We start from the raw sequence: 56,722 nt of genomic DNA, 5'->3' as shown, positions 1-56,722 counted from the left end.
GCCCGACGAGCAGCGACCAACACCAGGTCAAAACGGTTACCAATTTTCTCTACAGCGTCTTGAACAGTTACGCGTGCCATAATTCTGCTACTCCACAGGTGACGAAATGACTGGGCATGATACTGAAACTCTGTTCAGTCTGCCAATAATTTGGTGATTAAAGCGTCATGCCGCTGTTTCTGGCGGCCTAAACGCAGTCGTTCAGCGCGAATAATGGTTTTCAGATCAGACAATGCCAGATTGAAATCATCATTCACGATTAAATAATCATATTCTGCGTAGTGGGTCATCTCCGCGACAGCTTGCGCCATTCGCTTTGCAATAACCTCCTCGCTATCCTGCCCACGGCCACGCAAGCGGCGATCCAATTCTTCTTTGGATGGAGGCAAAATAAAAATACTGCGCGCGGTCGGCATTTTTGCGCGAATTTGCTGCGCGCCTTGCCAGTCGATATCTAAAAACACGTCGACACCGGTTGCGAGAATCTGCTCAATCGCCAGACGTGAGGTGCCATAGTAATTTTCAAAAACTTTGGCATGCTCAAGAAAAGCATCGTCATCAATCATTTGGCAAAATTCTTCCTTAGAAACAAAGAAGTAATGTTCGCCGTGATTTTCCCCTGGACGTATATCACGTGTGGTATGAGAAACAGAAACCTGCGTGTCGTACAAAGGTTGTGTTTTTAACAAAGCCTGAATCAGACTTGATTTCCCTGCCCCACTAGGTGCAGAAACTATGTATAGCGTGCCTTGAACCATGATGACGTTTCAGTTGATTAGGTTGATATGTAGAAAGCAGAAGTGTGAATCTCCGCACAGTATACACGGCTGTAACGCGTCATGCAGCGTTACAACACATTTCACCTCAATGTTTCGCCCATAAACAGCACGTTTTTATGATTTTGCGGGGAGCATTGCGTAATTTCAGCTTGTTGCAGCAAGTGCAAAAGTATTATTCGGTCACTTACGCATTTAAGTTTTTTCCCCTTCGACGGACGAGCCATTTCAGGTTTTACTGCCCGCCAGCAAAGGGAGGTACTGATGAATGCGCAAAAAATTGAAAATACTAAGCCTACTGATTCTTGGTTTTATAAATTGGGGGGCCAGAGCGGAGTCTGTGTGCCCTGAATGGTCAGAAGAAAGAATGTCAGGCGAAATTAATCTTTTGGAGAAGCAGCTCTTTCAGTGGGATTTGGCATATCACCAGCAAGGTATTAGCCTGCTTTCTGATAATATTTATGATCAATTGCAGGACAAACTGCATGGGTGGCGATTATGTCATGGGCTACCGGATACGAAGAATAGCACGTTGATTGCGGGTAACGGGAAGAGTCCTCATCCTGTTGCTCACACCGGCTTAAAAAAGCTTAAAGATGAAACTGCACTTATTGACTGGATGGCGGGGCGGAAGAATCTCTGGGTGCAGCCCAAAATAGATGGCGTTGCGGTCACACTGGTTTATAAGTCAGGAAACCTGACTCAAATTTTGAGTCGAGGAAATGGCTTGAAAGGTCAGGACTGGACGGATAAAGCACCGCTTATTTCTGCTATTCCTCAATATATTACCGCAGCGCCCCCTTCGTTAACTCTACAGGGGGAATTATTCTTACAAATGGAGGGGCATCAACAAGTGCAGTCGGGAGGTGTCAATGCCCGAGCTTCTGTTGCAGGTGCTCTGATGCGCAAGTCTGCAACTCCATTCCTGACCAAATTGGGTATTTTTATTTGGGCATGGCCGGATGGGCCAAAAAGTATGAAGGAAAAAACTGCATTATTAAAAAAAATGGGCTTTCCTTTAACTGCTTATTACAGCGAACCCGTCTTTTCCAGTAGCGATGTTGCTCACTGGCGAAAGCTCTGGTTTCAAATGCCGCTACCTTTTGTGACTGATGGCGTGGTTATCCGTCAAGAAGATGAGCCAGCAGGGCGTCATTGGCATGCAACACCAGGAAACTGGTCTGTAGCATGGAAATATCCACCTCCCCAGGAAATAACTGAAATCAAAGATATCCATTTTACCGTTGGTCGCACTGGTAAAGTTACCGCTATTTTACAGGTAGCTCCGGTAAAAATTGATGACAAATGGATTCGTCGAGTAAATATTGGATCTATTGCCCGCTGGAAACAGTGGGATATTGTACCGGGTGACCAAGTCACTATCACATTGGCTGGGCAGGGTATTCCACGATTGGATAATGTTATCTGGCGAGTAAGCCAGCGGCACGAAATTACCCCGCCTGCTGCAAATAAGTTCCATCAGTTAAGTTGTTTTCACCTTTTACCTCTTGAGTGCAAACCCCAGTTTCTATCTCGCTTAGCATGGCTTAGTGGTGCTAACGGGTTAGATATGCAGGGTGTGGGAAGTGGGCTCTGGCGAGAACTTGTCCACCATGGGCTTATTAATAGCTTGGTTGATTGGTTGTCACTGTCTGTAGAGCAGATTGCGGCCGTTCCTGGTATTGGGCAAGGTCGAGCAGAGAAGATTTATCTGCAATTTCAACGCGCCAGACAACAGCCTTTTCCTCAATGGTTACAGGCTTTGGGATTCCCGCAGGCGATACCTATTGATTCTCAGTGGCACTCTTTACAGCAACGGAGTATTGCCGAATGGCGCTTAATATCGGGTATTGGAGCGGTGCGGGCGAAACACATTAATCATTTTTTACATCACCCAGAAATCCAAGTGATGGCTGATTTCTTATCGCAACAGGGAATTACAGGGTTTCGGCCCGAAGAGTAATCTCCGGGATGGGGTTAATGTTCTGAATGTTCATATTTGAATACGGGCAGGCCAAGGCGGAATCTCAGAGCCAGCAACCGTGCGCTTAGCCCAGTGACCAATGTAATAATAATAACCCAGTTATGGGATAGCGGCGTGTATTGCTGTAGCGCTATGTAGATCCATGCAGCAGCAAACGAGATACCGGCATAAATTTCTTTCTGAAACACCAATGGAATGCAGTTACAGAACATATCGCGCAGGACACCGCCAAATACGCCGGTAATCACAGCGGCTATGGCAGCAATAATTGTGCTGTGGCCCATATCGAGGGCGATTTGTGCGCCAATAATAGAAAAAACAATTAGTCCGATGGCATCAAGCACTAAAAACAAATGGCGCAAATGCTTCATTAACGGAGCCATCCAGGTTGTGACGATCGCAGCAACGGCGACAATAACAATGTATTCAGGGTGCTTAACCCACCCAAGCGGATAGTGGCCCAGCAATATATCTCTGACTGAGCCGCCACCGATAGCAGTTGCAGATGCAATGATAATGACGCCAAACATATCCATCTGACGGCGGCCTGCGGCCAGTGCACCGGTCATGGCTTCAGCGGTGATACCGATAATATAAAGAACACTGAGTAGCATATTGAATGTAATTTCTTAAGGGCAGTAAAGGGGGGCAGCTTAGTCACTAAGCAAAAACGTCGCGACTGAGATTTTCTAAACCGTGCGTTTCAAATTATTTAATCTAATTGAAATATTAATTATCTTATTGATATTTTTATATAAAAAAATAACTATTGGTTTGTTATTCATTAGTTGTTTTAGGGTGAAAATCAATTATTAAGATAGTGTGGGAGAGCTTAAAGGTCATGTGATGATTATTCTACTTGATTGCAGAGTAACTCATCGAGTGGTGGTTTTTATCTCTATTTTATCTTTTGTTTCAGTGGGGTTTTTCATGGGTAAGTGTGTTAATTAGCGCCAATATCGGGCTGTATTCTTGGCTGGTATGGTAGCTATCGGAGCATTGCTGGATGGTTGATTGATAGAACAGGTCAAGCCAATACAGCAACGGTGAAAGTAACGTCTCCCGGCTGTATTAAAGGTGAACCGATGACACAAACGACCCTCTTTTTCGGTTTGAGCCGCCCTCATGACCTAGCTATTTCCACCACTGAATGACAGTCTTTTGTTGATAATGATGTCACCAGCCGCTTCAAGGATTGCCTGACAGTTATTGATGCTAAAGGGCAATGGTTGGGAAATGATGGGATGTGGCTAAAGAAAATAGTAAGGCGTTAGTGCTTATCCATAAAAGATGACAAAGAGAATACAATAGAAGCGCTGCGCTCCCAGTATAAACAGCAGTTTGCGCAAGAGTCTGTTATGCGTGTTGATACTATTGTATATGTTGATTTCTAAAGGTAAATATTGAGTTTGAGCTTTATGGTCTTTTACCTCCCGATTGGAAGTAAAAGGCCTGTAATATCATTAACTTTATATGGATAAACCGTATTTTTGTTACAAGACTAGTCTGGGAATAGCAGCAGAAAGTAAGCTAACCAAAGTTGAACCATATACTAGTTTTAATCCGAATCGTGAAACTACATTACCTTGCTGCTCATTTAGCCCTTTAATGGCACCAGTAACAATTTCAATAGAGGCTAATTTAGCAAAAGAGACTAAAAATACAGAAAGAATACCCAAATCTCTCGGCAACATTTCGGCGGAAACTTTTTTCAGCTCAATCATGCAACGAACTCATTTGCCACCAGTTTAGTCGCCATAATACTCCCTGCATACAAAGCATCTTGAGCGGGGATGCCAATTAGTAGAGCTAGCGGATAAAATAGATATCCCAGTATGCCTTGGAAACTGATGTTGAATAAGGTGCTAAATAAAGCATTAATGGCTGAAGTTATAGCAAAAAACCTATTAACATTGCGGCTATAGTCATCGCAATTTTAAAGCCAGCCAAAATATATTCTCCAAGCATTTCAAAAAAACTTGATCTTCATGAAGCTTATTTAGCTTTAATTCAGGTTCTTCCGTGACCGGATAAGAGTTAATAATTGAAAGTATAATAAAAGCACTAAACATATTTAGTTTGAGCGCTGTTACTACAAATTTTTGATCGAGCATGGTCATATAAACACTGAAAATCGACATGGAGACAGTCGACATTGCAGTGGCCGCCATGGTGTACATTCTGCGCGACGAGCTATCGGCAGATTATTTTCATCATTTATCCATTGGGTGACTCACTATTTATCTGCCCGCTTAAATTGCCACCATTAAGGCAAATGTAGCACTTCCTCAAGAAGGCCGAGGCGATAGCACCATCTGTGTTTAACTCACCCATAGGATAGAATATGAACATGATTAATCTCCCTAGTTGCCGCGCTTTTACTGAGGCCGGCCATTTATCTCAAATATCGGCTTATTACGAAGAAGGTCGCAATACCATGTGGATGTTGCTGCGTGCTCATCCCCGCCCCTGTTTTAATCTGGAGTTAATTGAAAATATTATGACATTGGTACAGGCCGCTAAAGAATCAAAATTACCTATCGATTTTTGGGTAACTGGTTCGATGGTGCCTAATATGTTTAATGTAGGAGGGGATTTAAACTTTTTTGCCCAAATGATCAGAAATCGTAAGCGGGAAGCGCTAATGGCTTATGCTCGTGCTTGCGTAGATTGTGTTCATGCGGCTTCTCGTGGGTTTGATACTGGTGCTATCTCTATTGCAATGATTGAAGGGAGTGCACTGGGTGGGGGATTTGAAGCGGCATTAGCTCATCACTTTGTATTAGCACAAACGACCGCCAGAATGGGATTTCCGGAAATTGCATTTAATTTATTTCCGGGTATGGGGGGATATTCACTAGTTGCCAGAAAAGCGGGTATGAAAGTGGCAGAACAACTGATTTGGACAGGTGAACCCCATGCTGCGGAATGGTATGAGAGCCGTGGATTAATAGATAAGTTATTTCAGCCGGGGGATGCTTATCTTGCGACACGCACATTTATAGACACTATCAAGCCTAAATTAAATGCCATACGAGCTATGATTCGAGTGCGGCAGCGTGTTCTACAATTAACGCGTTCTGAATTAATGGATATTACAGAAGACTGGGTTGATTCTGCATTGTCTATTGAACCGAAAGATATCGCCTATATTGAACGGCTGGTTATGTTGCAAGACAGACATGCTTCAGGAATACCAAAAGCTATATAGTTTTTGCACCTAATCCAGTGAAAGGTGAGGGTGTTGTGTTATCAGCCAATGCTCCAGTTCATCTGCGGGCATTGGTTTAGCATAAAGAAATCCCTGTTTTTCATCAATACCAATAGAATCCAGAAATTCTTCTTCCTCTTTAGTTTCTACCCCTTCGGCGATCACTTGCATTTTAAGTGCTTCGGCGACAACGATAATGGCTCGTACCAGAGATTGTGAAATAGGATTAGTATCAATATGGCGAACAAAACTTTGATCCAGCTTAATGGCATCAATAGGGATGCGCGCTAACTGAGAGAGTGAAGAATAACCAGTACCAAAATCATCTAAGTGAACTTGAGCACCTAAGTAGCGTAGCTGTTTAATTATATTGATAGCGGCGTCTTCATTATCAATTAAGCAACTTTCCGTTAATTCAACATCGACCAAGCTAGATTCCAGTCCGCTGGCTTCGAGAGATTCAATAAAGCTGGTAACGATAGCCTCATCTATCAATTGTCGAGCAGAAACATTGACGGCAACTCGTAGGTTAATCCCGCGTTTTCTCCAATCGACGGCTTGTTGCATCGATGTTTGCAGTACCCATTTACCCAGGGGCCTGATAAGTCCGGATTCTTCGGCATAGGAGATAAATTCCAGAGGAGCAATCAAACCTCGTTCAGGCGATAACCATCTGACGAGTGCTTCTACACTGTGCACTTTTCCTGTTTTGGTTGATATTTTTGGCTGGTAATAGACATGTAATTGGTGCTGTTCTAAACCCTTGCGTAAATTGGTATCGAGCCAAACATATTCGGATACTTTTTTATTCATTTGCTGCGAGAAAATTGAATAGGTCTGTTTTCCATGTTCTTTTGCGGTATACATAGCGGTATCTGCGCTGCGAATAATATTTTCCAATGTGTCGCCATGCTCAGGGCATAGTGCAAGACCAATTGAACAGCCGGTATATACCTCGATCAATCCAATCCGGAAAGGCGATTTCATACGGTTGAGAATTCTCTGTGCAGTTGTTTCAAGCAAGTTTATCGTAGCGTTTTCGACCAAAACAATAAACTCATCACCTCCTAACCGGGCAAGCATTTCGTTGTCACCCAGGCAACTTAAAATAGCCTGAGAAACATCCTTCAGTAACCGATCACCAAACATATGGCCGTAATGGTCATTCACTTTTTTGAAGTTATCGAGATCGAGATAAATAATACCTACAGAGGTGTCAACACGGGTTTGGATTGCGCTGTTTATGCGTTCATGAATAGCATGGCGATTAGGTAAACCAGTAATCATATCGGTATTGGCCAGAATCCTAAGGCGTTCTTGAGCGCGTCTCTCTTTGGTAATATCAGTGCCAGAGCAGATGAGATAGCGCTCATTTTTACCGCTACCACTATGAACAAACTTATTGCGGAATAAAAATAGGCGCTTTCCTTTAACGGTGTTAACCCAACGCTCTGCTTCATAAGATGCACCACGCTGAAAGAATCCCTCAATATTTTTCCGTGACGACGCCCCTTCCTTGGCTGTCATAAATAAGTCATAGACGTTTTTACCAATAACATCTTGCTCTTTCTTACCGGTATATTCTTCGCTAAGGTGGTTAAATCGTTGTACGCACCCATCTTTATCAAGAATAACAATCACTGAATTAGCTTCAGAAACGACCTGCTCTGCAAAGGAAAGACCTATGACCAAGTCACGAGCTACAGATTCAGTATCAGCATAGGCTGAGGCAGTACCTCCCCATTCTTTCTTATTAATCTTGCGGCCGACAAGATGTAGATGAAGGGGGTGACCATAAATTTCAATTTCAATATCTAAACTTGCAGTAATTCCGGTTAAGCTCCGGATTCTCATTGTTTGGACTAAATTAAGGGATATTGCGATATTTGTTGTCCCTTTAACTGCAGATAACTCTAAAGCTTGGCTATCAAAAGCAAGCCGCCAAAATGGGCTATGAGTACCAAAGTAAGCATTGAGGATCGACGTGTCTTGGTTTTCGAACATATGCGACCCCCTAAAAGTGTATATGAGTCTTTTACTTACCTTAGCCGGAAACTCAGAAGGCCCTATTCCTAACCCTCCCAGTGATGAATAATCATCCTGACCTGTAGAACATGACTCTATCCAGATCACCTACCGAATAAAGTATATGTGTAATTTATTCATACCAGATCGTAGATAGTAGTGATAATCATATTAAATGCTTTTTTTACTTTAAGGTTGTGATGAAAGTTAAGCATGAAAAAATAAAAGACACTATTTTTTATATTGTTACGTTCATTTAGGCTAAATCCTAAAATGAGAAAAGAAAGATGAGACATGGTTTATTGGAGTGTAGTGGGGATAGTATGGTTTTTAGTGAGTTAATGATGGAAGTATGTCAGTGGTAAGCAATCTGGGTATTCCATTTCGAAACAAGATGAGAATACCCGAGGTAAATCACGATTATGGTTTTTCTGCGATTCTTTTCAGATACTCATTATTTTTGAATACAATCATGATCATCTCAAAACCAATACGTGAACTAATGCCACCGCCGATGATGATGGCAATCCCTATGAAGAAACTACCAAACATCGCCAGTACGCCGGATACAATGATGCCAAACAGTGAGAGCCAATATAAAATAGTAAGAATTTTTGGTGTCAGCATTGAATCAAAATAAAGTACATTCTTAAGCATTACATAATCCTTCATCTTTAAATGTTCAAATTTCGGTAGTGATTATGTATTAATTTTAAGTTCGTGACCACACATTACTTATTGTGAAATATATATAATCCCCTTTCCGGATAATATTTTTACTTAAAGTTAAGTACCATTCCAACCCCGACCTCTTCTATATCAACCGCACCGGCTAATGCTATTTTAGCTTTTAGGTCAGTACAGTGACAGGGATACAGTGCTTGTGCGCTGAGCTGCTTGAAATAGTCTGATGTTCTGGTGAGGATGGATTTTTCTGTATTTAATAGATGAAAACCACCAATAACAGCCCGAACGCGCTTATCACCGGTCACTTTAATAGCATAATCAATAATATTGCAGATCCCAGAGTGAGAGCAGCCAGTAATAATTACAATACCCTCTGGGCTGGTATAAACTATCGCACTGTCGTCTATGACAAAGTCGTCAACTTCATGGCCACAACAATTGATAGTTTTCCCTATAGGATGCAGCCCTTCAAAATCATTACTACGTTCTATCTCACCTAAAAAAAGTAAATTATCCGTAATGTAATAAACACCGGACTGATCAATTCGTTTGAAAAAGGTGGAATAGCCATCAGCCGGAAAGTGAGCACCTATTGATTTATCTTCGTAGTATTTAGGGGTAAATGCATTGGGGTGAGCCACAAGTTTTATTTTCTGCTCACTATAGTGATTTGTTCGGTCTAGATATTGTGCAAGATGGGTTAAGCCCCCGCTATGGTCGTTATGACCATGGGAGAAAATCACACTGTCGATATTGCTGATATTAATACCCAGAATTGCCGCATTACATAGAAAAACGTCAGAGTAACCAGTATCAAAAAGAAAATTTTTCCCATTAATTTCAATGTGATAACAAACTCCTGGTTCAGCTATAAGATATTTATCTATTAGGGTGTTGTTATCAACCAGTACAGTTAACTGCATATCCTTTTCCTTGTTTACTCACATTATTCCGACACTAGTTTTATTTGCGGCTATCGAAAAGTAATTTACACGCTAATCCGGTAAAGACTCCGCTTAGCAAATAGTTTGGCCAGCGAGCTGAAAACGCCCCGATTTTAAAGCGGTTACTCATATTACTGACCACTAAAATCAGGCTACCATTAATAATCAAGCCAATAGCATTCAGGATGGTTGCCAATAACAGCATTTGCACAATCACTGAACCTGACTGGGGGTGATAAATTGTGGGAACAGCGCCAGTACAAATAGAGCCATCTTGGGATTCAGCAATTTGGTGAATAATCCTTTCCGGAAGGCCTTATATACGGGAGCGGGTGATAACGCTGCTTTTATCGGGACGCCGTGGGCTGAGGTGAGTATTTTCCATGCCAAATAGAGTAAATAGCATGCACCGAGTATCCGCACTGCATCGTAACCTATTGGTACCAATATAAAAAGTTGTGAAAGCCCTAATGCTGCCGCCAACGTGTGGTAATAAGTTCCCAGCTGAATACCTGCAAGTGCTACACAAGCACCGGAAAACAGCAGTAAAGTTGTTGTGGCGATCATAACCTCTCCGCAGGAATTATTCGAAAATATGGGCACCTAGTTTTGTTTGTTCAACATACTTCATATAACGGGGGAAAAACAACGAATGTCCTATGTTGTTTAAAATTAGGTGCAGGTTTGTTTAAGCTTTCAATGGCTAGTGATAATTATCCTATACAGATGAGAGTTTGAGAAACTAATGATAATAAGAGCGATATCTGAGGACATTCCGCGCTTAGTTGAGATTTGGGAAAAAGCAGTAAGGGAATCGCATTTGTTTCTAACTGAGGCTGATATTCAATTTTATTTGCTTGGGCTAGAAGTTTGGTTATTTGAAAATAGCAGAGAGGCAGTAGGGCTTATTGGCCTCGATGGTAATAAAGTGGAGGTGTTATTCATTGATCCCATCTATCACGGTAAAGGTTTTGGGAAAACGCTGTTGGCGCATGCTCAGCATTTAAAGGGAAAGCTCAGTGTGAATGAACAAAATCCCGCTGCGTTAGCTTTTTACTTGAAATCTGGATTTGTAAAAACTGGCCAGTTCAGAACTGGACGGTGAGGGAAAGGCTTTTTCACTGATTCACTTGGCGCAGGCAGAGTAATAAAAGCCCAAATTTCTCCGGGCTTTAGTAAAACGGATGAATAAAAGAAGTTACTCGATGTTCTGGATCTGCTCGCGCATTTGCTCGATAAGCACTTTCAGCTCAATAGCTGAATTGGTAACTTCGGCATTGATAGATTTTGATGCTAGCGTATTCGACTCGCGGTTGAATTCTTGCATCATAAAATCAAGGCGGCGGCCAACGGCTTCTTTCTTCTTCAGAATATTGTGTGTTTCTTTGACATGCGCTTCAAGTCGATCCAACTCTTCAGCTACATCGACACGTTGTGCCATCAGCACTAATTCCTGCTCCAGGCGAGTATTTTCCAACTGAACCTGTGCTTCTTCCAGTTTGTTGAGCAAACGCTCACGCTGCCATTGCAAGATGTTTGGCATATGCGCACGGACTTTAACCACTTCCGCACTAACGCCATCCAGCCGCTGTTCAATAAGCGCTTTTAGTGCTGCACCTTCAGTTTCGCGGGAAACGATAAAGTCATCCAACACAATATCCAGTGCCTGCATCAGCTCAGTGCTGATGGCATCCAGATCCTGTTCTTCTGCGGCCATAACACCCGGCCAGCGCAGAATATCCACTGGATTAATTTCGCCTTCATCACTTTGCATCTTGACCCACTGACCAGCTTCAACCAGTTGCTTTGCCAGTTTCTCATTAAGGATCAAAGAGCTTTGTGAGTTAGCATCCAGCTCGAAGCGCAAGCTGCACTCAATTTTGCCACGGGTCAGGCGGCCGCGGATACGTTCGCGAATAACCGGTTCCAGGCTACGGAACTGTTCAGGTAAGCGAATGTAAGTTTCTAAATAGCGTTGGTTAACGGAACGCAGCTCCCAGGCTGCGCTACCCCATTCACCCTTAATGTCACGTCGAGCGTAAGCGGTCATGCTGCGGATCATTGTTGCGTACCCGTTTTCAAGAAAAGATGCAGGGATTATAGCCTCCGAGGCGCAGGCAGGATAGGCATTACATCACTAAGGCCGTATAATGCGCGACCAATATCGATTTAAAGCCGGAGAAAGCCCCATGCGCCCAGCAGGCCGAGCAGCACAACAAGTCCGCCCATTGACCCTGACCCGTAATTACACGAAACACGCTGAAGGTTCCGTGTTGGTTGAGTTTGGCGATACCAAAGTATTGTGCACCGCCACGGTCGAAGAGGGTGTTCCGCGCTTTCTGAAAGGCCAAGGTCAGGGCTGGATAACCGCTGAATATGGCATGTTGCCACGTTCGACCCACAGCCGTAATGCGCGCGAAGCCGCAAAAGGCAAACAAGGTGGTCGCACTTTAGAAATTCAGCGCCTAATTGCTCGTTCTTTGCGTGCGGCAGTTGATTTGAAGAAATTGGGTGAGTTCACCATTACGTTAGACTGCGATGTGTTGCAGGCTGATGGTGGCACCCGTACAGCCTCAATCAGTGGCGCTTGTGTCGCTCTGGCTGATGCATTAAATAACTTAGTTGCCGCCGGTAAATTGAAAGCTAACCCGATGAAAGGGCTGGTAGCTGCGGTTTCTGTTGGTATCGTGAAAGGTGAAGCCCTTTGCGATCTGGAATATATAGAAGATTCTGCAGCAGAAACTGATATGAATGTGGTGATGATGGAAGATGGCCGGATGATTGAGGTGCAAGGCACCGCAGAAGGCGAGCCGTTCAGTCACGAAGAGTTACTGGCGTTGTTGGAACTGGCTCGGGGAGGGATAGAAACTATCTTCCTGGCGCAGAAGGCGGCGTTAGAACAATAATTGATAAAGGCGACTTGCTAGTCGCCTTTTTTTTGCCTGCAATTTAGGCACCGAATCATTCAACAAAGTAATTAATGACAGTAGCCACAATCTAGAGGAGACGTACCAATGAAAGCCTATCAGCGCGATTTTATCGAGTTTGCGCTTAACAAGCAGGTGTTGAAGTTTGGCGAATTTACCCTGAAGTCTGGGCGGATTAGCCCCTATTTCTTTAATGCAGGGTTGTTTAATACCGGGCTTGATCTGGCAAAACTCGGGCGTTTCTACGCCGCGGCGTTAATGGATTGTGGTGTGGAGTTTGACCTTTTATTCGGGCCAGCATACAAGGGCATTCCTATTGCCACCACCGCCGCCGTAGCCTTGGCTGAGCATCATGGTCGTGATGTTCCTTACTGCTTTAACCGTAAAGAAGCCAAAAATCACGGTGAAGGTGGCAGCTTGGTGGGGAGCCAGTTAAAAGGCCGAGTCATGCTGGTGGATGATGTGATAACCGCTGGTACTGCGATTCGTGAATCAATGGAAATTATCAATGCGCAGGGCGCCACCCTAGCTGGTGTGATGATTTCATTAGATCGTCAAGAGCGTGGTCGTGGTGAAATCTCTGCGATTCAGGAAGTTGAACATGATTATCACTGTAAAGTCATCGCGATTGTGACGTTGAATGATGTGATCCGTTATTTGGAGGAGAAACCGGAGATGGCGGCTCATCTGACGGCGGTGCGCCAATATCGTGAGCAATATGGTGTTTAAGATTTCCTCATTATGAAAATACAAAAAAGGGCCGTTTGGCCCTTTTTATATGACTATCACAGCGACTTTGTGGCTTATTGCAACTGAGCCACAATCAAAGGCCAGCGGGAATCAAACTCTTGCGTCGGTCGGTAGCGAAATTCTGAGCGAACAAAACGTGAAAGCATCCCTTCACAAAATGCTAATAGCTGTGTTGCCAATAGCGCTTCATCATGGATAAAACCTTGCCCATCACGCAGTTTTTTCTCGCGTAGCACCTGACGTAGCTGTACTTCAATTCGTTCAAACAGCTGGTTAATTCGCCCTTGTAAGCGGTCTTGCTCGAACATCAGTGCATGCCCGGTCATGATGCGAGTTAGCCCTGGATTGCGCTCCGCAAAGCCTAATATCAGCAATAGGATCAGCCGGAGGCGATTAAACGTCTCTTTTTCATCTTGCAGAATCAAATTAATGCGGGACATCAGACTGTCTTCAATAAACTCGATCAGGCTATCAAACATCCGCGTTTTGCTGGGGAAATGACGATAAAGCGCGGCTTCCGAAACTCCCACATTCGCGGCGAGTTTGGCGGTAGTAATGCGTTGGCTGCCATCGCTGGATTCCAGCATTTGCGCTAAAGCCTGCAAAATTTCCTCGCGCCTATTCCTTTTCGTATTTTCTTTTTCTGCCATGTCCGAGTAGACCCTTGCTAAAAATGACTTAATAACAAAAACCCCAATACCGGCCGCACTGGATACCAAGTCCCGGCGGCTTATGTGATAGCTTTTTTACGGTATCAGGGTCTAGGGTAGGTTATTGGCGCCCAGAATGACCAAAACCACCGGTACCACGTTCAGTAAGGTCAAAATCTTCAACCAAATTGAATTCTGCTTGTACTACGGGAACAAATACCATTTGTGCGATACGTTCGCCGGGTTCGATGATGAACGGCTGTTGACCACGGTTCCAGACTGACACCATCAACTGACCTTGATAATCGGAATCAATCAGCCCGACCAAATTACCCAATACCACCCCGTGTTTATGTCCCAAACCTGAGCGCGGCAGAATGACCGCCGCCAGAGTGTTATCACCGATATGTATCGCTAAACCAGTGGGTAACAATGTAGTTTGCCCCGGCAGTAAATCAACTGCTTCGTCCAGACAAGCACGTAAATCCAGCCCAGCAGAACCTTCTGTAGCATACGTTGGTAAAGGAAATTCCTTGCCAACACGTGGGTCCAGAATTTTAATGTCGATTTTTTTCATCATAACGGCTGACAATCTCGTCTATTAAACGCTGACTGAGGAGGTGCTTATCGCTGAGCGGTAAACGTTTCTCTCCAGTCGGCCAAAAAAGGTGCAAGGCATTGGTATCACTGTTAAAACCATGCTCTGCGAGCGATACATCATTAGCGCAAATAAGATCCAGATTCTTCCGCGCTAGTTTTTGTCGCGCGTATTCTTCCACATTCTGGGTTTCGGCAGCAAATCCAACAACAAATGGACGTTTTTTAACCATCGAAGCCACCCCGGCGACAATATCCGGGTTTTTCACTAACTTAAGGGTAATTTCGTCACCCTGTTTTTTTATTTTCTCGTCAGAAACTTGCTCGGCGCGGTAATCCGCTACCGCAGCGCAAGAAATAAAAATATTCTGCTGGGCGGCTAAGTTCTGAACTGTTTGTTGCATCTCCAGCGCACTGACAACATCAATGCGATTCACAGCAGTAGGTGTGGGGAGGTTTACTGGCCCGGCAATTAGAGTGACTTTTGCCCCTCTGGCAGCGGCCGCTTGAGCGATCGCGAAGCCCATTTTCCCCGAACTTTGATTGCTGATAAAGCGCACGGGATCAAGCGCTTCACGCGTTGGCCCGGCGGTAATCATGACACTCAAATGTTTCAGGTCTTGTTTTGCTGTAAAATGTTCATGCGCCAGCGCGACAATTTCCAGAGGGTCCAGCATTCTACCTGGGCCAACATCACCACAAGCTTGACTGCCGCTATCAGGCCCCCACAATAGCATTCCACGACTGGCTAGGGTCTGTAGATTGGCTTGAGTAGCAGCTGCGCGGTACATCTGTTGATTCATGGCGGGCACGGCAGCAACAGGAGATGCGGTTGCCAGGCAAACTGTTGTTAGCAAGTCATTCGCCATGCCAGCGGCCACTCGCGCCAGTAAATCTGCTGTGGCGGGGGCCATTATCACTAAATCAGCCCATTTACCCAGCTCAATATGCCCCATTGCTGCTTCTGCCGCAGGGTCGAGTAAATCATCAGAGACGGGATAGCCCGAGACTGCCTGCAACGTGAGTGGCGTAATGAATGCTTTGGCCGCGTGGGTCATCACCACACGAACCTCTGCACCTCTGTCGCGTAAGCGGCGTACCAGCTCAGGAGATTTATATGCGGCAATACCCCCGCTAATCCCGAGCACAATCTTTTTACCAGAAAGATGTTCGCCGGAAAGTCCCGTCATCATGATTGTCCGAATGAAAGTCATAAGAGGCGATATTTTAGCATAACCGCCGGGTAGATTAGCTATCAGGGCATCTCCTGATGCCATCAATCATCAAATTTGCGAGGCGTTACGCATGCTGCTCACCATGGAGTCGCGGCTCATAAAGCCTTCTGTCATGCTGTTTGTGCTGTTCAGGGATAAACAGGAGCCAAGGAATGGATGAGTGGTATGGGCATATGGCCCCAAGAGAAAAACTGCTGAAATACGGTGCTGCGGTACTGACTGATGCCGAATTGCTCGCTATTTTTCTGCGCACGGGTATCCCAGGCATGCATGTAATGAGAATGGCTGAATATTTGATTGATGAGTTTGGCTCGTTGCATGAGCTTATCTCGGCAGATTATCAGGTGTTATGTGCAAAAAAGGGGATTGGTATTTCGAAATATAGTCAGATTCAGGCTATCGCAGAACTGGCTGGTCGCTGCTTTTCATCTCATCTAATGCGGGAAAGTGCCCTGCTTAATGCCGACATTACACAAAAATTTCTACAAAATATCCTTTCTCATCGTGAAAGAGAGGTTTTTTTAGTGATGTTTTTGGATAACCAGCATCGTGTTATTCGCCATGAGGAGATGTTTACTGGTACCATCAGCAGTGTTGAAGTCCATCCGAGGGAAATTGTGCGTGAAGCGTTGAAGGTTAATGCCGCCGCGCTGATTCTGGCGCATAATCACCCTTCGGGTAAGGCTGAACCGAGCCAAGCTGACCGTTTGATGACTACGCAGGTGATAAAAGCCTGTTCATTATTAGATATTCGAGTGCTCGATCATTTGGTGGTTGGACGGGGTGAATGTGTCTCATTTGCCGAACGCGGATGGCTTTAGAGAAATAATAATTGATCCTTTCGGGATCTTTAGCTGTTCGGGACTTGAGCACTTACGCTTCAGAGCGTATACTACGCCACCTTTGAGAATCTTGGGTTTGGCGTGAAGAGCCTATCTCAACAGGTTTATAGCCTGGTGACAGGGGTTTCTGACCTGATGACAGTGAGTCTTCTCAGTGAATTTGCTGAGATGGGCTCTAAAGCCTGACGAGGCGGCCAAATCCTATACGAAGCTCGAGCTGATTTGATTTTTGGAGAATAGACATGTCCCGAGTCTGCCAAGTTACTGGCAAGCGCCCGGTGAGCGGTAACAACCGTTCCCACGCAATGAACGCGACCAAACGCCGTTTTCTGCCGAACCTTCACTCTCACCGTTTTTGGGTTGAGGGCGAGAAGCGCTTTGTAACTCTGCGTGTATCTGCTAAAGGTATGCGTGTTATTGATAAGAAGGGTATTGAAACGGTCTTGGCCGAAATTCGTGCCCGCGGTGAGAAGTATTAAGGAACTGAATCATGGCTAAAGGTGTTCGCGAGAAGATCAAGCTGGTTTCTTCTGCTGGTACTGGTCACTTCTATACCACCACGAAGAACAAGCGTACTAAGCCGGAAAAATTGGAATTGAAGAAATTCGATCCAGTTGTCCGTCAACACGTGATCTATAAAGAAGCTAAAATTAAGTAATTTTAATTTTGGTGGATTAAGAAAACCCGGCCTCGGCCGGGTTTTTTATTATATAAAGTCTAGTGAGACACGCTAAGGGGGTCGCATGCCTGAATTACCAGAAGTTGAAACCAGCCGACGCGGGATCGAACCTTATCTTGTCGGCCAAACAATTCTTTATGCTGTGGTCAGAAATGCCCGCTTACGTTGGCCAGTATCTGATGAAATCTTGGCACTCAGTGACCAACCGGTACTCAGTGTCCAACGCCGAGCTAAATATTTACTGATAGAGCTGAAAACAGGCTGGATTATCGTCCATCTAGGGATGTCAGGTAGCCTGCGTATTTTGTCGGAAGAAACCGAAGCGCAGAAACATGATCATGTTGATTTGGTTATCAGCAATGGCAAAATCCTGCGTTATACCGACCCGCGCCGCTTTGGTGCCTGGCTATGGGCAAAAGACCTTGCAACCAGTAGCGTACTCGCACACTTAGGGCCAGAACCTCTGAGTGATGAATTTACCGCTGGGTATCTGTTTGAAAAGTCACGAAACAAACGCACTGTAGTTAAGCAGTGGCTAATGGATAATAAAGTGGTGGTCGGGGTGGGCAACATCTATGCCAGCGAATCACTATTTACTGCGGGTATTCTGCCGGAACGCGCCGCTGGTTCATTAACCGAAGCCGAGGTCACACTGTTGGTGGCAACAATTAAAGCCGTGTTATTGCACTCTATTGAGCAGGGTGGCACTACATTGCGCGACTTTTTACAGTCAGATGGCAAACCGGGTTATTTTGCACAAGAGTTACAGGTATATGGGCGAGCGGGTGAGTTATGTCGGCGCTGTGGGAATGTGATTGAAATTGCGAAGCACGGGCAGCGTAGCACGTTTTTTTGCCGCCACTGCCAGCATTAATCTATCCCTTTCGTATTTGAAGCCGCAGGGAGTGATCGCCTGTCTGCAACTCCAATTACGTGGGTATTGGTGTCAATAAAGAATCACGCCAACTTAGCCATCAGCGCTGCGGTTACGGGCGCAGGAAGGAATGGCGAGATATCTCCACCATGGCGCGCCACTTCCTTCACTAATGACGAAGAGATAAATGACCACTTTTCTGATGGCATCAGAAAGACACTTTCCAGCTTTGGCATTAGATGGCGGTTCATATTGGCCAGTTGCCATTCATATTCGAAATCTGATACCGAGCGTAAACCCCGCACCAAAATATTCGCGTTATTTTTTTTGGCAAATTCCGCCATTAGCTCACTGAAACCCAAAACTTCCACATTCTTCAGTGATGCAGTCACTTGTTTTGCCAAGGTGACCCGCTCGTCTAGGGTAAACATCGGTTTTTTACTGGAACTGTCGGCGATTGCCAAGATGACATGACTAAACATTGCGGAGGCGCGGGTGACTAAGTCTAAATGCCCATTGGTAATAGGATCAAAGGTCCCCGGATAGATGGCTTTGGTGGTCATGAATTCTCGCTTTTCTGATATTGATGGCTCAATGCCCACAGAGCCGCATATTTGTTAAAAGTATATTGCGCGTTGACCACCGCCAGCAATAGCCCTTGTTTACCATCGAGGAAACCGGCACGTAATAGCCATGTTTTACAGAATGCCCCAAGAGTATGGCTGAGAATTGAAAAATAGCTGCAGCTTTTGCCTTCTTGATGGCGCTGATGCGCCCAAGCCTGCGCATAGTTGAGTTGTTTTTGCTGAAAGGTGAAAAAGTCACGGCAAGTCAGGTGCAGTAAATCCCCAGCTAGCGGGATAACTTTAGCGGAGCCGCTATCAAGTGATTCATGGACTAAATTATCGTTGTAATGGTATTGATCGCGCGGATATAAGCGGGTCACTCTATCAGGATACCAACCGCTATGGCGCATAAAGCGGCCTAAAAACAGGTTTCGCCGCGCACAGCTATAAACCGCGCCTTCTTCTGGCGCCAATAACACGGCTTCAATCGCGGTTTTTAGCTCGGGAGTCACTCGCTCATCAGCATCGAGCATTAGAATATAATCGCCAGTGGCATATTGCTGGGCTAATTGTCGCTGTTTACCATAACCCGGCCATTCTGTGTTGCTGTAGACTTTTGCGCCATATTGCTTGGCCAAAGCGACGGTTTCATCTTCACTGCCTGAATCTAATACCACTATTTCATCAGCCCAGATAACGGATGCCAAACAATCCGCCAGCAGTGCGGCTTCATTTTTAGCAATCATCACCACTGACAGGCGTTTTTTGACACTCATTTAGTGGCTCCGTTGCGGTAGATAAGGCTCCAGCAAGTGCAATAGCCGTTGTAGCGCGCCCTGATTTTCATGCAATACATCAACCGCATGGCGGCCATAATAGAGGCGGCAATCTTCATCAGTCAGCAGCATGGTAATTTCTTTCACCAGAGACAGGGTATCAGTGACAGTAATCAACCCTTCAGCCTGCTCCAGCTTGGCACAAATGTCTTTAAAATTAAACGTATGTGGCCCCATCAACACAGGGATGGCATGCGCTGCTGCTTCCAATGGATTATGGCCGCCGCGCTCAACTAGGCTACCGCCAACAAAAGCTAAATCAGCAATGCCATACAGCAGCATTAGCTCACCCATGGTATCGCCGATCACCACTTGTGTGCTACTCGAAGGCACTTCGCCTTTGCTACGCAATGTATAACTTAGCCCGGCTTTTTGTGTTAATTCAATGGCTTTCGGGAATCGCTCTGGATGGCGCGGTACCAGAATCAGCAACAATGTCGGGAAGTGTTGTAATAATTGGCGATGAGCTTCCAACAAGATAGTTTCTTCGCCGTCATGGGTACTGGTCGCTATCCAGACAGGGCGATGTGGTGCCCATTGGCGGCGTAAGGTGATGGCTCTGGCGGCTAATTCGGGGGTTACCGAAATATCAAATTTCAGACTGCCGGTGACTGTAAGCTGTGAGCGCCGAAGGCCCAATTCAATAAAACGGTCGCCATCTTCTTGATTTTGCGCGGCAATTAGAGTGATCCGCTGCAGCATATTACGGATAAAACTACCGATTTTTTTATAGCCAGCGGCAGAGCGTGCCGAAAGGCGCGCATTGGCAATGACCAGCGGTATCTTGCGGCGATGCAGCGCATTGATGAGGTTCGGCCACAGTTCAGTTTCCATGATGATGACCAGCTTGGGATTCACCTGATCAAGAAAACGGTTCACAGAACCGGGAAGGTCGTAGGGTAGATAAACGTGGTGGACATCTTTGCCAAAAGCGGATTGAACACGCTCGGAGCCGGTAGGTGTCATGGTGGTCACGGTAATGGGCAATGATGGATAACGGTGGCGTAATGCTCGGACTAAAGGGATAGCGGCCAGTGTTTCACCGACTGAAACTGAATGCAGCATAATACCGCCAGCAACAACTTTACCGGCACAAAAACCATAGCGCTCCCCCCAGCGTTTGCGGTAAGCGGGGGCTTTACGGCTGCGTAACAGCAACCGCAGCCAAATCAGAGGTTGAATAAGGTAGAGTAATACCTGATATAAACGCAGTAACATTCTATCAATTTCATTTATATGGATTATTAAGAATAATACCATATTTGAGCAAGAAAGGCTCTTTTCCACTGGGGCTGCTTGATAACCCGAGCAGGGTCAGGCTATTTATAAAAAAGAATATAAACTTTCAACAAATGAGAGGGGGGAAATTGATTTTTCTTGTTTAAGAGTGAGAATGATTTTCATTACGATGAGGTGTAATTAATGAGGTAGCTGTAGATATCATCAGCTTATTCAATGATGCTATTTTCAGCTAATAATACCTTGTTATTTAGTGGTTTATCACGCACTCAGGAAAATTAAGTTTTATTGGGATGGTATTGAGCCATTAATTAAGAACATAGAGAAATCAATGAGCTGTTATTAGCAAAAAGTGAATTAATGAGCTTCGTTAATAGCTTGAATAACAGATTAACAATGTTTAACTATCAGAATACTGACAACTATTAGTTCTGATAACAGCCAGCTCTGATAATTACCAGCGCTGACTGTTATTACACAGTAAATGCGGGCTTACGGATCTTTTAAGCGGGCATAACTGGCTAGAAATAATTGCTTATGAAATAAGCGGTTCCAATTGCGTCATAATGGTTTCAGCCGTAATGGTATCCATACTTTTTTGCTCGGAGATTACCGCAATCTGGTTTTTGCCGTAGCCACCAATCAAACCAGGGTCGGTTGGGCCGAACAAGGTAATATTGGGGCGATCCAGAGCGGCGGTCAGATGGCTGAGACCGGTATCAACGGAAACCACTGCTTTTGCACCCGCCAGCACCTCGGCCACTTGCTGGAGACTGAGTTTAGGTAAGACCTCAACATGAGAAAAATGCTCCGCTAACCGCAAAGCACGTTGATACTCATGTTCCGCCCCCCAGGGTAATTTTATTTTTAAACCCGTCGGAGCAACCAATTCAATCAGTTTTAGCCAATGGCTCTCCGGCCAGTGTTTGCTGTCGCGGGTGGTTGCATGCAAGAAAACCAGATATTGGCCAGCATCGGCAGGTAAGTGGTTTAAAAAACGCGGTGCGATAGCATAGTCACCATAACTTTCCGGCTTATCGTAGCCGAGGCTCTCCGCAAACAACTGGCGGATGCGTTCGACAGCATGTTGTTTGATATCAATCTGATGGCGGCAGTTGTAAAACCAGCTAGCAAAGGGTTCACGGGCACTTTTGCTGTCCGGCCCATGTTTTATTCCTTTAGCGATGCGGGTAATCAATGCGGCACTTTTAATTAGCCCCTGAGCATCAATCACCACATCATAGCTGCGCTGCTGCACCACACGTTTAAAATCACAGCGCTCTTGCCGGGTATCACTGCCGAACCAATTTTTCCGCCAACGGCGGATGGCAACCTGAATAACTTTATCCACCGCCGGGTGCCAACTGGGGATTTGGCTGAAACCCTCTTCTACCACCCAATCAAAGCGAATGCCGGGAATGGCATTCATGGCATCAGTCAGCGCGGGTAATGTATGTAAAACATCGCCCATTGAAGAGGTTTTAACGATCAATACATGCATTAATCGGCCTCTTTCGCTGAACAGGTGGGTGCCGAGAGCTGCTTCTCAAGGGCAGCCATCACTTGTTCAGGTTGGATATCAATCAAACTCTGATGATAACCCTGCGCACTGTCGCCTTTACGCACTTTGTGATAGCCGGTAATCAGGCGAATAACTGTGGCTTTGTCAGACAGTGGCGGAGTGAAGTCCGGGCTGCTTGGGCCATATAAAGCGACTAACGGCTTATTTAATGCGGCTGCAACATGCATCAAACCGGAGTCATTACTGACCACGGCGTTACAGGCGGCAATCATGACCACAGCTTGATCCAGCGAGGTCTGGCCTGCGAAATTGAGGCAATACTCGCGGGCGGGTTCATCCAGCGCTTGGCGGATTTCTTCACCAGCTTCATTATCTTTGGCTGACCCCAACAAGATGACTTGATAGCCTGTATCAATCAGTTTCTGGGCCAGCGCGGCATAGTGATAATGTGGCCAGCGCTTTGCCGGGCCAAACTCTGCACCAGGGCAGAAGCCAATAATTGGGCGGTTATCCGTTAGGTTGAATGATGCCGTAATCTCAGCAATTTCTTCATCCTGAACCTCTAATTGAGGCCGTAGCAAAGGCTGTGGTAAATCATCGGCTGAGTGAATACGCTCTTTATCGTAGGCCAATGCAACATAGCGCTGAACCATCATCGGGAAAGCTTGTTTATCCAGAATGCGCATATCATTGAGTAAGAAATAGCGCATTTCGCCACGCCAGCCTGTTCGCTGTTTAATCCCTGAAAAATAAGGTATTAGGGCCGATTTAAATGAGTTCGGTAATACATAAGCGCGATCATAGCCTGTTTCACGCAAGGCCAGACCCAAGCGGCGGCGCTCCTCAAAAGCAAAAATCCCATGGCCTAATGGCATCGGGACGGCATGGCGAACTTCTGGCATTCTAGCTAAAAGCGGACGGCACCATGCGGGCGCCATCACATCAATTTCTGCTGCCGGATATTCGGCCTTCAGGGTGCGGTAAAGACTTTGCGACATCATCATATCGCCAACCCAAGAAGGGCCGATGACCAGTATTTTCATACCGTTTATCAATTCCTTGCAGCAAGTTATTTAGACTGAGCTATTGAGCCAGGCGAGGTATTCTTTGACGCCTTCGGCGACGGTTTTGAACGGCTTGTCATAACCGGCAGCGCGCAAATTAGTTAAATCAGCTTGCGTGTATGCCTGATAGCGACCTTTCAGTTTTTCTGGGAATTCAATGTATTCCACAGGCCCGCTTTGATGGAAGTCCACCACCGCATCGGCAACCGCCTGGAAAGATTCTGCACGACCTGTACCGCAGTTGAAAATGCCGGATACGCCGTTTTGCCAGAACCACAGGTTAACGTCAGCAACATCGCCGACATAAATAAAGTCGCGTTTGAAGTTTTCACTGCCGGAGAACAATTTAGGGTTTTCGCCCGCATTGATCTGGTTATTCAGATGGAAAGCTACACTCGCCATGCTGCCTTTATGACCTTCACGTGGGCCATAAACATTGAAATAACGGAACCCGCAAATCTGTGAATCAGCTTCAGGCAAAATTTCGCGCACATACTGATCGAACAAGAATTTAGAGTAGCCATAAACATTAAGCGGTTGTTCATACTGACGATCTTCAATGAAATTATCAGTACGCCCGCCGTAGGTGGCAGCGGAAGAGGCATACAGGAACGGAATACTGCGATCCAGACAGAAGTGCAGGATATCTTTAGAATACTGATAGTTGTTATCCATCATGTACTTGCCATCCCACTCGGTGGTGGAAGAACAGGCACCCTCGTGGAAAATCGCGTCGATATCACCCATATCATCACCGGCAACAATGCTGGCAACAAAATCTTCTTTATCCATGTAATCGGCGATATCGAGATCAACCAGATTGACGAATTTAGTGCCGTCTTTCAGGTTATCCACAACCAAAATATCTTTATAACCGATATTATTCAGTGCCTTAACGATATTGCTGCCAATGAAACCGGCGCCGCCAGTGACGATAATCATCAGGTTCACCCTTGTTAATCTTCTTGGTCGGGCACAATGCCCCACACTCTATTTGCCGTTATCATAACATTTCATAGGATAGCGCACAGCCGGAAGGGGCTAATCTCTCTGTTTCTATGCGGCTTTAGGAATGTTCACCGTGATATGTGCTGCATTTTTTATAATATAAGACAAGGTTTCTCGTCAGTTCATCCATCAGGCAGTAAAATGTAGGGTGAAAATGCTCATTCTGGAGATAACTGCATGTCCCTGCCTTGTGATAGAAATGCCTTTTATCAGCAATTAGAACAACAACTCAAAACAACCCGTGCTGAAGGGCTGTATAAAAATGAGCGGATAATTACTTCCGCGCAGCAAGCTGATATTGCTGTGGCGGATGGCCGCCATGTCATTAATTTCTGCGCCAACAACTATTTAGGGCTGGCAAACCACCCCCGGCTGATCGCGGCGGCTAAAAAAGGCATGGATACTCATGGCTTTGGTATGGCCTCGGTGCGGTTTATTTGCGGCACTCAAGATACCCATAAAGAGCTGGAGCAGAAACTGGCCAGCTTCCTCGGTATGGAAGATGCCATTCTTTATTCCTCCTGTTTCGATGCCAACGGCGGTTTATTTGAAACTCTGTTGGGGCCAGAGGATGCCATTATTTCCGATGCACTGAATCACGCTTCAATCATTGATGGAGTGCGGTTATGTAAAGCCAAGCGCTACCGCTATGCCAATAATGATATGAGCGAATTGAAAGCCCAGCTAGAACAAGCCAAAGCAGGCGGCGCGCGCCATATCATGATTGCCACCGACGGCGTGTTTTCCATGGACGGCGTGATTGCCAACCTGAAAGGAGTTTGCGACCTAGCGGATGAGTATCAGGCACTAGTGATGGTCGACGACTCCCACGCAGTGGGCTTTGTGGGTGAAAATGGCCGTGGTACTCATGAATACTGCGAAGTAATGGATCGCGTGGATATTATCACCGGCACATTAGGCAAGGCGCTGGGTGGGGCATCAGGCGGTTATACCGCGGGTCGTAAAGAAGTGGTTGAGTGGTTGCGCCAGCGCTCACGGCCTTATTTGTTCTCAAATTCATTGGCTCCAGCAATAGTCGCGGCTTCTATTGAAGTGTTATCGCTATTGGAAGACGGCGCTGAGCTACGTGATCGCCTATGGGCGAATGCCCGTTTATTCCGCGAGAAAATGAGTGCCGCCGGTTTCACTTTGGCCGGTGCCGATCACGCCATTATTCCGGTGATGCTGGGCGACGCGACACTCGCGCAAGAATTTGCCAATGCATTGCTGAAAGAGGGTATTTACGTCACTGGATTCTTCTATCCGGTGGTGCCGAAAGGTCAGGCGCGCATCCGCACTCAGATGTCGGCAGATCATACGCCAGAGCAGGTGGAGCGGGCTGTTGAAGCCTTCATCCGTATTGGCAAGCAGCTTAACGTTATTGCGTAAGGGATTTTGATGAAAGCATTGTCTACGGAAACATTGTCTATGAAAGCACTATCCAAACTAAAAGCAGAAGAAGGTATTTGGATGACCGATGTGCCGCAGCCGGAGCTGGGCCACAATGACATCATGATCAAAATTCGTAAAACGGCTATTTGTGGCACTGATGTGCATATCTATAACTGGGATGAATGGTCACAAAAAACTATTCCTGTCCCTATGGTGGTTGGTCACGAATATGTCGGTGAAGTGGTGGCTATCGGTCAGGAAGTTAAAGGTTTTAATATTGGTGACCGGGTGTCTGGCGAGGGGCATATTACCTGTGGACATTGTCGCAATTGCCGGGGTGGGCGCACCCACCTTTGCCGCAATACCGTGGGTGTCGGCGTAAACCGCCCTGGTTCTTTTGCCGAATATCTGGTGATTCCGGCCTTTAATGCTTTCAAAATTCCCGACAATATTTCTGATGAACTCGCGGCTATTTTTGATCCGTTCGGTAATGCTGTGCATACCGCGTTATCCTTTGATTTAGTTGGGGAAGATGTGCTGGTTTCCGGCGCTGGCCCGATTGGTATCATGGCCGCTGCGGTCTGTAAGCATGTCGGCGCTCGCCATGTTGTTATCACTGATGTGAATGAATATCGCCTGGATCTGGCGCGAAAAATGGGGGTAACCCGCGCAGTTAATGTCAGCAAAGAGAACCTGAATGATGTGATGGCTGAACTGGGCATGACTGAAGGGTTTGATGTCGGTCTGGAAATGTCCGGTGCGCCGCCTGCCTTCCGCACATTGCTTAACTCAATGAATCACGGTGGCCGTATTGCGATGCTGGGGATACCGCCATCGGATATGTCTATCGACTGGAATCAGGTGATTTTCAAGGGGCTGTTTATCAAAGGGATTTATGGCCGTGAGATGTTCGAAACTTGGTACAAAATGGCGGCATTGATTCAATCTGGTTTGGATTTAACCCCGATTATCACCCACCGTTTCTCCATCGATGAGTTCCAGCAAGGTTTTGATGCTATGCGCTCGGGGAAATCAGGCAAGGTAATATTAAACTGGGATTAAAAAGACCCGTCGCCCTTGAAGTTGCAGGGTTGTTAGCTGCGCGCACTCACCCGAATCACTTACTTGAGTAAGCTCATCGGGATGAGTTTGCTGGCTGCCTACCTGCAACTCCAATGGCTTTGGGTATTGCCCGTCGTCCTTGAAGTTGCAGGGTTGTTAGCTGCGCGCACTCACTCGAATCACTTACTTGAGTAAGCTCATCGGGATGAGTTTGCTGGCTGCCTACCTGCAACTCCAATGGCTTTGGGTATTGCCCGTCGCCCTTGAAGTTGCAGGGATGAAAGCGGGGCAGTCAGATGATGACTGCCCCATTTTTACGGATTTTTAGCTTTAGATTCATCGACTGCCGGTTTATCAACCGGAGTCACTGGCGCGACTGGCGGGAAATATTGCTGCCAATGCTTCTTAACAAAGGTCACTGCCGGGCTTTGCATCAAGCTCTCACCTAAGACAATAAACATCTTATCGGCGTAGATTTTCTCCGGAACATAACTGGCTTTCGCGTTGCATTGCTTGATAGCTTTCAGGCGCTCGCCTTTGGCCGGGTCACGCGATTTTGATTTGCCCGGTGAGACAGTGCCACTGCCGCTATTATTATGTTCAGTAATATTGCGCACTGGTTCATTCAGCAGCGCGCTGGGTCTGACCAAAACAATATCCGCAGGTAATTGAGGCAACATTTGTTGCAGCACTTTAATAGTGGCTGGATGCGGGTGCCCAATTGCAATGGCCGAACCATTACGACGGGCTAATTCTACTGCGCGGTTAAATTGTTGGCGAATCGCGGCTTCATTTTGTGAATCATCCAAAAAAACTTTGCGCTTAATCACTTTGACGCCAGTACCTTCGGCCGCTTTACTGGCCTGGCTGTTGCCAATAGTCACGCTATCAAGGAAATAGAGCTGGTAGTGCTCCAGTGCCTGCATCACTTTTTGCATGCCCGGCAAGCTGGAAGTCATCGCGCTGCCCATATGATTATTCATGCCGGTGGCGTAAGGAACATTATTCACCGCCTGGCGAATGATCCGCTGGACTTCTTCACTGCTCATTGATGGTTGTAATGTATCGCGCTCCAGCGGTTGCTTGCTCAGCGGGGCCATCGGCAGGTGAATCAGAATTTCGCGCCCTTGATTATGGGCTTTGATGGCCATCTCTTTGGCATAAGGGGCATTAGGTAGAATCGCCACTGAGATCGGCAGCGGCATCTGTAATACCTTGTTTTCGTTCTGAGGGCGATAACCAAAGTCATCAATAACGATTGAAAGTTTGCCCGCCTGCGCGGCGTTAGCAATGAGTAGGGTGCTTACTATGATAAACCGACGTGTATTGAAATAGCGCAATAGGTGTTCCCTAATGTTGTTCTCTATCTTCCTAACCAAGGCTGTGGGTTAACCGCTTGTCCTTGACGGCGGATTTCGAAATAGAGTGATGGCTCACCTTGACCGCCACTGGTGCCAACGAGCGCAATTGGCTGGCCAGCTTTTACCTGAGCGCCGACATTGACCAGCGCGCTTTGGTTGTAGCCATATAAACTCATATCCCCTTTGCCGTGTTCAACGACGACGACCAGTCCATAGCCCTGCAACCAGTCTGCCAGTAGCACTCGGCCATCCGCAATCGCTTTGACTTCGCTGCCTTCTGGCGCGGAAATAACCATGCCTTTCCAACGGAGTTCACCTTGCAAGGCCTCGCCAAAGCGGTGAGTCACATTCCCCCTAACGGGCCACATAGCTTGGCCGCCCGGGCGACCCAGCCCGCCAGTTCGCGCCATTAATGAGCGCTCACTTTCACTTGGTTTATAGCTGGAACCGGTTTTCTTGGCTTGCTGTTCTTTGACTTTTACTTGTTCGCGTACGCGGGCCGCTTCTTTAGCCTCCCGCTCTGCACGGGCTTTGGCTTCGCGCTCAGCTTTGGCGATTTGGTCGCGCAAACGGGATTCGTTGAGTTTCAGCTCCGCCAGACCCTGCTGATCTTTCTCCAGCGAGGCTTCCAACGAAGTTAGCGTTTTCTTGCGGGCAGTTCGCGCTTCTTCCAGCTTTTGCTGCTGAGTTTTCTGCTCATCCAATAAAGCTTTTTGCTGGTTTTTCTTTTGCTCCAGCACTTTTTTCTCAGCAGACAGGTTGGTGCGGGTCTGCTCCAGTGTTTCAATGGATTTCTGACGAGCTTCATTGAGATAACTGAAATACGCCAAAATGCGCTCACTGCGCTGGCTCTCTTCACCACTTAAAACAAGCTGTAAGCCACTGTGCTGACCTTGTTTAAAGGCCGCATCAAGCTGTTTTGACAGGATATCCTGTTGCTGAGATTGTTTACTTTGTAGTTTGCCAATCGAGGCGGTAAGGCTGGAGATTTCTTTGTCCAGTTCACTCAGGGTACCTTGGGTTTCACGCAAGCTGCGGCTCGCCTGAGCAATGGTGTTTTCCTGTTGTTTCAACTGGTCGAGCAAGGAACTGCGTTGTTGTTTTTGTTGCTGAACACTTTTTTCTTTCTCAGCGATATCTTGCTGAAGTGTTTTCAACTGACTTTTGTTTTCTGCTGTTTTTATAGTTGAAGGGCCATCAGCGGCATGGCTGGATAATGGAAACAGCAATACGCCAGCGCAAAAAACGCTAGCGTACAGTGCTGACCACGGGCGAGGCACCAACCTATTCGGCAATGCAGAGAAGCCCTCTGTATCGCCGCTGATGCTATCTTCCGTAACCATTGATATCGCGAATGACGCCTTTTCCTTCATAACGAAGGATTATTCCACGATGAACAGCGGCTTACCAGTCATCTCTTGCGGGATTTCCATTTCCATCAGTGACAGCATGGTCGGTGCGATGTCTGAAAGTTTGCCACCGCAGACGGCTTTAACCTCTTTATTACCGACATAAATCAGGGGAACCGGCAGGCTGGTATGGGCGGTGTGTGCCTGGCCAGTTGCCGGGTCACTCATCTGCTCAGCGTTGCCGTGGTCGGCGGTGATAAGCAATTGCCCATCAACTGCTTTCACCGCAGCAACGACTTGTTCAATGCAATTATCCAGAGTTTCTACTGCTTTCACGGCGGCATCATAATCACCGGTATGGCCGACCATATCGCCATTCGGATAGTTACAAATGATCACATCATATTTGCCGCTGGCGATAGCGCCGACCAATTTTTCAGTCAGTTCTGCGGAACTCATTTCCGGTTGCAGGTCATAGGTTGCCACTTTCGGTGAGTTAATCAGAATGCGATCTTCGCCTTTGAATGGCTCTTCCACGCCGCCGTTATAGAAGAAAGTCACATGAGCATATTTTTCAGTTTCAGAAATGCGCAACTGTGTTTTGTCATGCTTCATCAGCCATTCACCGAAAGTATTGCTCAGTGATGCAGGTGGGTAAGCACAAGCGGCTTTAATATCAGCCGCATATTCCGTCAGCATGATGAAATCGCCGAAGTTAACCACTTTATCGCGTTTGAAGCCGTCAAAGTCGGCATTCACAAAGGTGCGGGTGATTTGGCGAGCACGGTCTGCACGGAAATTCATGAAGATTAATGCATCACCATCATTCATGGCAGCATCAGCTTCGCCCGCGGCTTTAATCACCGTTGGTTTAACAAATTCGTCATTTTCATTACGGGCATAGGCCGCTTGCAGGCCAGCAACCGCGTTATCTGCGGTGAATTCGCCTTTTGCCTGAGTCAGTAAATCGTAGGCCAGTTGTACTCGATCCCAGCGATTATCGCGGTCCATAGCATAATAACGGCCAATAATAGACGCGATGCGGCCTTTGCCCAGCTCAGCAAACTTTTCAGTGAATCGTTTCAGTGAAAGTTCAGCACTGCGCGGCGGGGTATCACGTCCATCGAGGAATGCATGCAGATAAATGGCCGTCGCCCCTCGTTTGGCCGCCAGCTCAACCATCGCCAGAATGTGGTCTTCGTGGCTGTGGACACCACCGGCAGACAGCAGGCCCATGATATGCACTGCTTTGCCCGCTTTAACCGCGTTATCAATAGCTGTGGTCAGGGTTGGGTTGGTGAAAAAGTCACCCTCTTTGATTTCTTTGTCGAGGCGGGTTAAATCCTGATAAACAATACGGCCAGCCCCCAGATTGACGTGACCGACTTCAGAGTTACCCATTTGCCCATCGGGCAAACCAACATCCAGACCTGAAGCGGCAATTAATGTATGAGGTTGTTGTTGCCATAAACGGTCCATCACAGGAGTATTGGCATTCAGAATGGCATTATCTTGCTGTTCTTCGCGGTAGCCATAGCCATCCAGAATAGTCAGAACCAGCGGTTTTTTAGTGCTCGACATTGCAGAACCTCTTTCTTATTAGAAAGGCGGTAATTTACTACAGAACCGGTCAAAAATAGCCCAAAGAGATCAACATTGGTGTGGGGTTTTGCGTAAAAATCATCAAAGAGACGACAAAACTTCCAGATATTGTTCGCAGTTTCTGCAATGGCACTTGCATATTGGCTGTATTTGCCGCAACGCGCAGGTATACTCTGTGGCCTTGAATATTATCCCCTAACTAACGGGAGTTTTTACCCCCATGTTGCAAGAAATTATGCAATTCATTAGCCAGCATCCGGTTTTGAGTTTGGCTTGGGTGGCGTTGTTCGTCGCCGTAATTTTCACCACTTTTAAAAGTTCTCTGTCAAAAGTGAAAGAAATCACTCGTGGTGAAGCGACGCGTCTGATTAACAAAGAAGATGCGGTGGTGGTTGATCTCCGCACACGTGATGATTATCGCAAGGGCCATATCGCCAGCTCTATTAATTTACTGCCAAGTGATATCAAAAGTGGCAGTCTGGCTGAATTGGAAAAGCACAAAGCACAGCCTATTATAGTAGTTTGTGCCACAGGGACGACCTCCCGCGCCTCCGCTGAGCTACTGAATAAAGCCGGTTTTGAGCGAGTGTTTACCTTGAAAGACGGTATCTCTGGCTGGAGTGGTGAGAATCTGCCACTGGCGCGCGGCAAGTAATTGCTATAAAAATCGCTATATCAATAAAGTGTAAATTTGAGGTGTTTCCATGGCGAAGATTGAGATTTATACCAAAGCAACATGCCCGTTCTGCCATCGTGCTAAAGCACTGCTGAACAGCAAAGGTGCCGTTTTTCATGAAATCGCAATTGATAATGACCCTGCCAAACGTGAAGAGATGATTGCTCGTTGCGGGCGGACAACGGTGCCTCAGGTATTTATTGATGGGCAGCATATCGGCGGCTGTGATGATTTACATGCCCTGGATGCGCGCGGTGGGCTTGACCCGCTGCTTTAACTCGCCAGTGGGCCCCATGATTGTAATGGAAAGAGCCCGCGGCGGAAGTGTTGTTTAATAAGGACGTCTAACTTTAGGGTATCTATACACATGTCAGAACAAAATAACACCGAGATGGCTTTCCAGATCCAACGTATCTACACCAAAGATATCTCCTTCGAAGCACCTAATGCTCCGCAGGTTTTCCAGCAGGATTGGCAGCCAGAAGTTAAACTTGATCTTGATACTGCTTCCAGTCAGCTGGCTGAAGATGTGTATGAAGTGGTACTGCGTGTGACTGTCACGGCTTCTTTGGGCGAAGAAACTGCATTCCTGTGTGAAGTACAGCAGGGCGGCATCTTCTCCATCGCTGGTATTGATGGCACCCAACTGGCGCATTGCTTAGGTGCATACTGCCCGAACATTCTGTTCCCGTATGCGCGTGAATGCATCACCAGCTTGGTATCTCGCGGTACTTTCCCACAGCTGAATTTGGCACCGGTTAACTTTGATGCCCTGTTCATGAACTATCTGCAACAGCAGGCTGAAGGTGAAGTTGAAGGTGCTGAACAACGTCAGGATGCCTGATGAACACCACCCATGCTTCAATGACTGTAATCGGTGCCGGATCTTACGGCACCGCATTAGCCATTACGCTGGCGCGTAATGGCCATCAAGTTGTGTTATGGGGCCACGACCCTAAGCATATTCAAACTCTGCAACAAGACCGTTGTAACCAAGCTTTCCTGCCCGATGTCCCTTTCCCCGACACTCTGTTACTGGAAACCGACTTGGCACGTGCGCTGGCAGCTAGCCGTGATGTGCTGGTGGTGGTGCCCAGTCATGTTTTCGGTGCGGTATTAAATCAGCTCAAACCACACTTACGCCCAGATGCGCGTATTGTTTGGGCGACTAAAGGGCTTGAGGCAGAAACAGGCCGCTTGCTGGCGGATGTGGCGCGGGAAGTGCTGGGCGAGAGTATTCCGCTAGCAGTGGTCTCCGGCCCGACGTTTGCCAAAGAGCTGGCTGCCGGTTTACCCACCGCGATTGCACTGGCATCGACCGATATGCAATTTAGTGAAGACCTGCAACAACTGTTGCACTGTGGCAAAAGTTTCCGCGTGTACAGCAATCCTGATTTTATCGGGGTCCAACTCGGTGGTGCGGTTAAAAACGTAATTGCGATTGGTGCCGGGATGTCCGATGGTATTGGTTTTGGTGCCAATGCGCGAACCGCATTGATAACCCGTGGTTTGGCGGAAATGACCCGTTTGGGCGCGGCATTAGGCGCTGATCCCTCCACCTTTATGGGCATGGCGGGGTTAGGTGATTTGGTGCTAACCTGCACAGATAACCAATCTCGTAATCGCCGGTTTGGCATCATGCTTGGGCAGGGGCTAGGCGTACAAGAAGCACAGGATAAAATTGGTCAAGTGGTCGAAGGTTACCGCAATACCAAGGAAGTTCTGGCGCTGGCACAACGCTACGGTGTTGAAATGCCAATTACTGAACAAATTTATCAGGTGCTATACAGCCACAAGAATGCGCGTGAAGCGGCGCTGACCTTATTGGGTCGGACCAGAAAAGATGAAAAAAGCGGCATTTAGCTTGTTCAGCAGTAATAAAATAATAAATATATAGTGCCAATCCTTGGCGTTGGCATTGCCGCGTCAAGGAATTAGGGTGTCAGTGGCTTCGGTCGTTCCCCGAAGCCGCTTGTTTATGGGCAGGAGTACGCAATGTCGTCAGAAGAGTTAGAGCTGGTTTGGAGTAGCATTAAATCAGAAGCAAGAGCACTGGCCGAGTGTGAACCCATGCTGGCAAGTTTTTTTCACGCGACATTACTGAAGCATGAGAATTTAGGCAGTGCGCTGAGCTATATTCTGGCGAATAAGTTGGCTAATCCTATCATGCCCGCCATTGCCATCCGTGAGGTGGTTGAAGATGCTTATCGTGCTGATGAACAGATGATTATCTCTGCTGCCCGCGATATTCTGGCGGTACGTTTGCGCGACCCCGCAGTGGATAAATACTCTACGCCGTTGCTGTACCTGAAAGGTTTTCATGCTTTACAAGCTTATCGTATTGGCCACTGGCTATGGGCGCAGGATCGTAAAGCACTGGCTATTTACCTGCAAAATCAAGTATCTGTCGCTTTTGGTGTGGATATCCACCCAGCGGCAACCATTGGTTGCGGCATCATGCTAGACCACGCCACCGGAATTGTCATTGGTGAAACCGCTGTGGTTGAGAATGATGTTTCCATCCTGCAATCCGTCACTCTGGGCGGTACCGGGAAAACCAGTGGCGACCGTCATCCGAAGATTCGTGAAGGTGTAATGATTGGCGCGGGTGCAAAAATTCTGGGCAATATTGAAGTCGGGCGTGGTGCTAAAATTGGTGCCGGGTCAGTGGTGTTGCAGGCCGTGCCTCCCCATACGACAGCCGCTGGTGTCCCCGCTCGAATTGTCGGCAAGCCAGAGAGTGATAAACCCTCATTGGATATGGATCAGCATTTCAATGGCGTTAGTCACGGGTTTGAGTACGGCGACGGCATCTGATCCCCTGCGTCCTTGAAGCCGCAGGGGTGTTGGCTACGTTCGCTCACCCGAATCACTTACCTTATGTAAGCTCATCGGGACTCGTTCACTTGCCGCCTACCTGCAACTCCAATGCCTTTGGGGATCTATTTTATATTGGTAGACCCCAATCCCGGGCTACTATCTTGCTATTCTTTCAATAATGCTCCCGGATAACCCAATTGCCGCCAGGCTTCATACACCACCACGGACACGGCATTTGACAGGTTCATGCTGCGGCTAGCGGCTAGCATTGGAATTCTGATTTTTTGCTGCGCGGGTAATGCATCCAGAACATTGGGAGGTAAGCCGCGAGTTTCTGGGCCAAACAGCAGATAATCATTTAGCTGATAATTGACGGCGCTGTGGGCGGGTGTCCCTTTGGTGGTCAGAGCAAATAAGCGGGCAACATTTGTTCCGGCAGATGGTGCACCAGTAGATTGTGCGCCATCCAGCTTTTCGCTGTCGAGGAATGCTTGATAATCATGGTGATGTTTGATGTTGGCAAACTCATGGTAATCAAGACCCGCACGGCGTAAGCGTTTGTCATCCCAAGTGAAACCTAAAGGTTTTATCAGATGGAGTTGGCAACCTGTATTCGCGCATAACCGGATAATATTGCCGGTATTCGGCGGGATTTCGGGTTCAAATAAAACGATATTAAGCATATGTCCCCCAATAATAAGGGGCGCAGGATATCAGAAACCCCCGCTCAGTGCAGCGGTTACCCATTTTTGTCGACCACCCCATCAGTTTGTAAAATAAATAGGATTTGTAAAATAAATAGGGGCGATAAAATAAAAATTTGAAAGCAAGGAGCGGAGAGCGCCAAATGTGGTGATTTTATATGCTGGTCGCCACAGTCAGTATTAATGGAGTATTCATCATGACATCAGTTCGGGGCGTAATAGACAGTTTGTCAGACCCACGCTGGGCCGCTATTGTTAATCGCGATAAAACCGCCGATGGTCAGTTTGTTTATGCGGTGAAAACCACCGGTGTGTATTGCCGGCCCTCATGTTCTTCCCGTCAGGCGAAAGCAGAACATATTGAATTCTTTGCTGATAATGATGCCGCTGAACTTGCCGGTTTCCGGCCCTGTAAACGCTGCCGACCCACTCAGTTATCTCAAGCGCAACTGCATGCAGAAAAAATTAGCCAGGCATGCCGTTTAATTGAGCAAGCTGAAATACCGCTTAAACTCAGTGAGTTGGCAGCCGAGCTGAATCTCAGCACTTTTTATTTCCATCGATTATTTAAATCCATGACCGGGTTAACGCCCAAGGCGTATGCCACCGCGACCCGCAGTGCACGAGTCCGCAGCCAATTGGCGGGCGAAGGCTCGGTGACTGACGCAATATTTGATGCTGGATACAACTCCAATGGCCGTTTTTATGAGCAATCCAATCAGTTATTGGGCATGACGCCGACCCGCTACCGGCAAGGTGGCCGCGATGTCACACTGCATTTTGCTGTGGGGGAAAGTTCTCTCGGGGCTATCTTGATGGCGAAAAGTGAATTGGGAATATGCGCCATTTTGTTGGGTGACTCACCGGCCCTGCTGGTGCAACAATTGCAGGATAAATTTCCACAGGCGGAGTTAATTGGCGGGGATGCCGAGTTTGAACAATGGTTCGCGCGGGTGGTGGGCTTGGTTGAGGCCCCTAAGCTTGGGCTAGATTTGCCCTTGGATATCCGCGGCACGGCATTCCAGCAGCGGGTTTGGCAGGCATTGCGGGAAATTCCGGTAGGCGAGACCGCCAGTTATGCCGATATTGCCGCTAAAATTGGTTCACCAAAAGCGGTGCGCGCGGTGGCGGGCGCCTGTGCTGCCAATATGCTGGCGGTCGCCATTCCCTGCCATCGAGTCATTCGTCAGGATGGCGCATTATCAGGCTATCGCTGGGGGATTGAGCGCAAAAAATATTTGCTGGAGAAAGAATGCCAGAAATAGGCTGCCCGATCCAATATGGTCGGGCAGCCGGTTTTATCATTTCATTAAGATTTAAGTGGATGCAGCGGCAACCAGATAATCAGCCGCAGACCCCCTAATGGGCTGTCTTCGGCCCGAACCCAACCGCGATGCTGATTAACCGCAGTTTCTACAATCGCCAGCCCCAAACCTGTCCCGCCGGATTCGCGATCTCGCGCTTCATCAGTGCGGTAGAATGGCCGGAAGATCTGTTCACGGTCTTCCTCGCTGACACCGGGTCCGTCATCATCGACAGTGATAGTTATTCCCTGATTATCCGAGCTGAACGCCACGGCAATGTGATGATGGGAATAACGCAGCGCATTACGCACGATATTCTCCAACGCACTGTCGAGGGCCGCCGGGTTGCCAAATAAGGTCCATGGCCCCGGAGGTGCGGTCACTTCCAGTGTTTTCCCCATCTGGTCAGCTTCGAACTGCGCATCTTCCAGCACTTCAGACCAAAGTTCATTAGCCTTGATTGGCTCGCGGTGTAGCTCGTTTTTATGCTGACTGCGGGATAGCACCAGCAAATCATTGATCATGCTATCTAATCGTTGCGCTTCCATTTCAATACGCTCCAGTTCTTTCCCCTCGCCATGGCGGCGGCGCATCAGCGCAGTGGCCAGTTGCAAGCGGGTCAGTGGAGTGCGTAGCTCATGGGAGATATCAGAAATCAGCCGTTGTTGGGCCACAACCATCCGGTCGAGCGCACTGATCATCTGGTTGAAACTCGCGCCGGTTGCCAAAAACTCTTGTGGGCCAGATTCCAACTCAGGGTGCTGTTTCAGGTTGCCACGCGCCACGTCATCAGCGGCATTTTTCAACTTACGTGCCGGTTTCGCCAAACTCCATGCTAGCCATAACAGCAGTGGCGCACTGATCAACATAGTTGCAATCAAGAGCAGCAGCGGCCGGTCAAACATCAAATTGATAAAATCGGATTGCGGGCTACTTGCTGGGCGCAGCAAATAGAGCTGATAGTTATCTTCGCCATCACGGATGGAGAAGGGGCCGACCATCTCAACGCGACCATATTTTTTCTTTTTCGGCTGGTCTGAGTTATCTGACTGGCCGATAAAATTACGCACCATTTGCATTTCGTGGCGCTGGGCACCAATAACGCGGCCCTCAGTGGTCACTAACACTAAATGCTGGCCGGGTGGTGCCCACTTTTCGATGGCGCGATAAAGTCTGCGCCACCACATGAGATCATTGGCCGGGTCACTGGCCAATTCAGCTTCAATATGTTGCTCCAGCATCGTTCCCTGACGCTGTTCGCTGTCGAGCAAGGTGGTCATTTGACGCGAGTCGAGTTTCGGCAACATCAGCACCAGCATCAATACCAGCGCCAAGGTAAACCAAAAAATCGCAAAAATTCGCGTCGTTAAACTGTTAATCATGTTTCAGAGACCATCAGATACCCGCGACCGCGCAGAGTTTTAAACCAAGGTAGCCCGTCTTTGCGATCCGGCAACTTACGGCGCAGGTTTGAAATATGCATATCAATGGCGCGGTCAAAAGGTGTTAATCGTTTCCCCAACACTTCCTGGCTGAGATGTTCGCGCGAGACCACTTGGCCGAGGTGCTGAGCCAACAGGTAGAGTAAGGTAAATTCCGTGCCGGTTAATTCCAGCGACTGGCCCTCAAAGCTAGCTTCCTGGCGGCCTGGGTTCAATTGCAGGCAATCAACGTCCAGTATTGGCGCGCCCTGGTCGACATTTTGCTGCTGCTCACTCCAGTTAGAGCGGCGTAAAATGGCTCGGATGCGCGCTACTAGCTCACGGTCATTAAAGGGCTTCGCCAGATAATCGTCCGCGCCTAGCTCCAGGCCGAGTACCCGATCCAGCTCACTCCCCCGAGCCGTCAGCATAATCACCGGAGTTTGGTGGTGCTGGCGTAACTCTTTCAAGGTTTCGATACCGTTTTTGCGCGGCATCATAATATCCAATAATAACAAATCGATAGAATTATCCAGCAGGTTTAATGCTTGTTCACCATCGTGAGCAACGACAACATTAAAACCTTCCATTTCCAGTAATTCTTTCAACAGTAACGTCAGTTCACGATCATCATCAACTAATAGGATTTTATGCATGATTGTTTCTCCTCTTGACGCAAAATACGTTATCAACTGCCGGTATTCCATGACTTTACTTAGCTTTACATGCCCTGACTCCAGTTTTACATCCACTGACGCTAGTTTGCAGCCGGGCCAGTAGACTGCTCCTTATTGAATCGCAGGGCAATAAACCGCTTAGCAGATAGAACTTAGGAGTTAAATAATGCGCAAAGTAAATAAAGTAGTAACGTTAATAATGGCGTCAATGTTAGTTATCGGTTCTCAAGCCGCCTTCGCTGCTGATAAGTCCGGAGCCACTGATGGCTGGTGCCACGGTGACGGTGCGATGATGAACAAGAAAGATGGACGTGGTCACCATAACATGTTTGATGGCGTCAATCTGACAGAACAGCAACGCCAGCAAATGCGTGACCTGATGCGCCAGTCTCGCCAAGAGAAGCCGCGTGCCGATTTGGCTGAGCGCGAAACCATGCACAAGTTGGTCACTGCGGATAAATTCGACGAAGCCGCTGTAAGAGCGCAGGCCGAGAAAATGTCCAAAGACCAGATTGAACGTCAGGTCGAAATGGCCAAAGTACGCAACCAAATGTTTAACTTGCTCACTCCAGAGCAAAAAGCTGTCTTGAACCAAAAGCACCAGCAGCGCATTGAGAAAATGCAGCAGGCGCCAGCAGCACAACCCTCTTCTGCCCAGAAGTAAGTAGTACCCTGTAATACCCTGTTTTCCTTGCTATAGACACCATCCCTGTCTTTCGCCCTCCATGATGGAGGGCTTTTTTTGTCTCTTTTCCGTTATACTCATAACCCCTGAATATTATTCGGAATGAGTTATGGATCCGCAATATGCGCGCTTGGTGAAAGCTGCTGCGCTCAGCGCCACTGTGCTGGCATCAATCTTACTGATAATTAAAATTTTTGCCTGGTGGCATACTGGATCGGTGAGCTTGTTGGCTGCGTTAGTTGACTCACTGGTGGATCTGGCCGCCTCTTTAACCAATCTTTTTGTGGTGCGCTACTCGCTGCAACCGGCTGATGAAGAACATACTTTTGGCCATGGTAAAGCGGAATCGCTGGCTGCGCTGGCGCAAAGCATGTTTATTTCCGGCTCGGCGTTATTCCTGTTCCTGACTGGTTTCCAACATTTGGCATCACCAACACCGCTGCAAGATCCTGGTATAGGTATCTGGGTAACATTAATTGCATTATTCAGTACAATGATATTAGTCACATTTCAGCGCTGGGTGGTACGAAAAACTCAGAGTCAGGCCATTCGTGCCGATATGTTGCACTATCAATCTGACGTCATGATGAATGGTGCTATTCTTATTGCATTAGCATTAAGTTGGTATGGTTTTCATCGTGCGGATGCATTGTTTGCCTTGGGGATTGGGGTTTATATTCTCTATAGCGCACTGCGTATGGGTTATGAAGCGGTGCAAGCTTTGCTGGATCGCGCCTTGCCAGATGATGAGCGGCAGGAAATTATCAATATCGTGACGTCATGGCCGGGCGTGATTGGCGCTCATGATTTGCGTACTCGCCAGTCGGGGCCAACACGCTTTATTCAACTCCATCTTGAAATGGAGGATATGCTGCCATTGATGGAGGCGCATATTTTAGCTGATCAAGTGGAGCGGGCGTTATTGCACCGTTTTCCTGGCGCAGATGTTCTTATCCATCAAGATCCTACTGCTGTGGTACCCAAAGAACGCCATGCGCATTGGGAGTTATAATTTATTCATCCGTTATTGCTACATTAACTATTGCTACATTAACTACAGGTAAACTGTGGTTACATAATGGTTCAGTCATGAAGAAAATACCGCCAAATGGCATGACTTGAATCAATTCAGCTTGGTGTTTTTGCTATAATATTCAATATTAAGCTCATCAAGCTGATTTTCTGTACTGTTCGCCTGTGCAAGACATAATCGGCAAATAAATAATTTTAAAAAATCGCATCTACAAGTTCAGAGGTAGTCATGGTCAAGAAAATCGGTGTACTAACAAGCGGCGGTGATGCGCCAGGTATGAATGCAGCCATTCGTGGGGTTGTTCGTGCAGCTTTGTCAGCAGGATTAGAAGTTTACGGTATTGAAGATGGCTACCTTGGCTTGTTTGAGAATCGTATGAGGAAGCTGGATCGCTATAGCGTGTCCGATATGATTAACCGTGGTGGTACCTTCTTGGGTTCTGCGCGCTTCCCTGAGTTTCGAGATCCGGAAAAGCGCAAAGTCGCGCTACAGAATATGAAAGACCGCGGCATTGATGGCCTGGTGGTTATCGGTGGTGACGGTTCTTATGCAGGTGCAGACTTACTCACCAAAGAAGGTGGGATTCACTGTATCGGCTTGCCGGGCACTATCGATAACGATGTCGCCGGGACTGACTATACCATCGGTTTCTTCACCGCATTGGGTACGGTGGTGGAAGCTATTGACCGCTTGCGTGATACTTCCTCTTCGCATCAGCGTATTTCCATCGTTGAAGTGATGGGCCGTTATTGTGGTGATTTGACTCTGGCGGCTGCTATTGCCGGGGGCTGCGAGTTTATTGCTATCCCTGAAGTTGAATTCAAACGTGAAGATTTGGTTGCTGAAATTAAAGCGGGCATCGAGAAAGGTAAAAAGCACGCGATCGTGGCAATTACTGAAAAACTAGACAATATCGACGAGCTGGCTAAATACATTGAGAAAGAAACCGGTCGCGAAACCCGTGGTACTGTCTTGGGCCATATCCAGCGCGGTGGGGCACCGGTTCCCTATGACCGCATTCTAGCTTCTCGTATGGGCGCTTATGCTGTTGATCTGCTGTTGGAAAATCATGATTATTCGCGCGGCGGCTTCTGCGTTGGGGTACAAAACGAGAAGATGGTGCATGAATTAATCTCCGTTTGTATCGCGCCAGAAAATAAGAAAAGTAAATTTAAAGAAGATTGGTACGATACTGCGAAGAAATTGTTCTAAAACAGCCATTCGCTCGATCGCTAAGCCCTCGCAATTGCGAGGGTTTTTTATTTCCAGTCACTCATATATTCCGTATTGATATAATCAAAACTTTTTTATTCTTTAATTGACCAGAAAGTTTCTGGCACGCTCAGTATCAGGCCAACCAATTGGGTTGATTAAGATTTCAGTTAATAACAATTACAGTTAATAACAATTTCAATTAATAACAAATCTGGGGAGCGGGTCAATGCGTAAATGGGGTGTAGGTCTTTCATTACTGCTGCTGGCATCAGGTGCCATGGCAAAAGATATCCAATTGCTGAATGTGTCATATGATCCGACACGTGAATTTTATCAAGATTATAACCAAGCGTTTAGCAAATATTGGCAAGAGAAAACCGGTGATAAGGTGACGGTGCGCCAATCACATGGCGGTTCTGGTAAGCAGGCGACCTCGGTTATTAATGGTATTGAGGCTGATGTCGTGACCCTGGCTCTGGCTTACGACGTCGATGCTATTGCTGAACGTGGTCGTATTGATAAAGACTGGATCAAGCGCCTGCCTGATAACTCCGCGCCTTACACTTCAACTATCGTCTTCCTGGTGCGTAAAGGGAATCCAAAACAGATTCATGATTGGTCAGATTTAGTGAAGCCGGGCATCTCGGTCATTACGCCGAATCCGAAAACCTCCGGCGGTGCGCGCTGGAACTACTTGGCTGCATGGGGTTATGCGTTAGAGCACAACAATAATGATCAGGCCAAGGCGCAAGAATTTGTCAAACAGCTGTATAAAAATGTGGAAGTTCTGGATTCTGGTGCGCGTGGGGCGACTAATACCTTCGTCGAGCGTGGGATTGGCGATGTATTGATTGCCTGGGAAAATGAAGCTCTGCTGGCGGTGAATGAAGTGGGCAAAGACCAGTTTGATATCATCACGCCGAGCGTTTCTATTTTGGCTGAGCCGACAGTCTCGGTGGTGGATAAAGTGGTTGATAAGCGCGGTACCCGTGAAGTGGCCGATGCTTACTTAAAATACCTGTATTCACCGGAAGGCCAGACTATTGCCGCTAAGAATTACTATCGTCCGCGTGATCCGGCTGTCGCCGCTAAGTTTGCTAATGAGTTCCCGAAACTGCAGTTGTTTACCATTGATGACGTCTTCGGTGGCTGGACTAAAGCCCAACAGGTGCATTTTGCGACTGGCGGCGTATTTGACGAAATCAGTAAGCGATAAAGTCTGTAAACAATGAAATAAGAAAAAATAACATAATGATTTGATAGCAGTAGTTGACTCAGCGCCTGTAAGTTAATGCTTACGGGCGCTTTGTTTTATTAGCCATTTTAACCCTCTGATTATTTTTATAATTCTTCTCTTTCTTACAGATAAAAACCGCCTAATTCGCCAGCGCGTGTCAAATGCGTTATTGAATTATTTGGTCTAATAAATGTGGCAAATTATGTGGAGAAAATTATGAACATTAGTGGTGTTTCAAGTACAAGCTTGATAGATAATCCAGATTTGGACTCATCAAGTCCGCCATTAAGATCTTTATCGCGCAGTGGCAGTTTTGAATCACTGCATAGTAACGCGTTAATTATATGTGAACCTGATGAATGGGATGCCGCTTCAGCAGTTATCACTGAGAGCTATACACCACCAACATTAGCCATAACAAATGAGAAAGCCTCCTTTGGCATTAAGCCCAGTAACTACTCCATTTTTGGTACCAAAGAGAATTATCTAACAGGCTATTTGTTAAATATAGGCAATAGTAAGGGTAAGCCGCCTCTGTTACTACGACCACTCGCTGCTTTGCTGGCATACTTCGGCATTCATGGTTTTGGGCAAACTAACTGTGCTTCTTGTGCCACCGCCGTGGCTGAAACATTTGAGAAGAATACGGTTTATCTTGCAAGACCCGAACTGAGAGGCGGGGATGTCAAAGGGAATATGGGGTTGCTAGATAAGAGTGCTAAGTCTGTTGATGAACTGCTGACTCAGCTACAGCAATATCAACCCACTGACGAGTTAAATGGTGTCCTTGTGATTCATCGGCCAGCTATGTTGCGCATGTTACCGGGGGCGACACAAGGGCATGCCTGTAATGTGATTAAATTTAAAGATAGCAATATCCTTCATTTTATTGATGTTCAGAAAAAGACCCATTTGAGCTGTGATCTGAGTCTCAGTCAGCAGGTGAAGCCCTTAAACCTGATTGATCAAACAAAGCTTTCACATCAGGACGCTCAGATAAGTAAATTCTTGGGCTGGGTTGGTGCGGATGGAATTGATTTATATAAGAAAGAATTTCATGCAGATATCAATAAAAAAGCCGGAGCATCATCTGCCCCAGCTTAATCAGTTGCTTAGAACCTGAATTAGGCTTTTTTAGCTTTTGCAGCGGCTTTCACGATAACGGCGAATGCATCCGCTTTCAGTGATGCACCGCCAACCAGCGCACCATCGATGTCTGGCTGGGTGAACAGTTCTGCTGCATTTTTATCATTCACGGAACCGCCGTACTGGATGATAACTTGTGCTGCAACCGCGGCATCAAGCTTGGCAATATGGTCACGGATAAATTTGTGAACCGCTTGAGCCTGTGCTGGAGTGGCTGACTTGCCGGTGCCGATAGCCCAGATTGGCTCATAAGCGATAACCGCGCCTTCGAATGCTTTCACACCCAAGGTATTCAGCACTGCGTCCAGTTGTTTAGCGCAGACTGCTTCAGTTTGACCCGCTTCGTTTTCTGCTTCAGTTTCACCGATGCACAATACGGGGATCAGGCCGATTTCTTTCAGTACGCCAAATTTCTTCGCAATGAATTCATCACTTTCGTTGTGATAAGTGCGGCGCTCAGAGTGACCGATAATGATGTATTGAGCACCAACATCTTTCAGCATTTCAGCAGAAGTTTCGCCGGTGAATGCGCCAGACAGATTCACATCAACGTTTTGTGCGCCCAGCGCGATGCGGCTACCTGACAGTTCATGCTTAGCTTGATTCAGATAGATAGCAGGTGGGGCAATAGCAACGCCACAGCCGTCAACAGTGCTCAATTCTTTACGCAGGCCAGCGATAAGCTCGTTAACCATGTGAGTGCTACCGTTCAGCTTCCAGTTACCCATAACTAATGGATGACGCATGTTTCTTCCTCCAACAAGGGGACGCGAGGGTCAATAATAATGACTGCCCGACAGGCAGTTTACCTGTCCAACAGTATAGAGATGATTAGCGGCAATGGCTTTGCTTTTCGTCATTAATTGCGGCGAGATTATGCTTCAGATAGTGAAAGCTTAATCGGTTCAACAGCGAAAGTAAGCCCTTTTTCGCCATTATCTGCCACAACATAGCGAATTGCGCCGACAGGATGGACGAAGAAAGGTGAGCCTTTGCCTTGCGTCAGCAATTGTTGCACGTTGCTGACACTTTGTTCGAGTGTGAGTGTGGGTTCAAACTGGCGCATCAGGGCCGCCATATAATTTACCGCGATCAGCCGGGCCGCTTTCTCTTCGCTCCCTTTGATTGGCAAATAGGTAATTTGTAAGGTTTTAATTTTACCCGTGCCTTTTTCCAATGCGGTTGAAGCATAGAGATTTTCGTTAATCTTACTGGCAGCACGGGTCAGCGGCGGCACATCATCTTTTACGATGATGGCGTGAAACTCACTGATAGGCAGCGTCGGGTTGGCGTGATTATAACTTTCACGGAATTTAACCAGCGTTAAATCAAAGGTTGGCGCGCCGGAAAGCAGATAGGGAGCTGTTGGCTGAGTGTCTTCAGCCGGCCGTTCATCGCCAGCTTCGGGAGCGGCATGAGCGCGGCTAACTGTTGCTATTAGCAGCAGTATTGTCAGCATTGCGATTATTTCTTTTCTCATGACTTATGCCGTTGTTTGCAGTTTGTGTAGGGGATTAAAGCGGTAATTGGGGGTGATTGTCAAAATTCACTGCAAAGAGTATAGGTTAGTTACAGCGTTGAGTTACTCTATTGTCCATACCAACTTCACATTATATCAGTTAAATGGATCAGGTTATTGATGACAATACAGCAATGGTGTTTCTCGCTAAAAGGCCGTATCGGGCGGCGTGATTTTTGGATTTGGATTGGGCTGTGGTTACTGGCAATGCTGGTTATCTTTACGTTGGCCGGGCAGAATTGGCTTTCCACTCAGACCGCTGCTTTTGCTGTTGTTTTTCTACTGTGGCCCACAGCCACGGTGATCGTCAAGCGGCTACATGACCGCAATAAAGCCGGTTGGTGGGCGCTATTGGTGGTGTTGGCCTGGATGCTAATGGCGGGTAACTGGCAGATGCTAGCGCCCATCTGGCAATGGGGGGTTGGGCGGTTTGTTCCCACGCTAATTATTGTCATGATGTTTATTGATTGTGGTGCATTTCTCGGTACCGAGGGTGACAATCGTTTTGGCCCAGAAGCGGTACCGGTGAAGTTTCTGGCTGAAAAAACACCGCAGTAAATAGGGTTTGATAAGGTAAAAAAGGGCCATATGGCCCTTTACCCATACGGTTTATTACCAATACTGCTCGCTGGTCATATGCCCCGGTTTACGGCGCAAATGTTTACGCATTTCCCGCTGTTCTTTCAACAATTGCTGGGTATCTCGCACCATTTGCGGGTTACCGCACAGCATGACATGGCTGTCTTGCGCATCAATTTTTAAGCCGACAGCGGCTTCCAGCGCACCATTTTCAATCAGTGCCGGAACCCTGCCCGTCAATGACCCCGGTGACTCTTCGCGGCTGACAACTGTCTGAATCCGCAGTTTGCCGTTATAACGTTGCTCAAGCTGCTGCATCAATGGCAGGTAGCTGAGGTCGCGGGCAAAGCGTGCAGCATGAACCAGCACCAGATTTTTAAAGCGCTCTAAATCGCGACCTTCCTGCAAAATAGAGAGATACGGGCCAATCGCGGTGCCCGTTGCCAGCATCCATAGCGTGTCGCAATCCGGAATTTCTTCCAGCACAAAGAAGCCCGCCGCTTGCTTGGTCACCATCACTTCGCCACCCACCGGCAGTTGGTCAAGTCGCGGGCTGAGTTTCCCCTCTGGCACGGTGACCAGATAGAACTCCAGATTATCGTCACTTGGCGCATTGACGTAGGAATAGGCCCGCTGTACCCGCTCGCCGTTGATATCTAATGCCAGCTTGGCAAATTGACCGGCGGTAAAGGGATCAATTGGCGCATTGACCCGAATGCTGAACAACGAGTCAGTCCAGTGTTCAATGTGAGTAATTTTGCCACTAACCCATTCAGCCATAATTCTGATTCCCTTTATTCAAATACTTATCGAAAGTAGTACCTAAAGCGCTGGCGGTATTTTAGGGGATATTAGTAGAAAATATTATCGATTAAATGTTATCTCCTTGCGCCATGAGTGCCACTGTATTCTTTGGCGGCCGGAAACAAATATATGGACAGTTAACTTTACGCCAATGGTGTTTTTATCTGCCAGTCGCCCCTTTAGCAATATGTCGTGCTGGCTCGCTAAAAAATCTGAATTTGTTAGCTTATGCGCTAAGTGAGTTGTGTCACAAAAATAGTGGGGTGCTCGCAAAAAATGGCTTTTTACGGCCAGATGGGTGCGGCACAAGGTCCGGCTAACAATTTGTTCATAGTTAAGATAATGAGAAAAATAGAGAATTTCCACCTGCTGGTGATGTTGATTCTGTTGGTAGCTGTCGGTCAGATGGCGCAAACCATTTACGTCCCTGTTATTGCGGATATCGCCCGCGACTTTTCAGTGCGTACTGGTACGGTGCAGCGCGTCATGGCGGCCTATCTGTTGACTTATGGCTTCTCGCAACTGATTTATGGCCCACTGTCTGACCGGGTTGGACGTCGGCCGGTCATTCTGGTGGGCATGATGATATTCATGCTGGGCGCATTGGGGGCTTGGCTGGCAAATAGTTTGTCTATGCTGGTCGCGGCCAGTGCTTTGCAGGGCATGGGGACAGGGGTTGCGGGAGTGATGGCGCGAACCATGCCGCGAGATTTATATGCCGGCACGGCGCTGCGCTACGCCAACAGTATGTTGAACATGGGGATTTTGGTCAGCCCGCTCTTGGCCCCGATTATTGGTGGAGTGCTGGCGAGTCTGTTTGGCTGGCGCGCAAGCTACGCATTTCTGCTTTTTTTATGTGGCGGAGTGGCATTTTGCATGTTTCGCTGGTTACCGGAAACTCGGCCACAACAAACTGAAAAACGACGAATGCTGGCCAGTTTCCGCTTATTGTTCTCTGACCGCGCTTTTAGCTGTTATCTGGTGATGTTGATTGGTGCATTAGCGGGTATTGCGGTATTTGAAGCCAGTGCGGGCGTGTTGATGGGGGGCGTGCTGGGGCTAAGTGGGGTGACGGTCAGTATTTTATTTATTCTACCTATTCCGGCGGCATTTTTTGGCGCGTGGTATGCCGGTCGCGACAGTAAAACTTTCCATAACCTGATGTGGCACTCGGTGATCAGCTGTCTGCTGGCGGGTTTGATGATGTGGATACCCGGTTGGTTTGGCATTATGAATATTTGGACGCTGATTATACCGGCAGCGCTATTCTTCTTTGGGGCTGGGATGCTGTTTCCGCTGGCCACCACCGGGGCAATGGAGCCTTTCCCTTATCTGGCGGGTGCTGCGGGGGCTTTGATTGGTGGGTTGCAGAATGTCGGGTCAGGTCTGGCGACTTGGTTGTCAGCCATGCTGCCACAAACCGGGCAATTTAGCTTAGGGTTGTTGATGTTTGCCATGGCGGTATTGATTTTGCTGTGCTGGTGGCCTTTATCTCACCGGATGCAGCCGCAAGAACACCGTGTATAGTCGGTTGAAAATACTGAACTAAAATGGGCGCGACGTGAATGTTGCGCCCATTGTTGTTTATCGCGAATATTATTATCGTTAATGCTATTCGTGAGCCGAATTACAGCAAGAATTCATGCAATGTTGGGTCTTTGCGGTCAAGGAAATGAGTCGAGCGGATACGGCGAATCGTGCGGGATTTACCGCGAATCAGCAGTGTCTCGGTGGTCGCCATGTTTCCTTTGCGATAAATACCTTCCAGCAGGTCACCTTTGGTAATCCCAGTGGCAGAGAAAATCACATTGTCATTGCGGGCCATATCCCCCAGTAACAGTACTTTACCGGCTTCGATGCCCATTGACTTGCAGCGCACCAGCTCTTGTTCGCCAATGCGGCGGTTGTCTTCATTATCGCCTTTGACTTGATGGCGCGCTAATAAACGGCCTTGCATATCGCCGTCCAATGCACGGATTACCGCAGCAGAAATCACCCCTTCAGGTGCGCCGCCGATGCAATACATCACATCCACTTCACTTTCTGGCATGCAGGTTAAAATAGAGGCCGCGACATCGCCATCGGGAATAGCAAACACTTTGACACCAAGTTGCTGCATTTCGGCGATGATGCCGTCATGACGCGGTTTGGCTAGCGTGATAACAGTTAAGTCAGTCAGTGGTTTATTCAACTTGATGGCAACATTGCGCAAGTTGAGTTCCAGCGGCAGGTTCAGGTCGATTGCTCCTTTAGCGCCAGGGCCAACCACCAGTTTTTCCATATACATATCAGGCGCATGTAAAAATGTGCCTTTATCTCCCACCGCCAGCACGGCCAGTGCATTGGCCTGGCCCATGGCAGTCATGCGGGTACCTTCAATAGGGTCAACGGCAATATCAACGGCATCGCCTTGGCCAGTACCGACGTGCTCACCAATAAACAGCATTGGGGCTTCATCGATTTCACCTTCGCCGATAACAATTTGCCCATCAATATTGACCTGATTGAGCATAATACGCATGGCTTGAACAGCAGCGCCGTCGGCAGCATTTTTATCGCCCCGACCCAGCCACTTATAGCCTGCCAGCGCAGCTGCTTCGGTGACACGGGAAAACTCGATGGCTAATTCACGTTTCATGGTTAGACCTGTATCCCCGTCATACTTCAAGCTGCATGTGCGTTGGCTACACTCATCACCTCAGTCACTTACTTAATGTAAGCTCTTGGAGCGTCTCTTGCTTGCCGCCTTCCTGCAACTCGAATTATTTAGGGTAATAGAAGAAGAATGTAAGCAGGAATTCTATCATCTTTGTGATGTGAAGCCGTAGGGTGTCTTTGGGGGGATGAGATTTTTCACAATAAAAAACGCGCCATCGGGGGATGATGGCGCATTATAGAGAGCTTAAAACAGGCCCTATTTTACCGGCGGGCCGTTATTCTTCGTGATCTTCCCAAGCTTGAGCACGGGCCACTGCTTTCTTCCAGCCTTTATAGCGGAAATCGCGCTCGGTGGTTTCGATTCCTGGACGGAATTCGCGCTCAATGGTGGCTTTACTCTTCACTTCATCCAAATCATTCCAGAAGCCCGTCGCCAGACCCGCGAGGAATGCGGCACCCAGCGCTGTACTTTCACGCACTGCCGGGCGCTCAACACGTGTGCCCAGAATGTCGGCTTGGAATTGCATCAGGAAGTTGTTTGCGACTGCACCGCCATCAACACGCAGTGACTTCAGGCGTTCACCAGAATCAGCTTGCATCGCATCCAGTACATCGCGAGTTTGATAAGCAATGGACTCGAGGGTTGCGCGGATGATGTGGTTGCTGTTAACACCACGGGTCAGGCCGAAGATCGCACCACGGGCATACGGGTCCCAATAAGGAGCACCTAACCCAGTGAAAGCAGGCACCACATATACACCGTTGCTGTCTTTCACTTTGGTGGCGAAATACTCGGAGTCGGTGGCATCGCTGATCAGTTTCAGCTCATCACGCAGCCATTGGATGGATGCGCCGCCAATGAATACCGCGCCTTCCAGCGCATAGTTAACTTCGCCGCGTGGGCCGCAGGCAATTGTGGTCAGTAGTCCATGATTGGATTGAACGGCTTCTGTGCCGGTGTTCATCAGCAGGAAGCAGCCTGTTCCGTAAGTATTTTTTGCCATGCCCGGTTGTACACAAAGCTGGCCGAACAGCGCGGCTTGTTGGTCACCGGCGATACCGGCGATAGGAATACGCGTCCCGCCTTTACCACCAATGTTGGTCTGGCCGTAAATTTCTGAGGATGGGCGAACTTCTGGCAGCATGGCGCGCGGGATATTCAGCGCTTTCAGCATGCGTTCGTCCCACTCTTTGGTGCGAATATTAAACATCATGGTGCGTGATGCGTTGGTGTAATCCGTTACGTGTACACGGCCCTGTGTCATGTTCCACACCAGCCAAGTGTCTACGGTACCAAACAGCAATTCGCCGCGCTCAGCACGGTCACGAGCGCCTTCTACGTTATCAAGGATCCATTTCACTTTGGTGCCGGAGAAGTAAGGGTCAACCACCAGCCCAGTGTTGTGGCGGATGTACTCTTCCAGACCTTCTTTTTTCAGTTTCTCGCAGATTTCAGCGGTACGGCGGCATTGCCAAACAATGGCGTTATACACCGGCTTACCGGTCGCTTTGTCCCAAACAATGGTGGTTTCACGTTGGTTGGTAATACCGATACCGGCAATTTCGTCAGAACTGATGCCGGCTTTGGCCAGCACTTCGACCAATGTGGAGCTTTGCGTGGCCCAGATTTCCATTGGGTCATGCTCAACCCAACCCGCTTTCGGGTAGATTTGGGTAAATTCACGCTGAGAAACACTCACGATATTAGCATCGTGGTCTAACACCACTGCTCTGGAACTGGTGGTTCCTTGATCAAGCGCGACAATGTATTTCTTTTGAGTAGTATTTTCAGTTGTCATAGTTAGCCTACTTTTTAAGTGACAGTATCTAATATTTACGCTTTGCGTTCTGTGGTCGTAACCGTGGTTTCTTCATCTTCAATGGCACACACATCGCATGGCAAATGGCGACCAATCAGAGCACGATAACCGAATGCACCCACTAATGCGCCGACGATTGGCCCTAAGATAGGGACTAAGAAGTAAGGAATATCACGCCCGCCAGTGAAGGCGATTTCGCCCCAACCTGCAAAATAAGCAAATAGTTTTGGACCAAAGTCACGTGCCGGGTTTAATGCGAACCCGGTCAGTGGCCCCATTGAGCCGCCGATAACGGCAATCAAGATACCAATCAGCAGCGGTGCCAGTGGGCCGCGTGGAATACCGTTACCATCGTCAGTCAATGCCAAGATAAGACACATCAAAATAGCGGTAATGACCATTTCAACCAAGAAAGCTTGGAAAACAGAAATATGTGGATTTGGATAAGTAGAGAAAATACCAGCCAGATTCAGACTTTCAACACTGCCGCGTGCTATTTGATGAGTCTGTTCAAAATCGATGAATAGGTTGTAGTAGAGGCCGAACACTAAGGCCGCAGCACAAAATGCACCGGCAATCTGTGCCAAAATGTAGGGAATAACTTTACTGCGATCAAAGCAGGCAAATAGCCATAAGGCAATAGTCACTGCTGGATTAAGATGAGCACCTGAAATTGCTGCTGTGAGATAAATGGCCATAGCAACGCCCAGGCCCCAAATGATACTAATTTCCCACTGCCCAAAACTGGCACCTGCCAATTTTAATGCAGCGACACAGCCCACACCAAAAAAGATAAGTAGAGCAGTACCGAGAAACTCAGCGATACATTGGCCCTTCAAGGTCGAACTAGCGGTTTGGCTCATAGTAGATGTCCTAGAGACAGAGATTTATAGGGTGTTTCTTATTTTTGCCCCCCAAAGTACGGAGGGAGTGATGTAAATTTATCGTTAACGAGCACAAACGAGAAATAGCGAAATCAAAATGTGTGTGGTGTGTCATAAAAATGAGCGATTTCGCGTTATTCGCAGATGTTAAGGGACTTTGAAAGTGTGATCAGACCAGTGCTTTCTTCCCCAGTTGTTAAAGCTGTGTATAACTTAGCAAGATGGATGGTAGGCATTTTTCGGTTTTTGCTGATGCTTTTTCGACTTTCACTGATGTTTTTTCGGTTTTCACTGATAGTTACTGACACGAAATTGCTACAGAGTGTGGTTTGTACCGGTATGGCGCTAGACAGGGGGAGACTGGCTACATACAATCGCTCTACAAGGGCATCGCCTTATAAGACTATTGTTTTTATCATATTGCGTCGCCTGTGCGATGGGACGCCTAAAACATAGCGCTTGTTACACTAGTTTGATGGATATATAGCGCGATAAGTATTCACAGCAGTTTCATTCGCCGATAGTTACTGTGGTTTGCGCGGCAACTGAAGTTAGAAATGATGACTGCGACCAAAGGATGTACGCCTTGCGACTCATAAGGGGACCGAAGAATGTCATTTGAAGTATTTGAGAAATTGGAAGTTAAAGTTCAGCAGGCGATTGATACCATCACTCTGTTACAGATGGAAATTGAAGAGCTGAAAGAGAAAAATAACACCTTGTCCCAAGAAGTTCAGGAAGCGGCAGGTGGCCGTGAAGCGCTAGTGCGCGAAAATGAGCAATTGAAACAAGAACAGCATGTTTGGCAGGATCGTCTGCGTGCTCTGTTGGGAAAGATGGAAGAAGTCTGAGTGCCAGTTGGCTTAAAGCATCATCAATATATTGCTGAAAGCCGCTAGTTACGCAGCTTCTTCGAGTACGAAAGGCAACAAGGGCGATATTGATATCGCCCTTTTTAGTTGATAAACCAGAGAGATATTATTCAATATCCAAAGGTTCTTCTGACAAGATTATCCCGGTGTTGTCTGCGTACAAATGGTCACCGGAGAAGAATGTCACACCGCCAAAGTTAACGCGGATATCACTCTCACCAATACCCTCATCTGCGGCACCGACCGGAATAGCGGCCATCGCCTGGATACCAATATCCAATTCGGCTAGTTCATCAACCTGACGGACAGCACCGTAAACAACAATGCCTTCCCACTCATTTTTCAAAGCCAGATCAGCTAGTTCAGCATTGATTAATGCCCGGCGCACTGAGCCACCGCCATCGACGACTAAAACACGGCCAAGACCATTTTCTTCGAGCAGGTCAAACAACAAGCCGTTATCTTCGAAACATTTTACAGTAGTAATCTTGCCACCAAATGAAGTGCGCCCGCCAAAATTGGAGAACAGAGGTTCTACCACATTGACCTCTTCATGATAGATGTCACAGAGTTCGGAAGTATCATATTTCATAGGATTAACGTCTGGTTGCGGCTGGGATGTTAAGTATATCCCTTTCTGGCCGCTGTTGGCAAAATCATCAATTGTTAAATTTCTCCGGACAGGTTTATCGGCTGTTGCCCGGAGAAAGAAACAGGCGGGGTTAACTGAGCACCAGGCCGATAGCAAACAGAATATTGGTCAACAACGCGGCTTTGACCATATGCTCGAGCATGGGGCGCATCCCCGCGGCGGTGGGTTCACGCAGCACAAATAGCGCGTGTTTGGCCAGTAAGGGAACCGCCAAAATAAAGAGCCAACCCGCCCAGTTATGCAGATACAGAATATTGAATAATGCCAGACAGAAGATGGCGGCGGCGATCAGCAGGGCATGATAATAACGTGCGACCACCGGGCCTAAACGCACTGCCAGTGTGTTTTTGCCATTGGTTTTGTCATTTTCGATATCACGCAAATTATTAATATTTAAAACGGCTGTCGCCAGTAAACCACAGGCGGTGGCGGGTAGCATGACGATACTGTCAAAGTGCCCGGCTTGAAGATAGTAAGTCCCGGCGACACTCAGCCAGCCGAAGAAAACCAATACTGAAATATCACCTAAGCCCATATAACCATAGGGTTTACTACCCACGGTGTAGGTGATTGCGGCCACAATGGCCATCAGCCCAAGCAGTAAAAAGCCTAAAATGTCGCTGGGTTTTTCGCAGGCCACGGCAATGAGCGCGATACCTGAAATGACAGTCATACTAACAGTGATGATAAGCGCGACTTTCATTTGCTGACGAGTAATCATCCCTTTTTGCATGCCGCGCAATGGCCCGATACGTTCTTCGGTATCACTGCCCTTGATAGCATCGCCGTAATCATTGGCGAGATTGGACAAAATTTGCAACAGGCCGGCGGTTAATAAGGCGAGCAAGGCGACGGCGGGCTTAAAACTATCGAGCCAGACAGCCAGCGCTGAACCGGTAACGATAGAGGCAAAGGCCAGGGGCAGTGTTCTTGGCCGCAGGCTTTCCAGCCAAGCCTGGGTCTGGCTGGTGCTAGTTAAGCGGGTATTAGGTGATAGGCTCATTTTCTGCTTCATTTTATAGGAGTCTGGTCCGCCCATATCGGCGAGTTAATAAAAATAAGAGTGGGAGGCATCGCCTCCCACTCAATATTAATTTGGCGAACCATTTTATCCAGCAACGGCTTATAAAGCGAATTATAGGATAAAACGACTCAAATCTTCATCCGCTACCAGCTCATCCAGATGTTTACCCACATATGCCGCGTCAATAGTGATGGATTGACCATTACTTTCGCTTGCGTCATAAGAGATATCTTCCATCAGACGTTCCAGCACTGTATGCAAGCGGCGTGCGCCGATATTCTCGGTGCGCTCGTTAACCTGCCATGCCGCTTCAGCGATTTTACGGATACCTTCACGGGTAAACTCAACAGTCACCCCTTCAGTAGCCATCAGAGCTTTGTATTGCTCAGTCAGCGAAGCACTCGGTTCAGTCAGGATGCGCTCGAAATCATCGGTGGTCAGCGCCTGTAATTCTACACGGATTGGCAAGCGACCTTGCAATTCCGGGATAAGATCTGACGGGCTGGAGACCTGGAATGCGCCGGAGGCAATAAACAGAATATGGTCTGTTTTCACCATGCCGTGTTTGGTTGATACGGTGCAGCCCTCAACCAATGGCAGCAAGTCACGTTGTACCCCTTCACGGGACACATCCGGGCCTGAAGTCTGGCCGCGTTTACAGATTTTATCGATTTCGTCGATGAACACGATGCCGTGTTGTTCAACCGCATCAATCGCCTGTTGCTTCAGCTCTTCTGGATTGACTAACTTCGCGCCTTCTTCCTCAATCAGCAGTTTAAATGCTTCTTTGATTTTGATTTTGCGCGGTTTTTGTTTCTGGCCAGCAATGTTCTGGAACATTGATTGCAGTTGGTTAGTCATCTCTTCCATGCCCGGAGGAGCCATGATTTCAACACCTACTGGTGATGCCGCCAGATCAATTTCAATCTCTTTGTCATCCAGTTGACCTTCGCGCAGTTTTTTGCGGAAAGCCTGGCGGGTCGCGGATGGCTCTTGAGTTTCATCCGGTTGGCCCCAGTTATTTTTGGCTGGTGGGATCAGCACATCCAGAATACGTTCTTCGGCCAATTCTTCCGCCCGATAACGCATTTTCTCAATGGATTGATGACGAACCATTTTCACCGCTGCATCGGTTAGATCGCGGATAATAGAATCTACTTCTTTACCCACATAGCCAACTTCGGTGAACTTGGTGGCTTCTACTTTGATAAACGGCGCATTGGCCAGTTTTGCCAGGCGGCGGGCAATTTCTGTTTTACCCACGCCGGTCGGGCCGATCATCAGAATATTTTTAGGAGTAACTTCGTGGCGCAGCTCTTCGTTAAGCTGCATCCGACGCCAGCGGTTACGCAGGGCAATGGCCACTGCACGTTTAGCTTTATCCTGGCCGATAATATAGCTATCAAGTTCGCTGACAATCTCGCGTGGGGTCATTTCAGACATGTCACTCTATCCTTACGCTTTATGTGTTGATAACGTTTCGTACGTTAATTCTTCAATGGTTTGGAAGCGGTTGGTGTAGATACAAATATCCCCCGCAATGCTCAGTGATTTTTCCACGATATCCCGCGCACCCAATTCAGTATTTTCTAGCAGCGCGCGCGCGGCAGACTGGGCATAAGGCCCACCGGAACCAATAGCAATCAGGTCATCTTCAGGCTGAACCACATCGCCATTACCGGTGATGATGAGTGATGCGGTTTCATCAGCAACAGCCAAAAGTGCTTCGAGTTTGCGTAACATGCGGTCAGTGCGCCAATCTTTGGCTAACTCAACCGCTGCTTTAGTCAGGTGGCCCTGGTGCATCTCC

57 protein-coding genes and 3 pseudogenes (2 of these 60 cut by a window edge) are annotated in these 56,722 nt (G+C 47.5%); 26 read left to right on the top strand and 34 right to left on the bottom strand.

The annotated features are described in order from the left end of the window. Both rpoZ and gmk read right to left on the bottom strand, forming a co-directional pair. Positions 1-80, bottom strand: the beginning of a protein-coding gene (gene rpoZ, locus OP863_RS19515; protein ID WP_004392061.1) for a DNA-directed RNA polymerase subunit omega. Its footprint begins 196 nt before the window's first position; the window shows 80 of its 276 coding nt (coding positions 1-80); the start codon lies at positions 78-80; the stop codon falls past the left edge of the window. A gap of 54 nt (positions 81-134) precedes the next feature. After that, complete coding sequence (gene gmk / locus OP863_RS19510) at positions 135-758, bottom strand: guanylate kinase (protein WP_038637858.1); 624 nt, start codon at positions 756-758, stop codon at positions 135-137. 286 nt (positions 759-1,044) lie between these two features. Between gmk and ligB the strand changes: the two genes are divergently transcribed. Next, on the top strand, positions 1,045-2,739 hold the full coding sequence (gene ligB / locus OP863_RS19505; RefSeq protein ID WP_265525727.1) for an NAD-dependent DNA ligase LigB: 1,695 nt from the start codon (positions 1,045-1,047) through the stop codon (positions 2,737-2,739). 14 nt (positions 2,740-2,753) lie between these two features. On the opposite strand, the gene OP863_RS19500 is transcribed toward ligB, so the two are convergent. Next, the gene (locus tag OP863_RS19500; RefSeq protein WP_038637865.1) at positions 2,754-3,374 is read right to left on the bottom strand and encodes a trimeric intracellular cation channel family protein; all 621 of its coding nucleotides are present in this window, start codon (positions 3,372-3,374) and stop codon (positions 2,754-2,756) included. A gap of 585 nt (positions 3,375-3,959) precedes the next feature. Between OP863_RS19500 and OP863_RS19495 the strand changes: the two are divergent. Next, a pseudogene (locus OP863_RS19495) lies at positions 3,960-4,154 on the top strand (DUF3574 domain-containing protein). Between the two features lie 99 nt (positions 4,155-4,253). Here OP863_RS19495 and OP863_RS19490 read toward each other — a convergent pair. Then, positions 4,254-4,952: pseudogene (locus tag OP863_RS19490) on the bottom strand (nucleoside transporter C-terminal domain-containing protein); the annotation flags it as partial. A gap of 152 nt (positions 4,953-5,104) precedes the next feature. Between OP863_RS19490 and OP863_RS19485 the strand changes: the two are divergent. Beyond that, a complete protein-coding gene (locus tag OP863_RS19485) occupies positions 5,105-5,971 on the top strand; it encodes a crotonase/enoyl-CoA hydratase family protein (protein WP_038637867.1) in 867 nt (288 codons plus the stop codon). 9 nt (positions 5,972-5,980) lie between these two features. Here the strand turns inward: OP863_RS19485 and pdeR are convergent, their stop codons facing one another. The 4 genes and pseudogenes from pdeR to OP863_RS19975 form a co-directional block, all read right to left on the bottom strand. Further along, a complete protein-coding gene (pdeR, locus tag OP863_RS19480; RefSeq protein ID WP_145589645.1) occupies positions 5,981-7,975 on the bottom strand; it encodes a cyclic di-GMP phosphodiesterase in 1,995 nt (664 codons plus the stop codon). A gap of 441 nt (positions 7,976-8,416) precedes the next feature. After that, positions 8,417-8,653 carry a DUF4282 domain-containing protein gene (locus tag OP863_RS19475; protein ID WP_038637873.1) on the bottom strand — a complete coding sequence of 79 codons (237 nt, stop codon included), beginning with the start codon at positions 8,651-8,653 and terminating at the stop codon, positions 8,417-8,419. A 119-nt stretch (positions 8,654-8,772) separates the two neighbouring features. After that, entirely contained in the window at positions 8,773-9,606 is an 834-nt protein-coding gene (locus tag OP863_RS19470; RefSeq protein ID WP_265525726.1) for an MBL fold metallo-hydrolase, read from the bottom strand. A gap of 40 nt (positions 9,607-9,646) precedes the next feature. After that, positions 9,647-10,194: pseudogene (locus tag OP863_RS19975) on the bottom strand (LysE family translocator). A 178-nt stretch (positions 10,195-10,372) separates the two neighbouring features. Here OP863_RS19975 and OP863_RS19455 point away from each other — a divergent pair. Further along, the gene (locus tag OP863_RS19455; RefSeq protein WP_235895423.1) at positions 10,373-10,732 is read left to right on the top strand and encodes a GNAT family N-acetyltransferase; all 360 of its coding nucleotides are present in this window, start codon (positions 10,373-10,375) and stop codon (positions 10,730-10,732) included. A 93-nt stretch (positions 10,733-10,825) separates the two neighbouring features. Here the strand turns inward: OP863_RS19455 and OP863_RS19450 are convergent, their stop codons facing one another. After that, positions 10,826-11,689 carry a YicC/YloC family endoribonuclease gene (locus OP863_RS19450; RefSeq protein ID WP_038637879.1) on the bottom strand — a complete coding sequence of 288 codons (864 nt, stop codon included), beginning with the start codon at positions 11,687-11,689 and terminating at the stop codon, positions 10,826-10,828. Between the two features lie 127 nt (positions 11,690-11,816). Between OP863_RS19450 and rph the strand changes: the two genes are divergently transcribed. Together rph and pyrE are read left to right on the top strand one after the other, a co-directional pair. Beyond that, a complete protein-coding gene (rph, locus tag OP863_RS19445; RefSeq protein ID WP_038637882.1) occupies positions 11,817-12,533 on the top strand; it encodes a ribonuclease PH in 717 nt (238 codons plus the stop codon). 108 nt (positions 12,534-12,641) lie between these two features. After that, on the top strand, positions 12,642-13,283 hold the full coding sequence (gene pyrE / locus OP863_RS19440) for an orotate phosphoribosyltransferase (RefSeq protein WP_265525725.1): 642 nt from the start codon (positions 12,642-12,644) through the stop codon (positions 13,281-13,283). Between the two features lie 74 nt (positions 13,284-13,357). Here pyrE and slmA read toward each other — a convergent pair whose 3' ends face one another. The 3 genes from slmA to coaBC all read right to left on the bottom strand — a co-directional run bounded on the left by slmA (position 13,358) and on the right by coaBC (position 15,744). Continuing rightward, a complete protein-coding gene (slmA, locus tag OP863_RS19435; RefSeq protein ID WP_004392079.1) occupies positions 13,358-13,954 on the bottom strand; it encodes a nucleoid occlusion factor SlmA in 597 nt (198 codons plus the stop codon). A gap of 121 nt (positions 13,955-14,075) precedes the next feature. Then, complete coding sequence (gene dut / locus OP863_RS19430; protein ID WP_038637890.1) at positions 14,076-14,534, bottom strand: dUTP diphosphatase; 459 nt, start codon at positions 14,532-14,534, stop codon at positions 14,076-14,078. Continuing rightward, on the bottom strand, positions 14,512-15,744 hold the full coding sequence (gene coaBC / locus OP863_RS19425) for a bifunctional phosphopantothenoylcysteine decarboxylase/phosphopantothenate--cysteine ligase CoaBC (RefSeq protein ID WP_186378162.1): 1,233 nt from the start codon (positions 15,742-15,744) through the stop codon (positions 14,512-14,514). Before coaBC ends, dut begins: the two co-directional genes overlap by 23 nt. A 194-nt stretch (positions 15,745-15,938) precedes the next feature. Between coaBC and radC the strand changes: the two genes are divergently transcribed. The 4 genes from radC to mutM all read left to right on the top strand — a co-directional run bounded on the left by radC (position 15,939) and on the right by mutM (position 18,181). After that, positions 15,939-16,607 (top strand): RadC family protein, encoded by a 669-nt coding sequence (gene radC / locus OP863_RS19420; protein WP_038637895.1) that lies wholly within the window; start codon positions 15,939-15,941, stop codon positions 16,605-16,607. A 263-nt stretch (positions 16,608-16,870) separates the two neighbouring features. Next, positions 16,871-17,107 carry a 50S ribosomal protein L28 gene (rpmB, locus tag OP863_RS19415; RefSeq protein WP_005164747.1) on the top strand — a complete coding sequence of 79 codons (237 nt, stop codon included), beginning with the start codon at positions 16,871-16,873 and terminating at the stop codon, positions 17,105-17,107. An 11-nt stretch (positions 17,108-17,118) separates the two neighbouring features. Next, on the top strand, positions 17,119-17,286 hold the full coding sequence (gene rpmG / locus OP863_RS19410; RefSeq protein WP_004392084.1) for a 50S ribosomal protein L33: 168 nt from the start codon (positions 17,119-17,121) through the stop codon (positions 17,284-17,286). 85 nt (positions 17,287-17,371) lie between these two features. Next, complete coding sequence (gene mutM / locus OP863_RS19405) at positions 17,372-18,181, top strand: bifunctional DNA-formamidopyrimidine glycosylase/DNA-(apurinic or apyrimidinic site) lyase (protein WP_038637899.1); 810 nt, start codon at positions 17,372-17,374, stop codon at positions 18,179-18,181. Between the two features lie 83 nt (positions 18,182-18,264). Here the strand turns inward: mutM and coaD are convergent, their stop codons facing one another. The 6 genes from coaD to rfaD form a co-directional block, all read right to left on the bottom strand. Next, the gene (gene coaD / locus OP863_RS19400; RefSeq protein WP_265525724.1) at positions 18,265-18,744 is read right to left on the bottom strand and encodes a pantetheine-phosphate adenylyltransferase; all 480 of its coding nucleotides are present in this window, start codon (positions 18,742-18,744) and stop codon (positions 18,265-18,267) included. Continuing rightward, entirely contained in the window at positions 18,741-19,523 is a 783-nt protein-coding gene (locus OP863_RS19395; protein ID WP_050292160.1) for a glycosyltransferase family 2 protein, read from the bottom strand. Before OP863_RS19395 ends, coaD begins: the two co-directional genes overlap by 4 nt. Next, positions 19,524-20,801, bottom strand: coding sequence for a lipid IV(A) 3-deoxy-D-manno-octulosonic acid transferase (gene waaA / locus OP863_RS19390; RefSeq protein WP_038637908.1), 1,278 nt, complete (start codon positions 20,799-20,801; stop codon positions 19,524-19,526). It lies immediately after the preceding gene. Between the two features lie 556 nt (positions 20,802-21,357). Next, positions 21,358-22,323, bottom strand: coding sequence for a lipopolysaccharide heptosyltransferase RfaC (gene rfaC, locus OP863_RS19385; protein WP_038637911.1), 966 nt, complete (start codon positions 22,321-22,323; stop codon positions 21,358-21,360). After that, the gene (rfaF, locus tag OP863_RS19380; RefSeq protein WP_120010984.1) at positions 22,323-23,387 is read right to left on the bottom strand and encodes an ADP-heptose--LPS heptosyltransferase RfaF; all 1,065 of its coding nucleotides are present in this window, start codon (positions 23,385-23,387) and stop codon (positions 22,323-22,325) included. Before rfaF ends, rfaC begins: the two co-directional genes overlap by 1 nt. Before the next feature lie 30 nt (positions 23,388-23,417). Continuing rightward, positions 23,418-24,350, bottom strand: coding sequence for an ADP-glyceromanno-heptose 6-epimerase (gene rfaD / locus OP863_RS19375; protein WP_038637918.1), 933 nt, complete (start codon positions 24,348-24,350; stop codon positions 23,418-23,420). A gap of 243 nt (positions 24,351-24,593) precedes the next feature. Between rfaD and kbl the strand changes: the two genes are divergently transcribed. Together kbl and tdh are read left to right on the top strand one after the other, a co-directional pair. Next, the gene (kbl, locus tag OP863_RS19370) at positions 24,594-25,805 is read left to right on the top strand and encodes a glycine C-acetyltransferase (protein WP_145540608.1); all 1,212 of its coding nucleotides are present in this window, start codon (positions 24,594-24,596) and stop codon (positions 25,803-25,805) included. Positions 25,806-25,844: 39 nt separating this feature from the next. Then, positions 25,845-26,870: an L-threonine 3-dehydrogenase gene (gene tdh / locus OP863_RS19365; RefSeq protein ID WP_038639959.1), complete on the top strand. Its 1,026-nt coding sequence runs from the start codon at positions 25,845-25,847 to the stop codon at positions 26,868-26,870. Between the two features lie 314 nt (positions 26,871-27,184). On the opposite strand, the gene OP863_RS19360 is transcribed toward tdh, so the two are convergent. From OP863_RS19360 to gpmM, 3 genes are read right to left on the bottom strand one after another with little or no spacing between them, the layout of a single operon-like run. Beyond that, a complete protein-coding gene (locus OP863_RS19360) occupies positions 27,185-28,210 on the bottom strand; it encodes a divergent polysaccharide deacetylase family protein (RefSeq protein ID WP_145588744.1) in 1,026 nt (341 codons plus the stop codon). A gap of 23 nt (positions 28,211-28,233) precedes the next feature. Next, entirely contained in the window at positions 28,234-29,604 is a 1,371-nt protein-coding gene (gene envC, locus OP863_RS19355; RefSeq protein ID WP_265525723.1) for a murein hydrolase activator EnvC, read from the bottom strand. A gap of 9 nt (positions 29,605-29,613) precedes the next feature. Beyond that, positions 29,614-31,161, bottom strand: a complete 1,548-nt coding sequence (gene gpmM, locus OP863_RS19350; protein ID WP_265525722.1) for a 2,3-bisphosphoglycerate-independent phosphoglycerate mutase — start codon at positions 31,159-31,161, stop codon at positions 29,614-29,616. A gap of 241 nt (positions 31,162-31,402) precedes the next feature. Between gpmM and OP863_RS19345 the strand changes: the two genes are divergently transcribed. The 5 genes from OP863_RS19345 to cysE all read left to right on the top strand — a co-directional run bounded on the left by OP863_RS19345 (position 31,403) and on the right by cysE (position 34,675). Continuing rightward, positions 31,403-31,837 carry a rhodanese-like domain-containing protein gene (locus OP863_RS19345; protein WP_038637936.1) on the top strand — a complete coding sequence of 145 codons (435 nt, stop codon included), beginning with the start codon at positions 31,403-31,405 and terminating at the stop codon, positions 31,835-31,837. Positions 31,838-31,886: 49 nt separating this feature from the next. Next, complete coding sequence (gene grxC / locus OP863_RS19340; protein ID WP_038637938.1) at positions 31,887-32,135, top strand: glutaredoxin 3; 249 nt, start codon at positions 31,887-31,889, stop codon at positions 32,133-32,135. 90 nt (positions 32,136-32,225) lie between these two features. Further along, the gene (secB, locus tag OP863_RS19335; protein WP_032820633.1) at positions 32,226-32,702 is read left to right on the top strand and encodes a protein-export chaperone SecB; all 477 of its coding nucleotides are present in this window, start codon (positions 32,226-32,228) and stop codon (positions 32,700-32,702) included. Further along, positions 32,702-33,721 (top strand): NAD(P)H-dependent glycerol-3-phosphate dehydrogenase, encoded by a 1,020-nt coding sequence (gene gpsA, locus OP863_RS19330; protein ID WP_120010985.1) that lies wholly within the window; start codon positions 32,702-32,704, stop codon positions 33,719-33,721. The genes secB and gpsA overlap by 1 nt, the downstream gene beginning before the upstream one ends. Positions 33,722-33,853: 132 nt before the next feature. After that, positions 33,854-34,675, top strand: a complete 822-nt coding sequence (gene cysE, locus OP863_RS19325) for a serine O-acetyltransferase (RefSeq protein WP_004392219.1) — start codon at positions 33,854-33,856, stop codon at positions 34,673-34,675. A gap of 167 nt (positions 34,676-34,842) precedes the next feature. Here the strand turns inward: cysE and trmL are convergent, their stop codons facing one another. After that, entirely contained in the window at positions 34,843-35,361 is a 519-nt protein-coding gene (gene trmL / locus OP863_RS19320) for a tRNA (uridine(34)/cytosine(34)/5-carboxymethylaminomethyluridine(34)-2'-O)-methyltransferase TrmL (RefSeq protein WP_038637947.1), read from the bottom strand. A gap of 218 nt (positions 35,362-35,579) precedes the next feature. Here trmL and ada point away from each other — a divergent pair, with 218 nt between their 5' ends. Beyond that, positions 35,580-36,647, top strand: coding sequence for a bifunctional DNA-binding transcriptional regulator/O6-methylguanine-DNA methyltransferase Ada (gene ada / locus OP863_RS19315; RefSeq protein WP_413081331.1), 1,068 nt, complete (start codon positions 35,580-35,582; stop codon positions 36,645-36,647). 44 nt (positions 36,648-36,691) lie between these two features. Here ada and cpxA read toward each other — a convergent pair whose 3' ends face one another. Both cpxA and cpxR read right to left on the bottom strand, forming a co-directional pair. Beyond that, on the bottom strand, positions 36,692-38,068 hold the full coding sequence (gene cpxA / locus OP863_RS19310) for an envelope stress sensor histidine kinase CpxA (protein WP_038637953.1): 1,377 nt from the start codon (positions 38,066-38,068) through the stop codon (positions 36,692-36,694). Further along, positions 38,065-38,763: an envelope stress response regulator transcription factor CpxR gene (gene cpxR, locus OP863_RS19305; protein WP_038637957.1), complete on the bottom strand. Its 699-nt coding sequence runs from the start codon at positions 38,761-38,763 to the stop codon at positions 38,065-38,067. Before cpxR ends, cpxA begins: the two co-directional genes overlap by 4 nt. A 187-nt stretch (positions 38,764-38,950) precedes the next feature. Here cpxR and cpxP point away from each other — a divergent pair, with 187 nt between their 5' ends. The 5 genes from cpxP (at position 38,951) to OP863_RS19280 (ending at position 44,058) form a co-directional block, all read left to right on the top strand. Continuing rightward, entirely contained in the window at positions 38,951-39,448 is a 498-nt protein-coding gene (cpxP, locus tag OP863_RS19300) for a cell-envelope stress modulator CpxP (RefSeq protein ID WP_038637960.1), read from the top strand. Between the two features lie 130 nt (positions 39,449-39,578). Next, positions 39,579-40,481, top strand: a complete 903-nt coding sequence (gene fieF / locus OP863_RS19295; RefSeq protein ID WP_145588753.1) for a CDF family cation-efflux transporter FieF — start codon at positions 39,579-39,581, stop codon at positions 40,479-40,481. A gap of 249 nt (positions 40,482-40,730) precedes the next feature. Next, positions 40,731-41,714, top strand: a complete 984-nt coding sequence (pfkA, locus tag OP863_RS19290) for a 6-phosphofructokinase (protein WP_038637966.1) — start codon at positions 40,731-40,733, stop codon at positions 41,712-41,714. Between the two features lie 229 nt (positions 41,715-41,943). Then, a complete protein-coding gene (locus OP863_RS19285; protein ID WP_038637969.1) occupies positions 41,944-42,933 on the top strand; it encodes a sulfate ABC transporter substrate-binding protein in 990 nt (329 codons plus the stop codon). Positions 42,934-43,170: 237 nt separating this feature from the next. Continuing rightward, a complete protein-coding gene (locus OP863_RS19280) occupies positions 43,171-44,058 on the top strand; it encodes a hypothetical protein (RefSeq protein WP_145591938.1) in 888 nt (295 codons plus the stop codon). 20 nt (positions 44,059-44,078) lie between these two features. Here OP863_RS19280 and tpiA read toward each other — a convergent pair whose 3' ends face one another. Together tpiA and OP863_RS19270 are read right to left on the bottom strand one after the other, a co-directional pair. Further along, positions 44,079-44,846, bottom strand: coding sequence for a triose-phosphate isomerase (gene tpiA, locus OP863_RS19275; protein ID WP_004392229.1), 768 nt, complete (start codon positions 44,844-44,846; stop codon positions 44,079-44,081). Between the two features lie 128 nt (positions 44,847-44,974). Continuing rightward, a complete protein-coding gene (locus OP863_RS19270; protein ID WP_186368367.1) occupies positions 44,975-45,580 on the bottom strand; it encodes a DUF1454 family protein in 606 nt (201 codons plus the stop codon). A gap of 159 nt (positions 45,581-45,739) precedes the next feature. Between OP863_RS19270 and OP863_RS19265 the strand changes: the two genes are divergently transcribed. Beyond that, positions 45,740-46,177 (top strand): DUF805 domain-containing protein, encoded by a 438-nt coding sequence (locus OP863_RS19265; RefSeq protein WP_050292144.1) that lies wholly within the window; start codon positions 45,740-45,742, stop codon positions 46,175-46,177. 54 nt (positions 46,178-46,231) lie between these two features. Here OP863_RS19265 and fpr read toward each other — a convergent pair whose 3' ends face one another. Next, positions 46,232-46,978 carry a ferredoxin--NADP(+) reductase gene (gene fpr, locus OP863_RS19260; RefSeq protein ID WP_145588759.1) on the bottom strand — a complete coding sequence of 249 codons (747 nt, stop codon included), beginning with the start codon at positions 46,976-46,978 and terminating at the stop codon, positions 46,232-46,234. Positions 46,979-47,344: 366 nt separating this feature from the next. On the opposite strand from fpr, the gene emrD reads away from it, so the two are divergent. Next, positions 47,345-48,529: a multidrug efflux MFS transporter EmrD gene (gene emrD / locus OP863_RS19255; protein ID WP_145588761.1), complete on the top strand. Its 1,185-nt coding sequence runs from the start codon at positions 47,345-47,347 to the stop codon at positions 48,527-48,529. 100 nt (positions 48,530-48,629) lie between these two features. Here the strand turns inward: emrD and glpX are convergent, their stop codons facing one another. From glpX to OP863_RS19240, 3 genes are all read right to left on the bottom strand, one after another. Continuing rightward, positions 48,630-49,640 carry a class II fructose-bisphosphatase gene (gene glpX, locus OP863_RS19250; RefSeq protein ID WP_038637982.1) on the bottom strand — a complete coding sequence of 337 codons (1,011 nt, stop codon included), beginning with the start codon at positions 49,638-49,640 and terminating at the stop codon, positions 48,630-48,632. Positions 49,641-49,935: 295 nt separating this feature from the next. Then, complete coding sequence (glpK, locus tag OP863_RS19245) at positions 49,936-51,459, bottom strand: glycerol kinase GlpK (protein ID WP_038637985.1); 1,524 nt, start codon at positions 51,457-51,459, stop codon at positions 49,936-49,938. A 35-nt stretch (positions 51,460-51,494) separates the two neighbouring features. Beyond that, a complete protein-coding gene (locus OP863_RS19240; protein WP_038637988.1) occupies positions 51,495-52,343 on the bottom strand; it encodes an MIP/aquaporin family protein in 849 nt (282 codons plus the stop codon). Between the two features lie 632 nt (positions 52,344-52,975). Here OP863_RS19240 and zapB point away from each other — a divergent pair. After that, complete coding sequence (gene zapB, locus OP863_RS19235; protein WP_004392238.1) at positions 52,976-53,215, top strand: septal ring assembly protein ZapB; 240 nt, start codon at positions 52,976-52,978, stop codon at positions 53,213-53,215. Between the two features lie 127 nt (positions 53,216-53,342). Here zapB and rraA read toward each other — a convergent pair whose 3' ends face one another. The 4 genes from rraA to hslV form a co-directional block, all read right to left on the bottom strand. Then, the gene (gene rraA / locus OP863_RS19230) at positions 53,343-53,828 is read right to left on the bottom strand and encodes a ribonuclease E activity regulator RraA (protein WP_038637991.1); all 486 of its coding nucleotides are present in this window, start codon (positions 53,826-53,828) and stop codon (positions 53,343-53,345) included. Between the two features lie 130 nt (positions 53,829-53,958). Further along, the gene (locus OP863_RS19225) at positions 53,959-54,891 is read right to left on the bottom strand and encodes a 1,4-dihydroxy-2-naphthoate polyprenyltransferase (RefSeq protein ID WP_038637994.1); all 933 of its coding nucleotides are present in this window, start codon (positions 54,889-54,891) and stop codon (positions 53,959-53,961) included. Positions 54,892-55,023: 132 nt separating this feature from the next. Beyond that, positions 55,024-56,355 (bottom strand): HslU--HslV peptidase ATPase subunit, encoded by a 1,332-nt coding sequence (gene hslU / locus OP863_RS19220; protein WP_004392241.1) that lies wholly within the window; start codon positions 56,353-56,355, stop codon positions 55,024-55,026. Positions 56,356-56,367: 12 nt separating this feature from the next. After that, positions 56,368-56,722: the 3' portion of an ATP-dependent protease subunit HslV gene (hslV, locus tag OP863_RS19215; protein WP_038638000.1), read on the bottom strand. It continues 194 nt past the right edge of the window; only the last 355 of its 549 coding nucleotides appear in the window; the start codon falls outside the window, past its right edge — the gene reads right to left on this strand; its stop codon occupies positions 56,368-56,370.

Origin of the sequence: Yersinia sp. SCPM-O-B-9106 (C-191) (assembly GCF_026183365.1) — a bacterium.
Lineage (GTDB): Bacteria > Pseudomonadota > Gammaproteobacteria > Enterobacterales > Enterobacteriaceae > Yersinia > Yersinia rochesterensis.
The sequence above is the reverse complement of the archived record's forward strand: the minus strand, read 5'-3'. Positions and strand labels throughout refer to the sequence as shown.

Coding starts and splice junctions, on each gene's coding strand:
- OP863_RS19450 (WP_038637879.1), bottom strand. CDS start 11,689: ATGATCCGCAGCATGACCGCTTACGCTCGACGTGACATTAAGGGTGAA.
- pyrE (WP_265525725.1), top strand. CDS start 12,642: ATGAAAGCCTATCAGCGCGATTTTATCGAGTTTGCGCTTAACAAGCAG.
- kbl (WP_145540608.1), top strand. CDS start 24,594: ATGTCCCTGCCTTGTGATAGAAATGCCTTTTATCAGCAATTAGAACAA.
- slmA (WP_004392079.1), bottom strand. CDS start 13,954: ATGGCAGAAAAAGAAAATACGAAAAGGAATAGGCGCGAGGAAATTTTG.
- zapB (WP_004392238.1), top strand. CDS start 52,976: ATGTCATTTGAAGTATTTGAGAAATTGGAAGTTAAAGTTCAGCAGGCG.
- rph (WP_038637882.1), top strand. CDS start 11,817: ATGCGCCCAGCAGGCCGAGCAGCACAACAAGTCCGCCCATTGACCCTG.
- tpiA (WP_004392229.1), bottom strand. CDS start 44,846: ATGCGTCATCCATTAGTTATGGGTAACTGGAAGCTGAACGGTAGCACT.
- gmk (WP_038637858.1), bottom strand. CDS start 758: ATGGTTCAAGGCACGCTATACATAGTTTCTGCACCTAGTGGGGCAGGG.
- tdh (WP_038639959.1), top strand. CDS start 25,845: ATGAAAGCACTATCCAAACTAAAAGCAGAAGAAGGTATTTGGATGACC.
- OP863_RS19345 (WP_038637936.1), top strand. CDS start 31,403: ATGTTGCAAGAAATTATGCAATTCATTAGCCAGCATCCGGTTTTGAGT.
- grxC (WP_038637938.1), top strand. CDS start 31,887: ATGGCGAAGATTGAGATTTATACCAAAGCAACATGCCCGTTCTGCCAT.
- ligB (WP_265525727.1), top strand. CDS start 1,045: ATGCGCAAAAAATTGAAAATACTAAGCCTACTGATTCTTGGTTTTATA.
- fpr (WP_145588759.1), bottom strand. CDS start 46,978: ATGGCTGAATGGGTTAGTGGCAAAATTACTCACATTGAACACTGGACT.
- waaA (WP_038637908.1), bottom strand. CDS start 20,801: ATGTTACTGCGTTTATATCAGGTATTACTCTACCTTATTCAACCTCTG.
- radC (WP_038637895.1), top strand. CDS start 15,939: ATGGATGAGTGGTATGGGCATATGGCCCCAAGAGAAAAACTGCTGAAA.
- OP863_RS19485 (WP_038637867.1), top strand. CDS start 5,105: ATGAACATGATTAATCTCCCTAGTTGCCGCGCTTTTACTGAGGCCGGC.
- mutM (WP_038637899.1), top strand. CDS start 17,372: ATGCCTGAATTACCAGAAGTTGAAACCAGCCGACGCGGGATCGAACCT.
- cpxR (WP_038637957.1), bottom strand. CDS start 38,763: ATGCATAAAATCCTATTAGTTGATGATGATCGTGAACTGACGTTACTG.
- gpmM (WP_265525722.1), bottom strand. CDS start 31,161: ATGTCGAGCACTAAAAAACCGCTGGTTCTGACTATTCTGGATGGCTAT.
- coaD (WP_265525724.1), bottom strand. CDS start 18,744: ATGACCACCAAAGCCATCTATCCGGGGACCTTTGATCCTATTACCAAT.
- OP863_RS19240 (WP_038637988.1), bottom strand. CDS start 52,343: ATGAGCCAAACCGCTAGTTCGACCTTGAAGGGCCAATGTATCGCTGAG.
- coaBC (WP_186378162.1), bottom strand. CDS start 15,744: ATGATGACGGGACTTTCCGGCGAACATCTTTCTGGTAAAAAGATTGTG.
- OP863_RS19395 (WP_050292160.1), bottom strand. CDS start 19,523: ATGAGTGTCAAAAAACGCCTGTCAGTGGTGATGATTGCTAAAAATGAA.
- OP863_RS19265 (WP_050292144.1), top strand. CDS start 45,740: ATGACAATACAGCAATGGTGTTTCTCGCTAAAAGGCCGTATCGGGCGG.
- OP863_RS19270 (WP_186368367.1), bottom strand. CDS start 45,580: ATGAGAAAAGAAATAATCGCAATGCTGACAATACTGCTGCTAATAGCA.
- trmL (WP_038637947.1), bottom strand. CDS start 35,361: ATGCTTAATATCGTTTTATTTGAACCCGAAATCCCGCCGAATACCGGC.
- rfaC (WP_038637911.1), bottom strand. CDS start 22,323: ATGCATGTATTGATCGTTAAAACCTCTTCAATGGGCGATGTTTTACAT.
- rpmG (WP_004392084.1), top strand. CDS start 17,119: ATGGCTAAAGGTGTTCGCGAGAAGATCAAGCTGGTTTCTTCTGCTGGT.
- pdeR (WP_145589645.1), bottom strand. CDS start 7,975: ATGTTCGAAAACCAAGACACGTCGATCCTCAATGCTTACTTTGGTACT.
- OP863_RS19285 (WP_038637969.1), top strand. CDS start 41,944: ATGCGTAAATGGGGTGTAGGTCTTTCATTACTGCTGCTGGCATCAGGT.
- glpX (WP_038637982.1), bottom strand. CDS start 49,640: ATGAAACGTGAATTAGCCATCGAGTTTTCCCGTGTCACCGAAGCAGCT.
- rraA (WP_038637991.1), bottom strand. CDS start 53,828: ATGAAATATGATACTTCCGAACTCTGTGACATCTATCATGAAGAGGTC.
- rfaD (WP_038637918.1), bottom strand. CDS start 24,350: ATGATTATCGTCACTGGCGGCGCCGGTTTCATTGGCAGCAATATCGTT.
- hslU (WP_004392241.1), bottom strand. CDS start 56,355: ATGTCTGAAATGACCCCACGCGAGATTGTCAGCGAACTTGATAGCTAT.
- envC (WP_265525723.1), bottom strand. CDS start 29,604: ATGAAGGAAAAGGCGTCATTCGCGATATCAATGGTTACGGAAGATAGC.
- fieF (WP_145588753.1), top strand. CDS start 39,579: ATGGATCCGCAATATGCGCGCTTGGTGAAAGCTGCTGCGCTCAGCGCC.
- OP863_RS19280 (WP_145591938.1), top strand. CDS start 43,171: ATGAACATTAGTGGTGTTTCAAGTACAAGCTTGATAGATAATCCAGAT.
- cpxP (WP_038637960.1), top strand. CDS start 38,951: ATGCGCAAAGTAAATAAAGTAGTAACGTTAATAATGGCGTCAATGTTA.
- OP863_RS19455 (WP_235895423.1), top strand. CDS start 10,373: ATGATAATAAGAGCGATATCTGAGGACATTCCGCGCTTAGTTGAGATT.
- pfkA (WP_038637966.1), top strand. CDS start 40,731: ATGGTCAAGAAAATCGGTGTACTAACAAGCGGCGGTGATGCGCCAGGT.
- glpK (WP_038637985.1), bottom strand. CDS start 51,459: ATGACAACTGAAAATACTACTCAAAAGAAATACATTGTCGCGCTTGAT.
- emrD (WP_145588761.1), top strand. CDS start 47,345: ATGAGAAAAATAGAGAATTTCCACCTGCTGGTGATGTTGATTCTGTTG.
- ada (WP_413081331.1), top strand. CDS start 35,580: ATGACATCAGTTCGGGGCGTAATAGACAGTTTGTCAGACCCACGCTGG.
- cpxA (WP_038637953.1), bottom strand. CDS start 38,068: ATGATTAACAGTTTAACGACGCGAATTTTTGCGATTTTTTGGTTTACC.
- OP863_RS19475 (WP_038637873.1), bottom strand. CDS start 8,653: ATGCTTAAGAATGTACTTTATTTTGATTCAATGCTGACACCAAAAATT.
- rpmB (WP_005164747.1), top strand. CDS start 16,871: ATGTCCCGAGTCTGCCAAGTTACTGGCAAGCGCCCGGTGAGCGGTAAC.
- rfaF (WP_120010984.1), bottom strand. CDS start 23,387: ATGAAAATACTGGTCATCGGCCCTTCTTGGGTTGGCGATATGATGATG.
- OP863_RS19470 (WP_265525726.1), bottom strand. CDS start 9,606: ATGCAGTTAACTGTACTGGTTGATAACAACACCCTAATAGATAAATAT.
- OP863_RS19225 (WP_038637994.1), bottom strand. CDS start 54,891: ATGAGCCTATCACCTAATACCCGCTTAACTAGCACCAGCCAGACCCAG.
- dut (WP_038637890.1), bottom strand. CDS start 14,534: ATGATGAAAAAAATCGACATTAAAATTCTGGACCCACGTGTTGGCAAG.
- gpsA (WP_120010985.1), top strand. CDS start 32,702: ATGAACACCACCCATGCTTCAATGACTGTAATCGGTGCCGGATCTTAC.
- cysE (WP_004392219.1), top strand. CDS start 33,854: ATGTCGTCAGAAGAGTTAGAGCTGGTTTGGAGTAGCATTAAATCAGAA.
- secB (WP_032820633.1), top strand. CDS start 32,226: ATGTCAGAACAAAATAACACCGAGATGGCTTTCCAGATCCAACGTATC.
- OP863_RS19500 (WP_038637865.1), bottom strand. CDS start 3,374: ATGCTACTCAGTGTTCTTTATATTATCGGTATCACCGCTGAAGCCATG.